The organism is uncultured Tateyamaria sp. (assembly GCF_947494755.1).
Classification (GTDB): domain Bacteria; phylum Pseudomonadota; class Alphaproteobacteria; order Rhodobacterales; family Rhodobacteraceae; genus Tateyamaria.
This window is the reverse complement of the sequence record NZ_CANLVZ010000017.1, coordinates 1-56085: the sequence shown is the minus strand read 5'-3', so window position 1 is coordinate 56085 and position 56085 is coordinate 1. Positions and strand designations below refer to the sequence as shown.

Sequence of the window (56085 nt, the reverse complement as noted above, 5' to 3'; positions counted from 1 at the left end):
AAGCGGCGGCATCGTCGGCGCACTGGCCCCGCACGTGCCCGAGAACTGGAACCCCAAAAAGCAGTTTCAGCTGGAAAGCCTGCTGTTGGCCGAACATTTCTGGGCCGCGGTTGAACAGGTGGGTGGCGCAAGCGCAGGCTATGGCCGCTTGGGGCGCACGCAGCCGATTGCCGATGATGCGGCGCTCACATTGGCCCATCAACGCGCCGAGACCGCTGCGACGCTGTGGGGGGACGCCGCGCAGTGGATCGTGCGGCCCGTCACCGGCACGGCCTGGGGCGCGCACAGCCCGACGGGATATGAAATCCACGACACGCTCAGCGCGCGCATCCATCCGCGTCAGGCCTGTCTGGCTCTTGTCGCTGCGCTGGCAGGGAAGGGGGTCGTGGTGCAGCCAGACGGGATCGATACCGCCTTGACCGTCCATGCCACAGGAGTTGCGGGCCTCAACGACCTCAACGCCAGTCACAGCCGCATGGTCGGCACCGGGATCAAAGGGCAAGCGATCCTGCTGGATCACGCCATGCCGGACGCACCGCAGCTTTTTTCGGATACGCTGCACATCATTCCGCACAGCGACGGGACGACGGCCATCGGCTCCACCACCGAGCGGGAATACGACACCGCAACCGGCACCGACGCCCAACTGGACGCGATCTTGAGCCGCGCCCGCAATGCCGTGCCCGCGCTGCGCGACGCGCCTGTGCTTGCGCGGTGGGCCGGTCTGCGCCCCCGCAGTCGCAGTCGCGCGCCGATGCTGGGCCCCTGGCCGGGGCGCCCTGGGCATTTCATCGCCAACGGCGGGTTCAAGATCGGCTTTGGCATGGCCCCGAAGGTCGCCAAAACGATCGCCGATCTGATCCTCGACGGTCGCGACACCATTCCGTTTGGGTTCGAGGTCGCAGCCTCGCTTTAGGCCTCGGCCACCATACATTGCCGCCCGTCCGGGCCACGCACCCACAGCGTGCGATCCCGCCGACAGAGCGTCGCCGTCTCGAAATCCATCAAGGGGGCCGTCGCGCGGAACGAGAACTGCATCAAAGGCCCAAACGCCCCCTCGGCCATTAGCATCAGATGTTGCGCCAGCAATGGCCCGTGCACGACTAAACCGGAATAGCCTTCGATCTCGCGGGCATAGGGCTGGTCATAGTGAATGCGGTGCCCATTGAAGGTAAGCGCGGAGTAGCGAAACAGCATTGTCGTATCAAAGGACACATCGCGCGCCTCATCCTCATCGGTGTCAGCGATCGGGGGGATCGGCGCAGGGCCAGCATCGGTGCGATAAACCAAGTCCTGCCACTCGCGCAGGCACAGCGCGCCGTCCTGCCAGATCTCGTGGCGCAGGGTCACGAAGGCCAGCGGACCGGTCCGGCCCTTCTTGCGCACAGCCGCCTCACAGACCGACCTCCGTTCCGCTGGCACACCGGCGAGCAGCGGCGCATCGAAACGCAGCCGACCGCCCGCCCACATGCGGCGCGGCAGGCCCATATCCGGGATCAATCCGCCGACCTTGGGGTGTCCGTCACGGCCCAGTGTGGCGGGCGGCTGCGGAGCCCAGAAATAGAGCTGGTGGAAAAACGGAGGCAGCGGATCACCCGCCTGCAACTCAGGCGCACGGCCAAGGGCGACCTGCATCGCCTGCGCGCGGGCCGGGTCCAGAACATCACTTTGACGATACACGGTAGGTTGGGCATCCTGCATCGCGAAACCATGCGCGAGGATGCCGGAAATTGGAACAACCCAAACTGCACACGCTCGACCATCTGGTGCTGACGGTGCGCGACATCGACACGACGATTGCGTTCTACGCGGATGTGTTGGGCATGACGCACCTGCCCTTCCAGGTTGCAGATGGCAGCACGCGGCACGCGCTGCGCTTTGGTCCGCACAAGATAAACCTGCATCAAGCTGGGGCCGAATTTGTCCCCAAGGCCGACACACCAACGCCGGGAAGCGCCGACTTGTGTTTCCTGACCGAAACTTCCTTAGCCGTATGGGCAGCACATTTCGAGAGTACGCAGACCCACATCGTCGAAGGACCCGTCGCGCGCACCGGTGCCACCGGCCCGATCCATTCGCTCTATGTGCGCGACCCTGACGGCAATCTCATCGAGGTGAGCACTCGAACCTAGCGGCGCAGCTCCGCGCGCAGCTTTTGCATCAGATCGCGCAGCGTCTTGATATAGATGTCACCTTTCAGCGTGCCATCCTCGTCAAACTGGTTGTGACACTCGGCCAGATGCACCTCGGGGCCCTGTAAAATACGGGGATGGAACGGGACCATGTAACCGCGCAGGATCATCTGCGCGCGCTCTCCGCCCGCGCGACCGGCAGCAGCCGACATCACCGCCAGTGGTTTGTCGGCCCACGGATTGCCTTGAATGCGGCTGACCCAATCTAGTGCATTTTTAAGCGCACCGGAGGGCCCCTTGTTGTACTCAGGCGTCGAAATCAGCACCGCATCCGCTTCGACAATCTGGCCCGCGAGGGTTTCTGCCGCTTCGGGTAGACCATCAGCCTCTTCGTCGTCGCCATCATAAAGCGGCATCAGAATATCAGCCTCGACATATGTGCAGTCGCCGAACAGACGCGCCGCCTCACGCAAGAGTTTTCGATTGTTTGCACCGGCCCGCAAAGAGCCTGAAATGCCTAGAAGGGTCGGCGTACTCATATTTTACGTCCTACTTGTTTCAACATGCACAATCCGCGCTGAGGCCGCGCAAAACAAGAGGCCCGCGATCACATCACGGGCCTCAGCGGTAAGTTACCGAAATTTTTGGGCGCTTACGCGTTGGGCAGGATCACAATCTCGACCCGACGGTTTTGGGCCTTGCCTGCAGCAGTCGCGTTTGTCGCGACCGGCTGACTTTCGCCACGCCCAAAGGTACGCACGCGATTAAAGGGAACACCTTGGTTCAACAAGACGTCCGCCACAGCATTGGCGCGGCGTTCGCTGAGTTGCTGGTTAAAGGCGGCCTCGCCGTCCGAATCTGTGTGACCCACGATCTGGATTGTCGAGTCGGGGTATTGCTGCAAGCTGTCTGCCAGCGCCGCCATGTCCGCACCAAGGCTTGGGCGCACGGTAAAGCTGTTAACGTCAAACAGAATGGCCTGCGGGAACGACACGATCAGCCGATCACCTGTATTTGTAATGGTGACATTGTTGTTCAGGTCGCGGCGCAACTCTGCTTCTTGCTGATCAAGGTTGTACCCGATCCCGGCACCGACCGCGCCGCCGATCACAGCACCTGCAACCGCTGTGCCGGTGTCTCCGGCAATGGCACCGATCACGGCACCGGAGGCGGCCCCGATAGCGGCCCCTGTGTTGCGTTTCTGGTTGGGATTCACACCGCTACCGTCCGGTTCAGTGCACGCGCCCAGTGCAATCACGGCACCCATGGCGATGGAGAGTGTAAGTTTGGTCATCGATATATCCTACTGCCTTCAAGAACGGGCCCCGTTCGGGCAGGGCACCTTGGAATAACACAAGATAGTCTTGCAAAGTTCCGACAGAATAGGGGGAAAATTCACATAAGCGGCATCTCAAACCGGAAATTTGCCGAAATCAGGCTTCTATCCGCGCAGATTCATAGGCAAGTAGAGCGCGCTTGACCGGCAATCCCCAATGGTAGCCACCCAATCCACCCGATTTGCGTAGCGCGCGATGACACGGGATCAGCCAACTGACCGGATTGCGCCCAACGGCTGTGCCGACCGCGCGCACGGCCCGCGGATTGCCGATACTGCCCGCGATTTCGGAATAGGTGGTGACGTGACCCGATGGAATGCGCAGCAATGCCTCCCATACCTTGATCTGAAACGGTGCGCCGATCAGGTACAAGGGTGCGTGGCTCAACTCTGCCTCTTCCGCCCCGAACGCTGCCAGCACCCAGGGGCGCAATCGCATCGGATCTTCGGCGAATTCTGCCTTGGGCCAACGTGTGACAAGATCCTGCATCGCCCAGTCCTCACCCATTTCGGCGGCAAAACCCAAGCCACAGATTCCCTTGTCTGTGCCCATGACAAGAGCCAGGCCGAAGGGACTGTCAAACCATCCCCAATAGATCGTGAGGCCAGCACCGCCCTTGGCAAACTCCCCCGGGCTCATCGCCTCCCACCGCAAGAACAGGTCGTGCAAGCGGCCCGACCCGCTCAACCCGGCCTCATGCGCGGCCTCAAGGGTGGTGAAGCGATCTGCCAGCAGCGCCTTGGCGTGGCCAAGCGTGAGATACTGTTGATACCGCTTGGGAGATACGCCGACCCAACGTGAAAAGACCCGTTGAAAATGCGCCGGGCTCATCCCCATTTCGGCGGCCAGCGTCTCAAGGCTGAGCGGATCGCCAGCAGAATCAATCAGATCAATGGCACGGCGCATGACGTTGTAGTGATAGGCGGTATCAGGTGTATGTTGCATACTGAGAAGGTAGGGCGTGCGACGGCCAGACGCGACCCGTTTCCTGCGGATAGTTCGGGGGCAGAACCGCCACTGGCTTATGTGTGCTTCTAGGATTGGCACCGACTTTTGAAATCACCGTTTCAGGATCGGATGTGCTCAATCAACAAACAATTTCTAGTGCAGCAGGTCCAAATCCACCCAACCCTTGATGCAACATCGAAACTTCCACGGTCCGTTTTGCTATGTCATAGTTTATTGACAAGCTCGTGAGCATCATTCACCCAAGGCCGCTAAATTGCAGGCAGAACACGGGTCTCTGCATCAACAAAATAAACGGCAGGGTGAGGGGCAGCCATCCATGTGTACAGATTTTCGGCGACTATTGAAGAACGAGACCCACGCCGACCATGAACGCGTTGACGCGCTTTTGTCGTCCGTTGACATCGCGACTTGCGACGGCTTTGTACGCTTCCTGTCCATCCACCAAAGCTGCTTCATGGTGATGCGCGACCTCGCGCCGTGCGAAAGCCCAGCGTGGAGCAGCCTCAATGAGATGCTGCACCGGATCGACGACGACCTGGCGGTGCTGGGCGCATCGGAAAGCATCCATGTGGTATCCGATCTGCAAAACCCGGATCAACTCGCGATGGAGTATGTGATTGAGGGCTCCCGTCTGGGGAGCAAGATACTCAGGAGCCGATGGTTGACCGCAAGCGATCCCACAGTGCAGCAGGCAACTGCGTATTTCTCGCTTGCATCCGTGCCCGGTCGCTGGCGCGATGTCTGCGATCAGCTGTCCAGCATCCCGACAGAAAGTGAGCGTGCGCAAACAATTGTCGAGGACACCAAAATGCTGTTTGCTTTGTTCTACACCGCCGCACATGAGCCGGTCACCGATCATCTCCCGGACGTGGAACTTGCGTCATGAAACAAAACGACATCAGTACCGAAACCTCACCTTCGGTCGACCTCACCAATTGCGACCGTGAGCCGATCCACCTGCTTGGGAACGTTCAGGCTTATGGATGCCTCATCTCGACCTCGGCGGATTTGATGATCAACCATCTGTCGGCGAACTGTGCGACGCTTCTGGATATTGAACCAGACAGGGCAATTGGACGGCGGCTGATGGATCTGCTGCCCCATCAAACCGTTCACGACTTGCGCACGAAGTTGCAGATCAGCAGCAGCGGCGGTGCCGCAATCAGCCGTCTCTTTGGGTATGATGTGCTGGGTGACGGAAAGCTGTTTGATGTGTCCATCCATGCCTCCGGCCAATCCTACATTTTCGAATTCGAAGCAAAAGGCGATCCGGAGGACCGCGATGATCTGGCGCTGGTGCAGCCCCTGATTGCCCGTGTGAAAAAGAAGGACAACGCTCTCGATGCCGCGCAAGAGGCGGCTATGGCACTACAGATCATGTCGGGGTTCGACCGCGTGATGGTGTACCGATTTGCACCCGACGGGTCGGGCGAGGTGATCGCCGAACGCCATGCCAGCGGAATGGAGCCGTTTCTGGGCCTGCGCTATCCCGCAAGTGACATCCCCAAACAGGCCCGCGCGCTGTATAAACGCAGCCCCCTGCGCCTGATTGCTGACGTGAACGGGGACGTGTCACCTCTGGTGCCTCAAAAGAACCCGAATGGTGAGCCGCTGGACCTGTCCCTGTCGGTCACCCGCGCCGTATCACCGATCCACCTCGAATACCTGCGCAATATGCATGTGGCGGCCTCAATGTCGGTGTCGATCCTGAAAGACGGCGAGCTTTGGGGGCTCTTTGCCTGCCACCACCGGTCGGCCCGCTACGTGGACTACGAACGCAGAACCGCGATTGAGCTGTTTGCGCAGCTGTTCTCCTACGAGCTCGAACGAAAAGTCGAGGCCGAGATACGCGACGAGGAACGCAACGCACGCGCCCTGCACGACCGGCTGATGGCGCGCCTGTCGTCGGGGGGTGACCTGGTCGAGAGTTTCGAGATCGTCGCCGACGAATTGTCCCAGATCGTTGCAAGCGATGGTGTCGCCGTTTTTTCCGAAGGGCGCTACACTGCGCGCGGCTCTGCCCCCACAGCCGAGGAGTTCAAAACCCTCGCGCGGTTTTTGAACACAGCTCCGACCGGAAAGGTCTTTGCCACAAACAGCCTTGTCGAAATCTACCCCGGCGCGGACGTCATAGCGGATCGCGTTGCCGGCCTGATTGCGGTGCCCATTTCGCGAACCCCCCGGGACTATATCGTCTTCTTCCGTCACGAAATCGCCCGTTCGGTGCGATGGGCGGGCAACCCCAACAAACCGGTTGAGGTCGGACAGAATGGCGTGCGCCTCACACCGCGCAAAAGTTTCGAGGCATGGACGGAAATGGTGCGCAACACTTCGGAAGCGTGGTCCGACAGCGAACTGCGCGCAGCCGAGGCGCTGCGGATTTCCCTGATCGAGATTGTGCTGAAGCTGACAGACGAGGCGAATGCCGATCGCCAGGCTGCGGCGGAAAAGCAAGAATTGCTGATCGCCGAACTCAATCACCGGGTCCGCAACATCCTGAACCTCATCCAGGGCCTCGTGTCGCAAAGCAAAGCCGGAGCGACCACTATCGAAGCCTATACGAAGGTTCTTGATGGCCGGATTCAGTCGCTGGCCCGCGCGCATGATCAACTCACGCGGCAGGAATGGTCCCCATCCGCATTGCGAGAGCTGATTGAGGTCGAGGTAAACGCGTTTCTGAACGGTCAGAAGGACCGGTTGGTGATCACCGGTGATGCACCGATGCTGGCCCCCGAAGCCTTTTCGACCATGGCCCTTGTGGTGCATGAGCTTGTCACGAACTCAGCCAAATACGGGGCCCTTGCCGACCGTTCGGGCCATGTGAGCATTGATCTGATTATCCCCGACGACGGCGCGCTCATCATCAAATGGCGCGAGCAAGGCGGCCCGCCGGTACAGGCCCCCACGCGCCGCGGTTTCGGCTCGACCATCATTGAGCGCACCGTACCGTTCGAGCTGAACGGCAAGGTCGAAACCCGGTTCAAGCTGGCAGGGTTCGAAGCGGACATCATGATCCCGTCGAATTTCGTGTCAAAGGATCTGCGTGAGCCGGTCGAAATCGAGGGCGCGGAGCAGCCGATCGATGCCGGAACCCCCACAAAGCTGTCGGGCACCGTTCTGGTTCTTGAGGACAACATGGTGATCGCACTCGACGCCTCAGACATCATCACCGAACACGGCGCGAACACTGTCAAGCTTGCCAGTTCGGTCGACGGTGCGCTCGAAATCATCGCAAACGAAGACATCGCCTTGGCTGTGTTGGATATCAATTTGGGGCGTCAGACATCTCTGCCTGTCGCACAAAAGCTGGATGCTCTCAAAATCCCGTTTGTGCTGGCCACGGGTTATGGTGACGTCGAAAGCATCCTGACCGAATATCCACAAGCGCCGATCGTGAAGAAACCGTTCACGTCGGAAAGTCTGACGAGAGAGGTATTCGAGGCGCTGGCAACCGGCAGATGAACAGAGAACTGGGCTGATGACGATTGACTGACGTCCAAATCTCAGGACGGATGTGTATTTGAGGTGGTCGAGACGGAAGTTGGCCAAATGGGCTCCGCCCAGCCCTCCGGCGCATCCGCATCACACCCCACACCTTGCTCACCACATCAACTTCCCCCATACCTCTCATCCATGGCCAAGCAACTCGGTTACCACACGATCCGCGCGATCTTTGAGCGTTTTCAGGACGCAGACCCCGAACCCAAGGGGGAGCTGGAGCATGTGAATGTCTATACGCTCGTCGTCGCTGTTGCGCTGTCAGCGCAAGCTACGGATGCGGGTGTGAACAAGGCGACGCGGGCCCTGTTTGCGATTGCGGACACGCCGCAAAAGATGCTCGACCTCGGGATCGACGGGCTGACCGAGCATATCAAGACCATCGGGCTTTTCCGCCAAAAGGCCAAGAACGTGATGAAGCTGTCGCAAATCCTTGTGGATGACTACGACGGCGTTGTTCCCAATTCGCGCGCGGCCCTGCAATCATTGCCGGGAGTCGGGCGCAAGACAGCCAACGTGGTGCTGAACATGTGGTGGCAGTATCCGGCTCAAGCCGTCGACACCCATATCTTCCGTCTTGGCAATCGCACCGGCATCGCACCGGGCAAGACGGTCGAGGCGGTCGAGCGCGCCATCGAAGACCACATTCCGGCTGATTTTCAACTTCACGCCCATCACTGGATGATCCTGCATGGGCGCTATCACTGCAAGGCGCGCAAGCCGCAGTGTCCCACCTGCATCATCCGCGATCTCTGCCCATTTGAGGATAAAACTGAATGACCAAGTACAAGCTGGTCGGCATCGGCAACGCCGTTGTTGACGTGATTTCGCATGCCGACGACTCCTTTCTGGACCTGATGGGAATTGAAAAAGGGATCATGCAACTGATCGAACGGGACCGGGGTGAGGTCCTTTATGGCGCGATGAAAGACCGGCTGCAGACGCCTGGCGGGGCTGTGGCCAATACCATCGCGGGCGTCGGCGCATTGGGGTTGCCCACCGCATTCATTGGCCGGGTCCATGACGACTCGCTTGGCAAGTTCTACGCCAAGTCGATGCAGGACAGCGGCACCGATTTCGTGAATGCGCCGGTGCCGGGGGGCGAGCTGCCGACCTCGCGCTGCATGATCTTTGTAACGCCAGACGGGGAACGCTCGCTGAACACCTATCTCGGTATCTCGACCGAACTTGGGCCGGAGGATGTGCCCGATGAGGTCGCCTCGGGTGCCGAGATGATGTTCCTCGAGGGCTATCTGTTTGACAAGGACCACGGCAAAGAGGCGTTCCGCCAAGCGTCTCGCCTGACCCGCGCTGCGGGCGGAAAGGCGGGCATCGCAATCTCCGACCCGTTCTGCGTGGATCGCCACCGCGCCGACTTCCTCGATATGATCGAGAACGAATTGGACTACGTGATCGGCAACGAACATGAAATCAAATCCCTGTTTGAAACCGACGACCTTGAGGCTGCCATGGCCAAGACGGCGGACATGATCGATCTGATGGTCTGCACCCGGTCGGGCGATGGGGTCACGATCATCGGGAACGGTCAGCGCCACGATATTGCGGTTGAAAAGGTCACTCCGGTTGATGCGACAGGGGCGGGCGACCAGTTTGCTGCGGGCTTCATCTATGGGCTGTCCACGGGCCGTGATCTGGAAACATGCGGGCGCATGGGCAACCTGTGTGCGGCCGAGGTCATCAGCCATATCGGTCCGCGCCCCGAGGTGGATATGCGCCAGCAGTTTGCCAAGGTTGGACTTGAGTGATCCAGCCTTGCATGTGCTGCGCGGTCGGGTTTTGAGCACTTTGGGAACAATGAAGTCATGTTGAGTGACGGTTTTCACGATGTCCCGCGCGGCAAGATCGCGACGATCGTCACCGATCTGGAGATGCGCGCGCCGCAACTCCGGGGCGCAAAGCTGCCTGAGGATCTCGCGTTCTCCCCTCTAGACCCTGGCGTTCCCGAATATCGCGATCTGTTCAAACGCGTGGGGCAGGATTGGCTGTGGTTCGGGCGCAGCCTGCTGGATGACGCCGCATTGGACACCATCCTGCGGAATCCGGACGTGCATATTTACGCGTTGGAAAAGGCAGGGCAGACCGAAGCCTTGCTTGAGCTGGATTTCCGCGTTGAGGGGGAGTGTGAGCTGGCCTATTTCGGGCTGACCTCGGCGCTGATCGGCTGCGGCGCAGGCGCATATCTGATGGACCGCGCCATCGCGCTTGCCTTTGGGGGCGGGGCCAAGCGGTTTCATTTGCATACCTGCACGCTCGACAGTCCGCAGGCCTTGGGCTTCTATCGCCGCTCGGGCTTTGAACCGACCCGCCAACGGATTGAGATTGCGGATGATCCGCGCATTGCCCATGGCTACGACCGCGCCCTTGGGCCACACATCCCGATCTTTGATCCTTAGCGGTCCTGCCAACGCGTACAGGTGCGCCCGGCCATGCAGTCCGTCAGTTCCTGGATCTGCTCCGTGGTCGGGTTGGTGAACAGAAACCCACCGCACGCATGGGTGCTGAGCACATAGGACTGTGTCGTATTGCGCAGGAACCCAAGCATAGGCCCCGACGCTGCCGACGGACACCAGGGGCCAGCGCATTGGACCTGCAACACCACGTCCGCGTTGAGGGGTGTGCGAATACCCCGCACGCTGAGCGCCTCGCCGCTGAACTGCGCGGGCAGCAACGTCTCTTGCGGCACGTCTTGTTGCGCCTCCCAATCGACCTTGGGCAGCAGCGTCTTATCAAAGGTCAGCGTTCCGATCACTGGCACATAACCTGCCTCCGACTGCGCCGCAGCAAGATATGCGTCGCTGACGCCGTGTGGCAGACAGGACAGCGCGAATGCAGGCAGCGGGGCCAGCGCCACGATGACGGCAAATGCGAACCGGATCAAAGATGGGCCTCAAATGCTTCCAGAACCCGCACGTAGACATCGCGCTTGAACGGTACGATGGCATCGGGCAGCGCCTCGGGGGCCAGCCATTTCCACGCCGAAAACTCAGGTTCATCCGTGGCGATATTCACCTGCGCATCCGTCCCAGCATAGCGCATCAGGAACCACTTTTGCTTTTGGCCGCGAAACCGGCCCTTCCACAGCTTGGCGATCAATTCGGTGGGCAAATCGTATTTGATCCAGCCATCGGTTTCGGCCACGATCTCGATCAGGTCCGGGGTGATCCCGGTCTCTTCTTCCAACTCGCGCAGGGCGGCATCGCGCGGCTGTTCGCCCTTGTCGATGCCCCCTTGCGGCATTTGCCACGCATCCTGACTGGCGCGACGGTCAAGGCGCTGCCCGACCCAGACGTGCCGATCCGCGTTCAGCACCATCACGCCCACATTCTTGCGGTAGGGCAGCTTTGCAATGTCGGCAGCGGTCATGTGAGGGCCTTTTCCATCTCGGCGCGGCGCAGGGACTGGCCGGACCGTTCAACAGTTTCATGTTGGGTAACATGAAAGCCCTGCCGCGCAAATGCAGGCTGGGCGGTCAGGCTGGCATGGGTGCGCAGTGATGGCACACCAGCGGCACGCGCAACATCCTCGGCCTGGCGGCACAAGGCTGCGAAAACCCCTTGGCGCCGCGCATCGGATCGCACAAAAGCGAGGTCGATATACCCGGCCTCATCCAGCGTGAGGAAACCCAAAGCCTCTGACCGTCGGGCTGCGACCCAGACGTGCTGCGCCGCCAAACGCGACGCCCATTCTGGTCCTGCCGGCGGGTGCGGAGCCCACGCCATGCGCTGCGTCTCGGAATATTCGGGCGTTCCGTGATGGATCGCCTCGAACATGATCGCCCCAAGGGCGTCCGCCTCCCCCTCTGCCATCTCGCGCACTTTGATCAATGTTGCACCTTTCCCATGACGCCGCGTTGCACGTGACATCGCCTGCCCTATGCTCGAAACCAAGAGCAAATGTGTTCAACCCATTCTGTTAGGAAGTGACCATGACCAATTATCCCCACATGCTTGCCCCGCTTGATCTGGGGTTCACCACATTGAAGAACCGCGTGCTGATGGGGTCGATGCATACCGGGCTGGAGGAAACAAAGGACTGGAACCGCGTCGCTGAATTCTATGCCGAGCGGGCGCGGGGTGAGGTCGGGCTGATGGTCACCGGCGGGATCGGGCCGAACCTCGAAGGGTCCGTCCTGCCGGGGGCGGCCATGATGGTCAGCCAGGACGATATCGACAACCATTCCGTCGTGACCAAACGCGTACATGAGGCGGGCGGCAAGATCGCCATGCAGATCCTCCACGCGGGTCGCTATGCCTATGGGCCGGCCTGTGTGGCGCCCTCGCCCGTGAAATCCCCTATATCGCCCTTCCCCCCTGCCGAATTGGACGAGGACGGCATCGAAAAGCAGATCAGTGATATCGTCGCCACCGCCGAGCGGGCCAGGCAAGCAGGCTATGACGGGGTCGAGATCATGGGCTCAGAAGGATATTTCATAAACCAGTTTCTCGTGACCCATACCAACAAGCGGACAGACCGGTGGGGCGGGTCTTATGAGAACCGGATGCGTCTGCCCATCGAGGTTGTGCGCCGCACGCGCGAGGCTGTGGGCACCGATTTCATCATCATCTACCGCCTTAGCATGATCGACCTTGTGCCCAATGGCTCGACCTATGATGAGGTTGCCCAACTCGCCAAGGAAATCGAAAAAGCGGGTGCCACCATCATCAACACCGGTATCGGCTGGCACGAGGCGCGCATTCCGACCATCGCGACTTCCGTGCCGCGCGCCGCCTTTGCCTGGGTCACCAAAAAGCTGATGGGGCAGGTGAATATTCCCGTCATCACCTCGAACCGCATCAACACGCCCGAAGTGGCCGAAGAGGTGCTGGCCACGGGCTGCGCCGATATGGTGTCGATGGCGCGGCCCATGCTGGCGGATGCGCATTTCGTGAAAAAGGCGATGGAGGGTAAATCAGCCCAGATCGCGCCCTGCATCGCGTGCAACCAGGCCTGCCTTGATCACACGTTCTCGGGCAAGCTGAGTTCATGCCTTGTGAACCCGCGCGCCTGTTCGGAGACCGAACTGGTGATCGAATCCGCAGCAACCAAGAAATCCATCGCAGTGGTCGGCGCAGGCCCCGCCGGACTGTCGGCGGCAATGACGGCAGCCGAGCGTGGACACAATGTCACGATCATTGACCGCGCGGACGAGATCGGCGGCCAGTTGAATATGGCCAAGCAAGTGCCGGGCAAGGAAGAGTTCTGGGGCCTTGTGGACTGGTATCGCACCATGGTGGCGGAGATGGGCATCGAAACGCGGCTGAGCACCGAAGCCGATGTCGAAATGCTGCGCGCCTATGACGAAGTCATCATCGCCACCGGCGTTCTGCCGCGCGATCCAGCCATTCCCGGTCAGGACGGCTCCAACGTCCATTCCTATATCGACGTGCTGAAAAAACGCGCCACGCCCGGCAAACGGGTGGCGGTGGTCGGAGCGGGCGGCATCGGCTTTGATGTGTCCGAATTCCTCGTACATGAGGGCGAAAGCTCCACGGAAAACCTGCCCGAATGGATGGCCGAATGGGGCGTCACGGATCCTGCCGAACATCGCGGCGGCCTCGTCCCCGAAGGACCACAACCCGACGCACCAGCGCGCGCGGTCACCCTGTTGCAGCGCAAGGCCGAAAAGCACGGCAAGCGTTTGGGCAAGACAACCGGGTGGATCCACCGATCAGCCCTCAAGATGAAGGATGTCGAATTCGTGGGCGGCGTGAATTACGAGCGCATTGATGAACGGGGGCTGCACGTGTCCTTTGGTGAAGCACGCGAGAACCCGTCAATCATCGAAGTGGACGATATCGTGATGTGCGCCGGTCAGGTGCCTGATCGCAGCCTCGCCGATGCGCTGGAAAAGGCAGGCATCAGCCATCACGTGATTGGCGGGGCCGATGTGGCCGCGGAACTCGACGCCAAGCGCGCGATTGATCAGGGCACACGGCTGGCGGCGACGTTGTAACTCGACGACCGGCAAGCTAGCGTCGCGCCATGCCGATATGCGTCTTTGATATCGCCCCCGACGGCACCGCCTCGCAGCCTGCTGCGGACCGCCCCTTGGGCGATGGCTACCGCTGGTGGCATTTTGACCTGAGCGACCCGGACCTGCCCGAGTTTCTCGCCGATCATGTGCCCGACATTCCAGCCGCCGCGCTGACAGCCCCGGAAACGCGGCCCCGCGCGGATGTCTACGGCGACGGGCTGATCCTGAACCTGCGCGGCGTCAACCTGAACTCGGACGGGCCTGCTGACCGGATGGTGGCCGTGCGCATGTGGGTGACACGTTCAATGGTGGTGACGGTGCGGATGCGGCGCATCTTTGCACTCAACGAAATTCGGGAACGGGCCGAAGAGGGTCAGGGTCCCACGACCCCCATGGGATTTGTCGGCGCGCTGACCGCAGGGCTGATGGGCCGGGTGCGTGACACCGTCTTTGATCTGGCCGAACGTATAGACGCGCTTGAGGACACAGTGCACGACGATACTGCCCCCCTGCCCGCCGAATTGGTCGAGGAACGGCGCATGGCGATCCGGCTGCGCCGCTATCTCGGGCCGCAACGCGACGCACTGATCGCATTGCTTGCAACGGATACGACAATGATGTCCCAAGGCCAGCGGGCGCGGCTGCGCGAACACACCAACCTTGCCAAACTGGCCGTTGAAGAGCTTGAGGCGCTGATCGCGCGGATGACGGCAGTGCAGGACCATCACACCGCCCAAGCCGCTCTGGCGCAGGGGCGCAACGGCTATGTCCTGTCCATCGTCGCGGCGGTGTTTCTGCCTTTGGGCTTCTTGACGGGCCTGTTCGGGGTCAACGTGGCAGGCATGCCGGGCGTGGATGTGCCGTGGGCCTTTGCCGCGCTGTGCGCCGGCTTGGTTGTTTTGACTGCTGCGGCAATCTGGGTGCTGCGCCGGATGCGGTGGATTTAAGCGGGGTCAGGCGAAAACCGGCACGCTTCACGCCATCGACAGAATATTTCATTGTCCGCCCGGCGTGGTTCATGGTCTTGTGCCACCAACAATTCGACGTTCGGGACAATACACATCTCCAACTCTGCTCACACTGCTGCCAACGAAGTGCGCGATGGCATGCCTGCGGTCTATCCGCGGCTGTGGCGGTATGCCGTGTCTTTGACGGGGCGGCGCGACTGGGCCGATGATCTGGTCCAGACCGCATGCCTGCGCGCCCTCGACAAGGCCGACCAGTTCGAACCGGGCACGCATCTGGATCGCTGGCTGTTTCGAATGACCCAACGCATTTGGCTGAACGAGTTGCGCTCGCGCAAGGTCCGCACGGGTGGTGGACTGGTTCCGGTCGAAGAAATCGACCTGCCTGATAAAACTCCGGGGGCGGAAACGAATATTCTGGCGCGTGACGTGTTGAACAAAGTGAATGCGTTGCCAGAAGCGCAGCGCCAGTCTGTGGTGCTCGTCTACGTCGAGGGGTTTAGCTATAAAGAAGCCGCTGAGATTATGGAGATACCGATAGGCACCGTGATGAGCCGACTGGCTGGGGCGCGCAAGCGTCTGAATGCCGAGATGGCCGATGTGCAGGTGGATGCAAAATGAGTGACCGGACCGACTTCAGTGACGAGGATCTGACCGCCTATCTGGATGGAGAGGCGGACGATGCCCTGCACGCGGCCATTGATGCCGCACTGGAAACGGACGAGGCATTGGGCGACCGTCTCGCCGGGCTCGACATACCGATGGGTGCAATCAAAGCCGCTTATGCCGACCTGCTGGACAATGCCCCCGCACCGCCCGTATTCGAAGCACCTGTCGCCAATACGCCAAGGCCCCGTTTCGGTTGGGGTTGGGGGCTGAGCACCTTTGGCACCGGCATTGCCGCAGGTTTGGCCGTCGCTGTCTTCACCGGCTTTGGCACGCCTGAGCCTGCCCCGCGTGGATGGGTGTCCTTCGTGGCGAGCTATCAGGCGCTTTATACAACCGAGACGCTGAGCGTGGCAGACCCCAGTGCGGATGACGCCGCCGTGCAACTTGCCGCCGTGTCAGACGCCCTTGGCCTCGATCTGGCCGCGCTTCCGCAAGCCGAAGGGCTGACGTTCAAACGTGCGCAAGTTCTCGGGTTCAAAGGCAAGCCGCTGATCCAGATTGCCTATCTGCGCGATGACGGAACCCCTGTGGCCCTGTGCATCCTGCCCGCAGGCCCGGACGCCCAACCGGTCAACATGGGACAGGCCGAAGGGCTGGACATCGCACGCTGGAACACACCCGGTTTTGGCTTCCTGCTGATTGGTGGCACGGATGCAGCCCCCTTGGCACAAGAGGCCGAGACATTCCAAAACTGGAGCGCGGATATCGCGACCTGATCGTTTCCGTGCCTTCGACGATCCCAGTTATCACCCTGATATTATCCCACCCCTGCCCTGATTGTGCCCTCTTTGGCGTCGATACCTGATCTTCGACGCACAAAGATTGAAAGGGCCGGGCATGGACCGACTCACCGAAATGGAAGCTTTCGCCATGGTCGTGGACCAGGGCGGGTTCACGGACGCCGCCAAAAAGATGGGGATTTCGAAATCCGCCGTCTCCAAACACGTCTCGTCGCTTGAGGCGCGCCTCGGTGCACGTCTGCTGAACCGCACTACACGCCGGGTCAGCCCGACCGAGATTGGCCTTGCCTATTACGACCGCGCCCGCCGCGTTCTGAATGATGCAGGCGAAGCGGACTCTCTGGTGACGTCCATGCAATCGGCCCCCTCGGGCCTGCTGCGGATTTCCGTGGCCACGGATTTCGGGGTCAACCACCTGTCGCCCCGCCTGTCCGAGTTCCTCGAGGACTTCCCGGACATCACCGTAAACATGGTTCTGAACAACCGCTACGTTGAGCTGATCTCGGAAGGGTTCGACATGGCCATCCGCATTGGTGAGCTGGAAGACAGCACCCTGCGTGCCCGGAAACTGACCGAAACCACCAAGCGGATGATTGCGTCGCCCGCCTATTTCGAAAAATACGGTCGTCCCGAAAAGATCGACGATCTAAACGAACACAAGCTGCTGCACTATTCCAACCAGTCTTCGGGCAACGTGTGGAAACTGACCGCGCCCTCGGGTGAGAAACGTCAGGTGCGCACCGCCGGTTGGCTGTCGGTCAATGACGGGCAATCCCTGCTGAACGCCGCCATTTCGGGCCTTGGCATCGCCTACCTGCCCAGCTTTTTGTATTCGGATGCGATGGAACAAGGCCTGATCGAAGACGCCATTCCTGAGTTGCCTACCGAGACCCAAGGCATCTACGCCGTCTACCCGCCCGGTCGCTTTACCCAACCCAAGGTGCGCGCGTTCATCGACTTTCTGGCCCACGCCTTTGCCGACAAGGGCCCATCCGACTGGTAAGATTTTCCCCTGACCTCATGAGAGGTTACCTGACCCCGGCGTGCATGCGCCGGGGCTTTTTGTCATGCACATGCTAGACAAACAAGGTGGGTGCGTTAGTGGCCTCCACCGCCTGCCAAGCCCACGCGGGAAATGAGGGACCCCCAAGACCTTCAGCCGCAAACCCACAGCCTTGACCGCGCCTGTCGCCGCAATCACGTGGCCTGAAAACCCAGGAAGGTTTGAGGTATAGGTCTGCACGATACACCCAGTGCCATCGATCATGACGGCCTCATGTTCGGGGTATTCAAATTCGAAATAGACCAGAAGTGATCCGCGCACCAAACCGTTGTTAGGCTCCAGCAAGCGCCCACCGAGTACCACCTGCCCGGTCGCAATCGCTGGCTGAACAAAGCGCACACGCGCAGGCAAAACCGCGTTGCGGAATGACATGCTGACATTGCTGTCACAGGCGATTTCCGCAGGCATCCCTTCGTACAAGGTGGACCGCGCCACTTGAGAGAACCCGGCCGTGACGCGCAATGGTACCCCCTCGGGCCGGTCGGGGATGATGACCATGGCAGGGCTCAGGATCAGCGTCGATGCCGGGCTGCCCACGCTCATCGCGAGTTGGGTTACCACCCCGTCCGAAAAGGACCGCACACTGGTTTTGTCCAGTGCGACCTGTGCGGCCTCTATCGCTGCGGCCGCCGCCTTGCGCTGCGCGGGAATGGATTGGGACAGGTCGGATTGGGCCAGATCGACCTGCGCCTGCGCGGCCACAACTTCGGCCTCGGACACCGCCACGCTGGCTTCAAGTTCCCGCACCGCATCCTGCGTGCCGACATTGCGCTGAAACAGCGTTTCGGCGTTCTCAAGATCAACACGCAACTTGTCGAGGGCCGCGCGCGCTTCGACAAGGCTGGCTTCGGCCACCTTCAACGTGTCTTTGGCCTTGGTTTCGGCGGCGTCCAGTTGCTCCAACTGGACCTCGGCCTGACGCAATGCCACCTGTTGCGCGCTGTTCTCGATCTGAAACAACAGGTCACCAGCCTGCACCCGCTGGCCGTTTTGCACCTCAATCGCGGTGACCGGACCACTGGTCTGCGCCACCACCGAAACAGTGCGGAACGGCAGGAGACCGGAATAGGATTTCGGGTGGAAATAGAAGATCAGGAGGAACAGGAAAAACGCCATCACCGCCACAGGAAAACGGCCGACCGCATGTTCCAGACCGTCATCGTCTCGCCCCGACGTTTGAGTTGGAAGTAGCGGATGACGACGGGAAAGGACGTCAGGAGCAGCTCAAGCATTGTTGCGCGCCTCCTCGTCCGGGCCGGGATGCGCCGGCGTGGCTGGCCCCTCCTGCACATCGCCCTTGCCAGAGGTGCGCAGGTTGAACCGGGACCAGTCGGCCATCAGGGCAATCAGCAGGGCGGCCAGCGGCAAAAGTATGTTGAAATGACCAAGCGGGAACACCTCATACAACAGGGCAATCGTCAGCATGGTCGGTATCGTCTTGGCCAAAGGCGTCCCCTGCGACTGGTGTTCCGCCCACCGGTCAAAGGCCGCATACAGTGTCACAAGCCCGTAAAGGGCCAGGCAGATGAACCCAAGTGACACCCATGCAAACTAGTCAACTTCACCCGGTGCCACGAACCAAGATGGGGTCGAGTGCCCACCCGTAACATCACTCGCCATCAAATCACCTTTTCAATAAGAATGAGCCAGCCCTTGAGGTGTTCTAGCGCGAGAGGGTGGCCACGTTTATTTGCAGTTGTGTCCAAACGGCTTCGCACTCGGCCCTCAAATGGGCTCAACCCTCTTCGCGCACCACGATCACTTCGACCCGGCGGTTGGCTTCGCGCCCCTCCGCCGTCAGGTTGGATGCGAGCGGCGACAGATAACCCATGCCCTCCGCCTCGATCTGGTCCCCGTCCGCGCCGTAAGTGTCGATCAGCGCCGTGCGTACCGCCCGCGCACGGGCGCGCGAGACGGATATGTTGGCCTCCAGCCCGCCTACCGTGTCCGTATGCCCGACCACAGCCACCTGCAGGCCTGGACGCGCCTGCAGCAAGGTCGCCAGGGCGGACAGCTCAGCACTTGATCCCTCGCTCAGTGCCGTTGTGCCGACCGCAAAATCCAGCGTGCGCAAAACGATTGAGCCAGTGCTGAGCAGTTGAGTTTCCAGATCACCTGCAGCCCCCGGCGCGCGTATCTCGGGCACGGCGGCGGTGGGCACTGTGACAGCGGGTTCAACCGCGCCAGCCGCACCTGCGGCCACTTGGGTGATCTGCAAATATCCAGCCCCCGCTGCGGCACTTGCCAGCAGGGTGATGATCGCCTCCGTTTTCGGATGGCGCGCGCTGATAAACTGATAGTCGCGGATGTTGACGTACATGTTTGGGGCGGGCAGCACCTCAATTGCGAACCGGAAGTCAAAGCCGCCGCAAATGTCGTCATCGCAATCAAGCAGAATATCGTACCCCGCCGCCTGGATCTGGGCACGCATCGGTGCCACCAATTGCAACGGCGTCATGCCCGACGCCGGTATGCGATAGGCGCGCCGGGTCACCGCCCCTTCGCTGCGTTCTGTCTTGAGGACCCCATTGTAAAAAGGCGCGACCGGCACGGCCACCTGATCAAGGGCGCTGTCACGTGACGCGGTCTGCCGCGCATTCGTCGGCAAGGCCAGTTGCAGGGCCTGCGCCTGAATCGCGACGCAGCACAGCACAGCCACAAGACTGTTGCGCAACCAGCCCACGCTTAACGGGCCTGCCTGTGGTAGTCGTCATTGGGCTGCATCGCGGTCGCGCTGGCCACCCGGTTGGACATGTTGAAAAATGCGGCCACATTGATCACGTCCCAAATGTCGCGATCACTGAGGCCGACATCACGCAACCCTTGGCGATCCTCTTCGCTGATCTGGGCCGAGGCGCGCGTCACTTTCTCGGCGAACTGCAGCATCGCGCGCTGGCGCCGGGTCACATCCGCGACCCGCCAATTCATCACCAACTGCTCGCCCAAGATCGGGTTGCCCGACAATTGCCGTACCGCAGCGCCGTGTGCCGTCAGGCAATAGTAACAATGGTTGGTCGCGCTCACGACGACCGCGATCATCTCGCGCTCCAGCTTGGTCAGCCCGCTGTCGGCCAGCATCAGATCGTTATAGAGCGCCGCAAACGCGTTCAGCTTGTCGATATCAAACGCATGGGCGCGCAGCACATTCGGGACCATCCCCAGCTTGTCTTGACAGATATCGAAATATTTTTGGGTCGCTTCAGGCAGCGGGTCGACCATGGGCAGGTCGAGGGCGGTAGGGCGGTCTGTCATGTATCCTCCGGAGCGGTACGGTAATGATAGCCCGGCATAGGCTGAAAACCCAACCGCTGATAAAGCCCATTGGCCGCATCATTGGACGTCGTGGTCAAAACCGCCAGAGTGGTCGCGCCCTGATCCTGCGCCCAAAAAGCGGCCTGCCGCATGATCCACTGGGCAACGCCCCGGCGACGCTGATGCGGCAGGACTTCGACCGCGTGCACCATCGCAATCCCATCGTGCAGCGCGACAAAGGCGACACCGGCAGGTTTTTCATTCCAACGGGCAAGAATGCCGGTCTTGATCCTGGCCCGCGCCATCACATCAAGGCGGGTAGGTCCGATCCCGCCCTTGGCCCAGATTTCACCCATGATCGCCAGCGGTTCCCAGATCGCGAATGTGGTAACGCGCGGGATGGGCGTGTTCGTCAATGCAGCGGGTGCGATACAGTATCCGTTTGTCGGATCAATGATGGTGTAGCCGCGCGCGGCAAGGATCCCATCCAGCGCGGCATCCTCGTTGCGGATCATGAACAGCGGCGTCTGCCCAAGCGCGCGCATGGCCGCTTCGGCCTCTGGCACATCCACGTCAGTCACGGCGCGCATTGCGGTCGCTGCAGACACCCGCTTGCCGCCCCCCCGTCCATCGCGGATCAGCCATGGACCAACCGCCTTGGTCTGAGCGGGCGGCCATGTGCCCTCGATAGCGTCATAAAAGGCCCTTGGTTCGATCATGCGGGGAAGTGCTGGGCCAAGGCGTCGATGGCTGTATCAACTTCGGCCCCATCCGTGCCACGGATCACGATATTTGCACCGTATCTGCCATCCTTCTGAAAGGGGTAGGACCCAATGCTAAGCTCGGGGTACTGCGCCGCAAGCTCACCCAAAGGGCCGGCGATATCGCCCTCCCCCCGCTCTATCCGCAAGGTTTTCGAAATCAACGGCGCACCGCCCGTCAGCGTCGGGATCACCGAGGCCACCATGGCCTGAAACACCGACGGGACACCGGCCATCACATGTACGTTGCCCAAGGTGAAACCCGGCGCGGCAGAAACCGGATTGTCGATCAAGGTTGCGCCGTCAGGGATACGCGCCATGCGCAGACGGGCGGTGTTCAGCTCGGTGCCGGATTTCGCGTAATGGGCCGCAAGGATCGCGCGGGCATCATCGCGCACGTCGATATGGGCCTCAAAGGCGGCGGCAATGCAATCGGCCGTGATATCGTCATGGGTTGGACCGATGCCGCCGGAGGTGAACACAGTGTCGTAGGCGGCTGACAGCGCCCGCACGGCATCCACTATGGCATCGCGGTCATCGCTGACGATGCGCACTTCGCTCAGGCTGACGCCATGATCCGTCAACTGCCCCGCCAGATGATGCATGTTGGCATCACGCGTGCGGCCCGACAAAATCTCGTCTCCGATCACCAGCATGGCGGCGGTGGGGTTGGGCATGATGGGGCCTCCTTGAGCATCGCTGAGACACGGTATAGGCCTGCCCCCATGCGCTTTCAAACCGAACTTGTGCCCGCCACCCTGATCCGCCGCCATAAACGCTTTCTGGCCGATTGTACGCTGGCGGACGGGCGCGAGGTCGTGGCGCACTGTGCCAATCCCGGCTCGATGATGGGGCTGGCGGTGCCAGGGACCAAAGTCTGGCTCGAGCCCAATGACGATCCCAGAAAAAAGCTGAAATTCGGCTGGCGCCTGGTCGAACATGAAAACGGGCATTTCACTGGCGTTGATACCTCGGTGCCCAATCGCGCGCTCAAAGCGGCGCTCAAAGCGGGCGAAGTGCCGGGCTTTGAAGGCTACACAACCGTGCGTCCGGAACAGAAGTACGGTGAAAACAGCCGCATTGATTTTCTGCTGCGAGGCGCGAGCCTGCCCGACGCCTATGTCGAAGTGAAATCCGTGACCCTGTCGCGCGCACCCGGCCTGGCTGAGTTCCCCGACAGCGTAACTGCACGCGGGGCCAAGCATCTGGACGCGCTGGCAGAAATGGCAGGGACGGGACACCGGGCCGTCATGCTGTATCTTGTGCAGCGCACGGACTGTGATCGCTTTGCGCTTGCCGCCGATATCGACCCCACCTACGCGGCCCGCTATGCACAGGCGTCGGGGGCGGGGGTGGAAACCCTGTGCCTTGGGACCCATATTAGCCCCACGGGAGTCACCGTGGCGGGCCCGATGTCGGTCTGCATCTGACGCGGACTGGCCCTTTTTGCCGCAGTGCAGTAGGATGCCGCCAAATTTTTCGCCGATGGAGCCGAAATTGGATCAAGAAAGCCGTGGCCGTCTGACAAAGGATGGCATCCGCATTTATGACGCCGCCGACTTTGCCGGAATGCATGCCGCTGGCAAGCTGGCAGCGGAAATTCTGGATGGGATGAGCGTGCATGTCTTCCCCGGCCAGACGACCGGTGCCATCGACAAGATCATCACCGACATGGTGGACGCGGCCGGTGCCAAATCGGCGACCATCGGCTACAAAGGCTACAAGCATGCCAGTTGCATCAGCGTGAACCACGTCGTGTGCCACGGCATCCCGGGTGACAAGGTGCTGAAGGATGGCGACATCCTGAACATCGACGTCACGGTGATCGTGGATGGCTGGTTTGGCGACACAAGCCGGATGTATGTGGCAGGTAAGCTGCCCCGCAAGGCAGAGCGTCTGATCGAGGTGACCCATGATGCCCTGATGCGCGGCATTGAGGCGGTCAAGCCCGGCAACACCTTTGGTGATATCGGCCATGCCATTCAGGGGTTCGTTGAATCCCATCGGATGTCGGTTGTCCGCGATTTCTGCGGCCACGGGCTGGGCCGTGTGTTCCACGCGCCGCCCAATGTGCTGCACTATGGCCGCCCCGGCACGGGCGCTGTGTTGGAGCCGGGCATGTTCTTTACCATCGAACCGATGGTCAATCTGGGCCGTCCCGAGACCAAGACCTTGTCCGATGACTGGACGGCTGTGACGCGTGACAAATCACTGTCAGCGCAGTTCGAACACTCCGTTGGTGTGACCGAGGATGGGTTCGAGATTTTCACGCTGTCGCCTGCGCGCACGTTCCATCCGACATATGGATAAGCGGGGCGGAGGACACCTCCGCCTTACCTAACTGACCTTGTCGCGGTGCGGCCCTGCCACGGCAGCGATCCCCAGTATCACGCCAGATACAGTCGCAATCATTCCCGCCGCGCTGACAGACGCGGATGCACCGATCCAGATCGGCCCATACCCCGCCAGCACATAGCCGATGATCGCCGAGAGGGTCGCAAAAGCGGCAGACCATGCCACCTGATGCCCAAGCCGGTTGGTCATCATCCGCGCCGCAGCGGGTGGACAGATGAACATCGCGATCACGATGATCGACCCCACCGCGTCGAACGCCGCCACCGCTGCAATGGCCGACACCACCACCAGCGCCAGTCCCAAAGGCTCGGTTGGAAGACCCAGACCTCGCGCGAACCCTTCATCAAAAGTGGCTAGGGCAAGCGGTCGCCAGAACAGCCACAGGAATGCGGCCACCACCACAAGCGCAATGGCCATGCGCGGCAATTCAACCGGCAAGCCTGCCAGTGCTGCAGGATCCAACAAAGACGACCATCCCCGCGCATCCAGCCAGATCAGGCTTTCAAGGTTGCCGAACAGTGCGTGTTCCACATCCAAATGGACGCTTGATGTGTCCGAGCGTTCCAGCAGCAAAACCCCACCTGCAAACATCGCCGTAAAGACGACGCCCATGGCTGCGCCCGCCTCGATCCGGCCAAGGCGTCGGATGAGATCAATGGCAATCACCGAAAGCACCGCCGCGCCCGCAGCCCCCAGCAACATAGGCCCCGCCGCAACCACACCGGTCAGCAAAAACGCCACCACGATGCCGGGCAAGACCACATGGCTGATTGCATCCCCGATCAACGCCTGCCGGCGCAGCAACAGGAAATTACCCGGCAGCGCACAGGCCACGGCCACGCAAACCCCGATTAGAATGGGGGGCAGCGACAGAGCGACAAACTCAGACCCCATCATGCGACCACCTCGGGGGCTTTGATCCGTGCATCGACCTCGTTCAGCTGATCCGGGGTCAGCACCGTTTCAATCGCTGTCAGCCCATCATAGCGGGTCGCGGCCGCGGCAAAGCTTTGATCGGCGCGCACGATGGACCAGCGGGTTTCATCCAGCAGCGCCTTGGCCGCTGCCGCCTGCCCCTCGCTTGTAGGCACACCGTCCGGCAGGATCAAACCGGCACGGCGCAACAGACGGTGGGTGAGCGTTTCAAAGATGGGTTGCCCCTGGGCCAGCGCCAGCAATCCCTGACGCATGTGGACCCGCCGCTGATACCGCCAGTGCATCAGGACCGACGCCAGAACACCGCGCCCCGGGGACAGCAAAAGCGACACCAGAAACATCGCAAACCCGACCAAAACGACAATCGGTCCGGTGGGCAAGGCCGGTGCGATGGCAGACATCGCGGCCCCCACATAGCCCGATACGCCCCCAACGGCCCCGGCTATGATCACCACGTGACCCGCCCGCTCGGTCCAGAACCGCGCGGTGACCGCAGGCACAATCAAAAGTGCAACGATCAGGATCAGGCCGACCACCTTGAGGCCCACCACCGTGACCACCAGAACAATCCCCATCATCGCCAGATCAATCCGGCCCATCGACCAGCCCGTCGCTTGGGCATAGCCGGGATCAAACGCGGCCAGTTCCAGCGGTCGGCGCAGGATCAGCACCAACACCAGCACCAGCGCCGCCGACACGGCCAGCAAGATCGCATCGCCGCGCAACATGCCTGCGGTCGAGCCAAGCAAAAACCCTTCCAGCCCCGCCTGACGGCCCGCGTTCATGGTCTGAATGATGGTCAGGATGACGATACCAAAGCCGAAGAAGACTGACAGGACGGCACCGATCGCCGCGTCTTCGCCCAGTCGGGTGCGGGTTGTCAGCCAATGCACGCAAAGCAGCCCGATGGCCGCTGAAATTCCAGCACCCACAAGCAGTCCCAACAAGGATCGCCCATCACCGCCCATCCCAACCATGAGGATGAAGGCCAGCCCGACGCCCGGCAATGTCGCGTGGCTGATGGCGTCACTGACCAGCGCACGTTTGCGTAGAAAAAGGAAGGTGCCGGCCACGCCCGCGGCAATGCCCAACAGACAGGCACCAATCGTCACGAGGGTCGCGTTATAGCCAAGCTGCAACAGCAGCGCATCGGCCAACATGGGCTAGCCTGCCACGCTTTCGGGATCAATGCGCGCGGTAGTCAGACGGCCGCCATAGGTCGCGTGCAGATTGGCATCCGTGAACACCTCTTCAACAGGCCCTGCCGCAACCACTTGGGTGTTCAGCAACACGACGTCGTCAAAATACTCGGGCACAGTGGCAAGATCGTGGTGCACAGCCAGCACGGTGCGGCCCGCATCGCGCAGTTCTTTCAGCACAGCGATGATCGCCTTTTCGGTGGCCGCATCGACCCCGGCAAAGGGTTCATCCAGCACATAGATCTCCGCCTCTTGCGCCAAGGCGCGGGCGAGGAAAACACGCTGTTGCTGCCCCCCTGACAATTGTCCGATCTGACGGGTCGCAAAGTCGGCCATGCCCACGCGGGTCAAACTTGCCATGGCCGCCGCGCGGTGATGGCTCCGCACCCGACCCAGCAAACCCAGCTGGCGGTACATGCCCATCGTGACCACATCGATCACACGGGTCGGGAAATCCCAATCGACGCTGGCGCGCTGCGGCACATAGGCGATCCGGTCGCGCATCTGGGCCAGTGGTTTGCCAAAGACGCTCACCGTACCCGCAAGCGGTTTGATCACCTGCAAGGCGGCCTTGAGCAATGTTGATTTACCCGCTCCGTTCGGCCCCACAATCGCAGTCATGGAACCGGCACGCACGGTCACATCCACCGAAAACACCGCCGGGGTTTGCCCGTAGGAGACGGTCATGCCACGGATCGCCAGAGGGCTGGCCATCCGCGCGTCTTCGTCCGATGCGGTCCGATCTGTTACCAGCGAAATGCTCATGCCGCCCCCTTGAGTTTGCCCAATCGGCCCGTTGCGGGCACATCAGCGCCCAGCGCGCGGGCGATTGTGGTGACGTTGTGGTCGATCATGCCCAGCCATGTGCCCTCATAGGTGCCATCCGGCCCCATCGCGTCCGAAAACAGCGAGCCGCCAATGGCGACGGTGTGGCCGCGGGCCGCAGCCCCTTCGACAAGGGCGCGAATGTTGCGATCAGAAACCGAGGTTTCCACAAACACCGCAGGCAATTGGCGCTCCACCAGCGTGTCCACCAATGTGCTGATGCGGTTCAGGCCCGCTTCGCTTTCGGTGGAAATGCCCTGAATGCCGAGCACTTCAAAGTCATAGGCCGCCCCGAAATAACCAAACGCATCATGGGCAGTCAGCAGCACGCGCCGCTCGGCCGGAACCTCAGCCAGCGTGTCCCGCGCGTATCCCTGCAACACCTGCGCCTCGGCCACAAACTGTGCTGCATTGTCCTCGAACATCGCCTTGCCCTTCGGGCGCAAAGCACTCAGCGCCTGCACGACCGCAGGGACACATTCCACCCAAAGATCGGGGTCCATCCAGATATGCGGGTCATAGCGCCCCTGATAATCCTCGTGAGCAAGCAGGCGATCCTTGTCCACCGTCGCGGCAATCGCGCGGACCGGGCGCTGGCGGCCCAGATCTTCAAAGAACGCCTCCATCTGTGCCTCGAGATACAAGCCATGCCACATGACCGCATCCGCGCGGGTCATGGCCACAATATCGCTGCGGGTCTGACGATAGGCGTGCGGGTCAACGCCTGCGCCCATTAGCCCTTCGACCTCAACACCTGTGCCGCCAATGCTGCGCACGAGGTCTGCAATCATACCGGTCGTGGCGACGATGTTCAGCTTGGAGGCCGCAAAGGCAGGCGTTGCCGCTAAGGCCGATAGCCCGGCCAAGACGGCGCGCCTAGACGGGTAAAGGGGTAAGTTGTGCGTCATGGGAATGAATATGAGAGTCATTCGCAGAAAGTCAATGAGAATGCGAATGACTCGCAATCACACTACGGTGTGCTCTACTGGTGGAAGATGTCGGCCCAGGCCAGCCCGCGCCGCCGCGGCACCGCTTGCCAAATGACGCAGGCCATGCCACTTCGGATACCTGCATCGTCCGAGAGGATCCTTCCCATGCACAAGACACCAACCAACACCACGCAGACGGGCACCGCCCAATTGCCGCAAGTGACCGAGCCGCGCAATCCCGGCATGGCGCTGGATATGGACTGGGTGCGACGCGTGCAGGCCAACACCTCGGCGATCGAACGGCGCTGCGCAACACTGCCGGGGCGACGGTCGATCAAGAAGGATCATCAGGCCGCTTGGTTGCTGAAAGCCGTCAGCCTGATTGATCTCACAACCCTATCGGGCGATGACACGGTGCGCCGCGTCGGGCGGCTCTGTGCCAAGGCGCGCCAACCTGTAAGCGCGCAGATGCTTGAGGCGCTTGGCATGCCGGACCTCACAACCGGCGCGGTCTGCGTTTATCACGAGATGATCCCCGCCGCCGTGACCGCACTGAAAGGGTCAGGCATTCCTGTGGCCGCTGTATCCACCGGGTTTCCTGCCGGACTGACACCCTTCCGCCTTCGCATTCAGGAGGTGCGCGAAAGCGTGGCCGCAGGGGCGGAAGAAATCGATATCGTGATCTCGCGCCGTCACGTTCTCGAAGGGAACTGGCAGGCGCTTTTTGATGAAATGGCCGAAATGCGCGAAGCTTGCGGGCATGCTCACGTCAAGGCCATCCTGGCCACGGGCGAGCTTGGCAGCTTGCGCAATGTCGCGCGCGCCTCGCTTGTGTGCATGATGGCGGGCGCGGATTTCATCAAGACCTCGACCGGCAAGGAAAGCGTGAACGCGACCCTGCCCGTCAGCCTGGTGATGATCCGCGCGATCCGCGACTATTTCGAGGCGACGGGATATCGGGTGGGCTACAAACCCGCTGGCGGGATTTCCAAGGCCAAGGACGCGCTGGTGTACCTGTCGCTCATCAAGGAAGAGTTGGGGGATCGCTGGCTGATGCCCGATCTGTTCCGGTTCGGGGCCTCATCCCTGCTTGGCGATATCGAACGCCAGCTTGAACACCACCTGACCGGTGCCTATTCCGCCGGGTATCGGCATCCGATCGGATAGGGCGATGCTGGATTTGCGCCCCAATTGCGAATGCTGTGACCGCGACCTGCCACCCGACAGCACGGTCGCGATGATCTGCACCTTTGAATGCACTTTCTGCGCGCCCTGTGTCGCGGACAGGTTGAACGGCACTTGCCCCAACTGCGGGGGCGGTTTTGCGCCCCGTCCCATCCGACCTGCCAACGCCCTCGCCAAATTCCCGGCCTCGACCAAGCGGGTGTTCAACCCCGCAGGCTGCGCCCCATCAGGAGACCCCACATGACCGTCAAAGACATCTTCGAGACGATGGAATATGGCCCCGCCCCTGAGGCCGCAGGTGACGCATTGGCATGGATCGTGGATCAGGGCGCAAACTTTGGGCACTTCATCAACGGGGCCTTCACAAAGCCAACGAAAGACTTCGAAAGCCGCAATCCGGCCACCGACGAGGTGCTCGCGACGCTCAGTCAGGCCACGCAGTCGGATGTGGACGCTGCCGTCAAGGCGGCCCGTGCGGCGCAACCCAAATGGGCCAAATCCGGAGGCCATGCGCGCGCGCGGGTTCTTTATGCCATCGCCCGCCTCCTGCAGAAACACAGCCGCCTCTTTGCGGTCCTCGAAACGCTCGACAACGGTAAGCCGATCCGCGAAAGCCGCGACATCGACGTCCCCCTCGCTCAACGCCATTTCTACTATCACGCGGGCATGGCGCAGCTGATGGAGACCGAACTGCCTGATCGCGCGCCCCTTGGCGTTTGCGGGCAGATCATTCCGTGGAACTTCCCGCTGCTGATGCTTGCGTGGAAAATCGCGCCTGCGCTCGCCATGGGTAACACGGTCGTCCTGAAACCCGCCGAATACACCTCACTCACCGCGCTGCTCTTTGCCGATATCTGCCGCCAGGCAGGTGTGCCCAAAGGGGTCGTCAACATCGTCACCGGCGACGGGGCCGTGGGCGAGATGATCGTGGACGCGGACGTGGACAAGATTGCCTTCACTGGCTCGACCGCTGTGGGTCGCCGCATCCGCGAAGCGACCGCAGGCACAGGCAAGGCGCTAACACTCGAACTGGGCGGCAAATCCCCCTACATCGTGTTCGACGACGCTGATCTGGATTCAGCTGTCGAGGGGCTGGTGGACGCGATCTGGTTCAATCAGGGACAGGTCTGCTGCGCAGGTTCGCGCCTGCTGGTGCATGAACCTGTGGCCGATGCATTCTACGCCAAACTGCGTGCCCGCATGGACAAACTACGCATTGGCGACCCACTTGATAAAAGTATCGACATCGGCGCGATTGTGGACCCCGTCCAACTCGACGCGATCAGCAAACTGGTCACCGAAAACAGCGCGGGCGACATGTATCAAGCCCAGACGGCCCTGCCCGCGCAAGGCAGCTTTTATCCCCCGACGCTGATCACAGGGCTGCACAGCGCCGACACGTTGATGCAGGAGGAAATATTTGGCCCCGTTCTCGTCTCCACCACATTCCGCACCCCTGCCGAAGCGGTGGAACTGGCCAATAACACCCGCTACGGACTGGCCGCCACCGTCTGGAGCGAGAACGTCAACCTCGCCCTCGATATCGCGCCGCAACTCGCCGCGGGGATCGTGTGGGTCAATGCGACAAACCTGATGGACGCCGCCGCAGGCTTTGGCGGAATGCGCGAAAGCGGCTTTGGGCGCGAAGGCGGATGGGAAGGGCTGACGGCCTACACCAAGCCCAGAGCGACACCCAAACCCGCCAAGGCCATTGCCGCCTTCAGCGGGGACGACACACCAACCGATCCGCTGGACCGCACTGCAAAGCTCTATATCGGCGGCAAGCAGGCGCGGCCCGACGGGGGCTATTCATGCAACGTCTATGGCAAGAACGGCGCACTTCTGGGCCAATGCAGCCTCGCCAACCGAAAGGACCTGCGCAACGCCGTCGAAGCCGCGCAAGCCGCCAAGGGTTGGGGCAAAACCACAGGGCACTTGCGCGCACAAATCCTCTACTACATCGCGGAAAACCTATCCGCGCGCAGTGACGAATTCGCAGCACGGATCAATGCGCTGACGGGCGGACGGTCAGGGGACAAAGAGGTCCAAACCAGCATCGAGCGGCTGTTCACGTATGCTGCATGGGCCGACAAATTTGACGGGGCGGTCAAGGGCGTACCATTGCGCGGCGTTGCCTTGGCGATGAACGAACCAACCGGCATCATCGCAGCACTTTGCCCGGACGAGGCCCCGCTGCTCGGGTTGATCTCCTGCATGGCCCCTGCCATCGCGATGGGCAACCGCTGCATCCTCAGCGCCTCTCAACCCTTCCCGCTGGCCGCCACTGATTTCTACCAGGTCCTCGAAACCTCGGACGTGCCAGCGGGTGTGGTCAACATCCTGACCGGCGATCACAGTGACGTCGCATCCCACATGGCCAAACACCTCAACATCGATGCAGTCTGGTGTTTTTCCGGCGGCGACCTGTCCAAGGTGATTGAACACGGCGCAGCAGGTAACCTGAAACGGACATGGGTCGATAACGGATATGCTCGCGACTGGATGGGGGATGCAGGCCAAGGCAAAACGTTCCTCCAAGCCGCCACAGACATCAAAACCGTCTGGGTGCCTTACGGCGAATAGCCCTTCTCTTGACCAAAAATACCTCGGGGGAGCCCGCAGGGCGGGGGCAGAGCCCCCTAAATCATTGCGTGCGCGCAGCACTTAATTGGCGACCGAACTCTCAAGGCCGTCAGGCTGACCAACGACCACAAAATGCAACCCTTCAGGGTCGAGCAGCTCTGCCGCAATGCGCTTGACGTCGTCCAGAGTGACGGCCTCGACCTTCTCATTGCGGGTGGCGATGTAGTCAATGGGCAAGCCCAGCATTTGCATACCGACCATGATACGCGCAATAGGGGCGTTGCCGTCAAAGCGCAGTGGATAGGCACCCGTCACAAAAGTCTTGGCCGCATCCAATTCGGCCTGGGTCACGCCCTCTGCTGCCGCCCGCGCCCACTCATCGCGGATCACCGACACCGCTTCGGCCACGCGCTCATTGGCCGAAGCAACCTGCCCCTGCAAGGTCGCGGCGTGGTCTTGCGGTATCAGAAAGGACGACACGCCATAGGTCAGGCCACGCTTTTCGCGCACCTCAGTCATCAGGCGGCTTTCAAACCCGCCCGCACCCAGAACCTGGTTCAACACACGTGCCGCAAAGAAATCCGGATCGTCCTGTTCGATCCCACGCTGGCCAAAAATAGCAACGGACTGCGGCGTGTCAAAGGGCACCACGGTTGTACCGCCTTTGATCTGGATGTTCGCCGGGCCGGGCTGGGGTGCGCCCGTGTCAGGCAATGCCCCCAAAAGGGTGTCCAGCAAAGGACCGAGTTCCGCAGGGGTAATGTCCCCCACAACGCCAACATAAAGGCGGTCCTTGGCGAAAACAGCCGCGTGCGCGTCCAGCATGTCGGCGCGGGTCAACGCGGTCACACTCTCGATCGTGCCGCGATAGGGCGATCCGTAAGGATGGTCGCCATAGGCCATCGCATCAAAAGTGGTGCGCGCGATCTTGGCGGGGTCCTTTGCGTCCGAGCGCAGCCCGGTCAGAACCTGCTCACGCACCCGCTCCAATGCAACCTCATCAAAGCGCGGCTCGCTGATCGACTTGCGCAGCAACTCAACCGCCTCGGCCCGGTTCTCCGTCAGGAAACTGGCCGACACGGACAAGGCATCATTGCCAATGTCATAGCCGAAAGAGGCCGCAAGGCTTTCCAATTCACGTGCAAAGGCGCGCGCATCTAGGTCACCAGCCCCCTCTTCGAGCAGGCCGGTCATGAGGTTGATCGCCCCACGCTTGCCCGGCGCATCCAGCGAAGCCCCGCCGCGAAACCGCAACTCAAGCGCCATGAACGGGATCGAGGGTTCCTGAACCAGCCACGCGGTGATGCCACCGGGGCTAAGGACTTCCTCGATCTGCACTGCGGCCCGGGCAGGCAGTGTCGCCACCAGCGCAATGAACAAGCCGCCCATCAGACGGGCCACTGCAAAACGGATCATTGGGTCACCTCACCTTCGGGGCGTGTCAGCCAGCCCGTCACCGACGCGTCCCGGTTCAATACCATGCGGGCGGCATCCATGATGTCGTCAGCGGTGACCGCCTGCAACACATCGGGCCAAGCCTGAATATCCTCGACCGTCAGACCAACGGACATCGCCGCCCCATAACGGCGCGCCGTACTGTCGACATTGTCACGGGCGTAGATTTCGCTCGCGCGCAGCTGATACTTGATCCGCTCAAGCGCTTCTTTATCCACCCCGTCCTCAAGAAAGCTCGCCAGCGTGGCGTCCATCGCCGCCTCCGCGTCTTCCAGTGACAGGCCCGGCACCGGCACGATCACCACATCAAAGGTTGTGTCATCCAGCGTCGTGCCCCGATAGAACGCGCCGGAGAACACGGCCTTTTGCTCTTCGAACTGCAACTTTTCGGTCAGGTAGCTGGTCTGCCCACCGCCCAGAACCTCGGCCAGCAAGGTCAGCGCCGCAGCCGCCGTCTGATCACCAGGATCCCGTTCAGGGGCAAGGTAGGACCGGCTGACATAGGATTGGGCCACGCGCGCATCGCGGTAGACCAAACGACGCTCGGCGGTTTGGGGTGGTTCGGCAGATCGCATCCGCTCGGGCAGATCCGGGTTGGCGGGGATCACCCCATAGTAGGTTTCGGCCAGCGCCTTGACCTCGTCCGGGTCCACATCGCCGGACACCACAAGGATCGCATTGTTGGGGTAATAATAGGTATCGTAGAACCCAAGCGCATCCGCCTTGTCGAGCGTCTCCATCTCGTGACGCCAGCCGATGATGGGCACGCCGTAGCGGTGGTTCAGATATTGGGCGGCATTCATCTGTTCCGAAAACAGAGCGCGTGGATTGCTGTCGGTGCGCTGGTTGCGCTCTTCCAGGATCACATCGCGCTCGGTGGCGACGTTCTGATCGGTGAAGTTGATGTTGCGCATCCGGTCCGCTTCCATACGCATCATCAGTTCAAGCCGGTCTGCGGCGACGCGCTGGAAATAGGCGGTGTAATCATATGAGGTAAAGGCGTTGTCCCGACCCCCATTGGCCGCGACAGTCGCCGAAAACTCGCCATCCGCAAGGGTGTCGGTCGCCTTGAACAGCAGGTGTTCCAGAAAATGCGCCACACCGGACGAACCGACAGGTTCATCCGCAGAGCCAGCCCGATACCAGACCATATGCTGCACCACGGGCGCGCGGTTGTCCTCGACGACAACCACCTGCATTCCATTGTCCAATTCGAAACTGGTGACCTGGTCGTCCCGCTCTTGAGCGGCAAGGGGCGGCGCAACAGACAGGATGGTGGTCAAAGCAAGCCCTGCAAGGGCGGCGCGCAAACGGGGCATGGCTGTTCCTGACTTAGGGTGGGTTGGAATAACAGATACGCCAACCGCGCACAGGATCAAGCCACGCTGGCGGCTTTGTGAGATCAGGCCTGATTTGGGATCAGTTCGGCGGGGCCGCTGGTGTCGGCACACCTGCACGTCGATACTGCTCGGCCGTGCGCTTGGCATTCAGTGCCTCGCGACGATAGGCCTGATTGTAGAAGTCTTCGCGCACAATCCGAATCCGCGTCAACCGGGCAGAGCGTTTGCGGAACTTCGCATCAGCCTCGGCCAGCGTGGCGCGGATATTGGCCTCGCGCCCAAAGCGACTTGCATGGTTGACCAGTGCGGCATCGCTGCCCGGAACCGGCGCATTGGGTGAGCTTCGCTGCCCGCCCAGTTGGGCCACGCTCTCTTCGAGGGGGCGCTGATCGACGCGGTTAAAGCTGCCCGGTGTCGGGGGTGGCAGCGCCGAGAAGCTCTCCGGCTGTTCAAGAGGTTTGGCAGGCACGATGATGAACTCATCCGGGCCATCCCCGCGTGAGATCACCTGACGCAACCCCTTATCCGCACAGGCGGCAAGGCAAGTCATGGCTATCAAGGCCCCAGCGATCAAACGCATCCACTTGTCTCCTCTTTTCCCCGCGCTCATTATCGCAGCTTGGCCCGGCTTGTCACGTGCCCTTTTTACGCGGCTTGTCCTCTTTGGCAAAGAACACAAGGCCGATAGCCCCCGCGAAAATAAAGATATCCGCCACGTTGAACACAAACGGGTTGTTGATCCCGCAACACGACATGTTCAGAAAATCAAGGACGTAGCCATAAAGCCCTCTGTCGAGCACATTCGCCAGCGCTCCGCCAATCAGCAATCCAGCGGAGGCGTTAGCCAAACGCCCTTGCGGGTGCCGCCACATCCACCAAAGCACACCGACGCAAATGACAATGGCGATCGCGATCAGCAGCCAAACGCTGATCCCGTCCCCAAGTCCGAAGTTGATCCCCCGGTTCTCGCCATATCGGAAGTTCAGTAAGGGCGGCAGCACATCTATGGGGTTGGTTTGCGACACGCCAAGCACATGGATCACGTAATATTTCGACGCCTGATCCAGCACGAAGGCGATGACCGCCGATATCCACAACACTTTCATCTGCGCTTAATGCCGGAAATGGCGCATGCCGGTAAAGACCATAGCAAGCCCCGCCTCATCCGCCGCCGCAATCACCTCATCATCACGCATCGACCCACCCGGTTGGATAAGCGCCGTTGCCCCGGCCTCTGCCGCTGCGACAAGACCGTCCGCAAAGGGGAAAAATGCATCGGACGCCACGACCGACCCTTGGGTCAGCGGGGCGGGCAGGCCCATCGCTTCGGCCATATCCTGCGCCTTACGTGCGGCAATGCGTGTGCTGTCCACCCGGCTCATCTGTCCCGCGCCGACGCCGACGGTCGCACCGTCCTTGACGTAAATGATCGCGTTGGATTTGACGTGCTTGGCCACGGTCCAGGCAAACAACAGGTCCGCAAGTTCCTGATCGGATGGCTGACGTTTCGTCACCACCTTCAGATCATCCGCCGTGATCCGTCCCACATCCTTGTCCTGCACGAGAAAACCGCCAGCGACTTGTTTCACAGCCAAAGCCGCCTGCGCCGGGTCGCCCAACGTGTCGGTGGTGAGCAAACGCAAATTTTTCTTTTGACTAAAAATACCGACGGCCTCGGCATCTGCGCCGGGCGCAATCACCACTTCTGTAAAGATGCCGGTGATGGCCTGCGCCGTTTCAGCATCAAGCGGGTGGTTCAGCGCGATGATACCCCCAAAAGCGCTGGTGCGGTCGCAATCAAAGGCGCGGGTGTAGGCCTCGGCCAGTGTCGCGCCGGTTGCCACACCGCAAGGATTGGCGTGCTTGATGATCGCGCAGGCCGGCCCCTGACCCGCAAATTCGCTGATCAGCTCGAATGCCGCGTCGGTGTCGTTGATGTTGTTATAGGACAGCTCCTTGCCCTGATGCTGTTTGGCGGTGGCCACACCAGGCCTGGCCGAGCCATCGGTATAGAACGTCGCCGCCTGATGCGGGTTCTCGCCATAGCGCAGCGTTTGGGCCAAGGTCCCCGCGAAAGCGCGGCGGCGTGGGGTGCCGGGCACCTGGGCCGCCATCCACGTGCTGACGGCCGTGTCATAAGCCGCCGTGCGCGCATAGGCGGTCTGGGCAAGGCGCTGACGCAGAGCATACGTCGTCTGGCCACCATGTGCGGACATCTCGTCCAGCACCGCGTCATAATCGGCCACATCCACCACCACGTTCACAAAGCCATGGTTCTTGGCCGCCGAGCGGATCATCGCGGGGCCCCCAATGTCGATATTCTCGATCACATCGCCATAAGCGGCACCCTTGGCCACTGTTTCCTCGAAAGGGTACAGGTTTACGACGACCAGATCGATTGGGTCGATCCCGTGCTGGTCCATGGCTGCCAAGTGATCGTCATTGTCGCGCAGGGCCAACAGACCACCATGAACGACCGGGTGCAGCGTCTTGACCCGACCGTCCATCATCTCGGGAAAGCCGGTGACGTCGCTGACATCCTGCACACTCAATCCAGCCGCGCGCAGCGTCGAAGCCGTGCCCCCCGTGCTCAGCAATGCAACCCCATGCCCGGCCAATGCCTTGGCGAATTCGATCAACCCGGTCTTGTCAGAAACAGAAATCAGCGCGCGGCGCACGGGGCTCAGATCGGTCATATCGGCAGCAGTCCTTCAATCGTATGTTTCGCCCGGCTCGTCCCGGTTCAGATCGCGAATGCCCATGGCAGTTTCTTGGGCTTTGGACAAGGACCAGCGCACCCGCGTGCCGTGATCCATGGCCCGCCCGCTGAGCACGATCTGCTGGCTGGCGCGCGGTTTCAGGCGGCCCTTTTCCAGATAAACACTTGGCTCCAGAGACAAATCGCGCGTGCCGTCATGGCGAAACACCCAAATCTCCCCGCTTTTGAGCGCCATTGAAATCGCAGAGCCGCCCATGTCGAGCTCTGCATCCACCTCGGGGTGCAGATGGAACCGGATGTCGAACGGGATGCCCGCCAGTTGCTTGGCGTCCATCACTTTGTCAAAGGTTTGCTTTTCCACGTCCTCAAGGGCCAGCAGCATATCTTCGCCCGCCATGCCGCGCCCATCAAAGGTCAGTTCAAGCTGGCGCGCGTGGGTCAGGCCGTGGGTTCGGATATAGCCGTTGTGCCCTCCCTGAAACCGCAACCCGTCCGAGGCGTGGCTGACCTCGATCGGCACATGTGTGGGCGCGTCGATAAGGGCTTCGCGCGATGTGGCGCGGTCCGCATCCCCAAGCCGGGCGCTCGAATATCCATCCAGCGACAGGGCAGAGTGTGACGGCGTGGCCCGCCCCGCACGGCGCCATTCCGACCCAAAGCTGGCACCGGACCCGCAATTCACGATCAGGGGCCGTCTGCCCGAGGTCAGCTCGAACGCAAGGGTCGAGGCATGGGCGTTATAGCTTGCCACAGGGGCGGGCGGTTTGGCCGCGTCGATAATGACACTGGTGCGCCCCGCACTCAGGCGGGCATAGCCCATCGACAAGCCATCGGCTTGCCGGGTCTTGATCCCAGAGGCGGCCAGCGCGTGATCAAGCCACCCTTCCTGCCCGCGCCCACCGCCATGAAAGCGCGCGAGGCTGCCATCGGAATGGCGCAAGGTGCGCAATGTGGGCGCAATCCGCTCAATCGCGGCCAGATGCGCCTCGGGCGGGAACTGTTCGGCTTCGGTAAGGGCAGCAGCGGCCCAAGTGAGCAGCGTGAAGACCTCAAGTAATTCTTCGGGATTGCGTGTGGGCAGCCCCCCTTGATCATCGATCTGCTGACGACATTCGCGCGCCAGCGCAGCGACGGCAGGTGGGGCCAACCCCTCCATCCCTTCCAGCGACAGACCCGCATAAATCAGGCCGGTCAGTGCCTCGAACCGGGGCAATCCGGGGGCGGCCGCATGCCAGCGTTTCGACAGAAATTGCGTTTGCTGCGCCAATGACTGAAAGAACGCGGCCCCCTCGGGCGCATCATTGCCGCGCAGGACAAACAGCGCGTGGTTGATCCAGCGGATCAGGCGGCGGCCCGTCAGGTCCGGCGTCCAGCCCGGGCCACGCCCACGTCCATAGCGATCAATCCAACCCCAAAGCCAGCGTTGTGCGGCCTGCCGGGTCGAGGCATCGCCTACCGCCGCCAGATCATCCATCCACGCAAAACCGTGCAGTGCATCCTCGAACCGTTGGTCAGGTGCGGTCACGTCCCATAAATCCACGCCGGGCGCTTCGATCAAGGCACCTGCAAACAGGTAATTGCCGGCCACCAACTGCCGCCCCTTGGCAAAGCTGCCGATGGTGCGCGGTTCGGGCGAGGACACAAATGCAGTCGCCGCTTTGGCCCGCGTAGCGCGACGCGCATGCCAACGGTTCAAAAACCGGGCTTTTCGTGCGGAAAACCCATTCGGGATCGTCATACTGCCTGCCTTGATGCGTCTTTAAGCGCCGTTTGGGCACACTCTAGCCCCGGGCCGCCTTCAAGTCACGCGATCTGGTCAGGATTTCTGCAGGGCCGCGACGTAAAACCCGTCCATGTGGCCAAGTTCCGCCCATAGGTCCGGACGCAAGCGCAGGCCACCCTCTTCGGTGATCCATGCGGGGTCCACACCGGGCACATCCAGCGCCGCGCGATCAACAGACAGGTCCGGATGGCGGGCCAGCGCCTCTTCGATCTGCACTTCGCCCTCGTCCGGCAGCAGGGAACAGGTGCAAAACACCATCCGTCCACCGGGTTTCAGCAGGGTCAGCGCGTGATCGAGCATACGCCCCTGCAACTCGATCAGCATTCCAAATTCAGACCCATCCTTGGCGAATGGCAAGTCGGGGTGGCGGCGGATCGTCCCCGTGGCCGAACAGGGCGCATCCAGCAGGATCGCATCGTATTGGCCCGTGAGGTCAAACACATCCGCCACTCGGGTTGTCGCCGAAAGCTGGGTGCGCACAAGGTTCTGCGCCACACGCTCCATCCGCCCGTTGGAGATATCGACCGCCGTGACATCCGCATCCGTCGCGGCCAATTGCATCGTCTTGCCCCCCGGCGCGGCGCATAGATCAAGCACCTTCTCCCCCGGTTTTACATCCAGAACACGCGCCGGGATCGCCGCGGCAGCGTCTTGCACCCACCAGTCGCCTGAGGTGAACCCCGGGAGGTTTGACACCTGCCCCGCCTCCGTCAGCCGCACGGATCCGGTGGGCAACACGGTGCCGCCGGTCGCTTTCGCCACAGCCGTGGCATCCGCCTTGGGCGTCAAGTCCAACGGCACCGCCGCATAATGTCCTGCCTCGATTCCCAGGACTGTCTCGCCACCCCAAGCCTCGACCAGCGGGCCACGCAGCCATTTGGGCAAGCGCGGTGTGCGCAGATTTGGCCACTGCTCGGGGCCTTTGTCGGCCACCTTGCGCAAGACCGCATTCACGAGCCCCTTGAGGTGGCCATAGCGCTTGTGTTTGGAAATCAGACCGACCATCGCGTTCACCACGCCATGCGCGGCCTCGCCCTGACAAAGTTCAACCGTGCCGACCCGCAGCGCGTTACGCACAGTCAAGGGGGGATATTTCTGCAAGTGGCGTTGCAGGATGCGGTCGGCGCGTTCCATGCTGCGCAGCGTTTCGGTCGCCAACCGTTGCGCGCGGGCACGATCCGCAGGGTCCAGCCGATCCAGCACACCCGATCCGATCAACTCACTCATCAGCTTGCCCTCGCCGATGATCTGATCCAGCAGAAAGATCGCGCTGCGCCGGGCAGGCAGGCCAATATCGCTCATGAACGTCCTCGAATGATGATGCCGCACCCGCTTGCCGGGATCGGAAACGGGCGTATATCAAGGGCAAGCCGCAAGAGGAACCCGCCATGTCAGATGATCCAGACCTGCCCCCCGCCGCCAAACGCGCCCTTGCCGAAGCAGAGGCACGGCGCAAGGCCGACAAGGGCCTTGACCTGCCGACAGAGTTGGGCGGGCGCGAGGGGCCAGAGCCCGTGCGTTATGGCGATTGGGAAAAGAAGGGGCTTGCGGTCGACTTCTGAGAACCGCGCTTAATACGGTCGAACAAGGTCAAGCGTTGCGCCCAGCTTGGCCCATGTCACCTCTTCGAACCGGTCCGGCCAGTCTATGCCTAACGCATCCGCCCGTTTGCGGGCGCGAGGCAGATAGGCCGCGGCGTAGGCCATATGCGCCTCGATCATGGCCGCGCGGGTGGGCACGGCAGGGGGCAAGCCGGTCAAAACCTTCTTTTGCGCATCGGTGATCAACCGGTTGAGGTGCAATATGCCGCCTCGATTGGGTGCGCTGGTTTCGTCGATCATCAATTCCACCAGCAAGTTGCGCAGATGAAAGACGCCAAGCACGCCGTTGATGTATTCCTTGCGCCCCTCCGCCAGATGCAGCAGCCCAAGAATGCGAATGAACTCTTCGACCTGATAGCGGAATTTCCTGAGGTTTGGCTGGGCGGGCGGGGACGCATCATTCAGACCGGCATAGATGTCGTCATGGTCAAAGACTGGCTTCAGCGCCGCTTGGGTATGATGGCCCATCTGTTCGGGCTTGAGCAGAATGACGTCCGTGCGCGTCCAATCCGCCGTGATTGCGTTGATCAGGACGGGCACTGTCGTGCGATCCCACCAAAGCACGATCTCTCCCGTCCGTTCGACGGCCGATCGCCAGAGAGCGGCGACCGCTTCGCTTGCGCCCTCATCCGCGACCAGCACGAAATCGATGTCGCTGTACTGATCCGCCAGGCCATTTCCATAGCTGCCGCTCAGGAACAGGCCCCGCACACCGCGTGCATCGCGCAACGCATCGGCAATCGTCGCGATGGTCTCGTCATGTGTCATGTGGGTCCTCAAAGCTACGTTGAGGCACTGTACCGTTCAGGCTGTTACCTGCAAACGCCGCTTAGCGGAGAGTGAACATTGCGCTGTCGCCCGTACCACGGTCGGAAGTAAACTTAATGCGACCATCGGCCGAGGCTTGAACCTGCTGGCAATTATAGCCAAGCGCATCGCCACCCCAGAACAGGTCACGGCAGAAATAGCCGTCCTGCCAGGACCAGCTACCCTCGATATCCCAGAGTGAGCCGCGCCCTTCGATCTGCCCATCCGGCGTCACCGTCAGTTTGACCATGGGGCGCGTCAGCGTCTTGCCTGCCGTCAACTCGACGAACTGACGTTGATCCTCGACCTTTACCAGTTCAGCAAAGGCGGGCCCGGCAAGCAGGGCAGCAACAGCGGCAAAAGCAAGTGAACGCATGGAGTGTTTCCCGGTGACTAGCAGTAGGTCTATCAAGACTTACGCGCGACCGAGCGGTTTGGTTCACTCACCGTGGGAAAATTTTCGACGCGGGCGCGCGGGTCAGCGCTTGAGGCCCAGCACATCCAGCATGTCGTATTCGCCCGGAGCCTGCCCTTGCGCCCACAATGCGGCCTTGAGCGCGCCTTTCGCAAAGAGCGCGCGGTCAGTCGCCATGTGGCGCAGCACGATCCGCTCGCCCTGCCCGGCAAACAGCACATCATGTTCGCCCACGATGTCCCCACCACGAATGTTGGAAAAGCCGATATGGCCACGGGTGCGCGCACCGGTGATCCCGTCACGGGCCGCATCCTTGACCGCGTTCAGGACCACCCCGCGCCCTTCGGCAGCAGCCTCGCCCAGCATCAAAGCCGTTCCGGATGGGGCATCAACCTTGTGGTGATGGTGCGCCTCAATCACTTCGATATCGAAATCCTCGTCCAGTGCGGCGGCGACCTGTTTGGTCAGTTGCACCAGCAGGTTAACCCCAAGGCTCATATTACCTGCGCGCACGATGGCACAGTGACGTGAGGCTGGTTCAAGCTGCGCGATCTGCGCCTCTGTCATGCCGGTTGTGCCGATGATGTGCGCCGCGCGGGCCTGGGCGGCCACATGGCTCAGCGCAATGGTGGCCTCGGGCGCGGTGAAGTCGATTACGGCCTGGGCACGTGCCATAGGTTCTAGCGCGTCGTCATAGACTTGCACACCTAAGGGAGCACCACCCATCGCCTCGCCCACGTCACGGCCCACCCAATCGTGACCGGGACGTTCAAGCGCGCCCACCAGCCGCATCCTGTCATCGTCCAGCACAGACCGGATCAGCATCTGGCCCATGCGCCCCGATGCACCCGCAATCACGATCCCCGGCAGTTCTGACATGCGTTAACCCTCTGTTTGGCGATTTCTTGCTGTCCTACCCTGCCCGCGCACGGTTGGCAAAGGGCCGCGTTGGTCTTAGATGGGGCATATGGCAAAGAACAAATTTCATGACGGCCCCGGCCCCTCTCAGCGCCAGTTGCGCGTGGGCGAGTTGATCCGCCGGTCTCTGTCTGAGGTGCTGGCGCGCGGCGACGTGCATGATCCGGACCTCAACCGCATGTCGATCACCGTGGGCGAGGTGCGCACGTCCCCCGATCTGCGCATCGCGACGGCGTACGTGCTGCCTTTGGGCGGGCAAGGTCAGGACGAAGTGCTCAAACTGCTGGCGCGCAACAAGGGCGAGTTGCGCCGCGCCGTGTCCAAGAAGCTCGCGCTGAAATTCGCGCCTGACCTGCGGTTCCAACTGGACGAGACATTCGACCGGATGGATGACACCCGCCGGATGCTGAATCAGGACGATGTCCGCCGGGATACGGACGCGTGATACGCGCCGTTCTTGCGGTTCTGCTTGTTTGGGCCTGCCCGGTTTGGGCAACCACCTGCGAGGACATCCGCTATGACGACACAAGCTATACCGTCTGCACCGTCGATCTGACGACCCAGACGCTGGATCTGTTTCTGCGCGATGACAACGGCAATATCTATGGCCAGTTCAGCGCCGTGGATCGCGCCTTGCAGGCCGAGGGGCAACAGCTTGGCTTTGCGATGAACGCAGGCATGTATCACGATGATCGCGCCCCGGTGGGTTACTATGTCGAAGACGGCACCGAACAGATGCGCGTTGTTCCCAATGCAGGTCCGGGCAATTTCGGATTGTTGCCCAACGGCATATTGTGCCTGAGAGAGGGCCGCGCGGACGTGATCGAGACGCTGCGCTTCCTGGACAATCCCCCGGACTGCACCCATGCAACCCAATCGGGTCCGATGCTGGTGATTGAGGGCGCTTTGCATCCCCGCTTTCTGGTCGACAGCACATCGCGCTATATCCGCAACGGGGTCGGCACCAGCGCAGACGGCAAGACCGCGATCTTTGCAATCTCGAACAGTGCCGTGACCTTCCACGAGTTCGGCACGCTGTTTCGCGACCACCTCAAGATGCCCAATGCGCTGTTTCTGGACGGTAACATCTCGCGGCTTTATGCGCCGGACATCAATCGGCGCGATATCGGATTTTCGCTCGGGCCGATCATTGGAACGGTTGAGCCTGCCGAGCGTTAGGCCTCCGCGCGGGGCTATCCCGTCCAACCGCGAGGCCGCCCCATGTCCAAGACCGAAAACCTGAATGACCAGCCCGTCGGGTGGGCGTTGTTTCGCGTTTCCGCCCCTATGAGCATCGGGATCTTTGGCGTTTTGATGGTGGGGCTCGCCGATGCGTTCTTTCTGGCGCGGTACGGGGATTTCGCGCTGACGGCTGTTGGCTTCATCTATCCGGTGATTATGACCCTGACGTCTTTGTCCATCGGGTTGAGCGCAGGCACAAGCACGGTGATCAGTCAGGCCCTTGGCCGTGGCGAGGACCAAGGCAAGCAGCGCATGACGCTGCACGCCATGATGTTGGGTCTTGCGCTGTCGACCACTGCGACGATCCTGTTTTATCTCGCTGCACCTTGGCTGTTCAGCCTGATGGGGGCCTCGGACAAAGTGCTTGAAGCGATCATGGCCTACATTCTTTGGTGGTGCGTCAGCTTCCCGTTTCTCGTGGTGTCGATGTCGCTGAACTCCGTCTTCCGTGCGGCAGGCCGGTCCGAAGTGGCCGCGATCACCATGTTGGGGCAGGCGATCCTCAATATCGGGTTCACCCCGCTGTTGATCTTTGGCTGGGGACCGATTCCGGAACTGGGCGTTGCGGGCGCGGGCATGGCCACGTTCATCGCCCGGTTCGTCAGCTTTACCGGCGTCATCGGCTATGCGTGGTGGCACGGGGATGTCTGTTTCAACCTCAACCCGATCAAGGATCTGGGCCGCTCGCTCAAGCGGATTGGGCGTGTGGCAGGCCCCGCATCCCTGTCAAATGCGATCAATCCCGGTGGCATGGCAGCTGTCACGGCAGCCGTCGCCGTGGTGGGTGAAACAGCCGTCGCCGGGTTTGGGGCCGCCACACGGGTACAATCGTTGCTATTGTTGCCAATGCTGGCGATGTCGTCCGGCATTGGCCCGGTCGTCGGCCAAGCCTGGGGCGCGGACCAAACCGAACGCGCACAAAGGGCGGTGCGCCTGACCTTCATCGCCTGTGCCGTGTATGGCGCGGCCCTTGCGACAGTACTTATGCTTTTTGCCAATCCGGTCGTGGCCCTTGTGGCCGATAACGAAGAGGCGGCGGAATACGGGGCACAATATCTGCGCTTTGTCGGCCTGTCGTTGTTCGGGTACGGCATTCTGATCACTGGCAACGCCGCCATGAATGCCCGCGACCGCGCGCTGTGGTCCATGGGGCTAAGCGCGGGGCGGATTGCGCTGATCTATATGCCGTTTGCATGGATCGGCGTGATGGTCTTTGGTTATACCGGCATTCTGGGCGCAGCCATCGCGGCGAATGTTCTCGGGGCCTATGGCGCTGTGATTGCCTGCCGCGCAGTTGGCCTGCTTGGCAGGGACGCGCCCGGCATCAGCGGGCCTGCGCGGATGGCGCGCAGTGCCGCTTCCTCAGACTGACCCGCGATTGACAAGGGCGCACACGCTCGGCTAGGCGGCACCTCTGATAAACAGACGAGGCAATCCATGGGCCGCACACGCAAGGGGCGCGACATTTCCGGCTGGCTGGTGATCGACAAACCAGCCGGTCCCACATCGACTGCCGTGGTCAACAAGGTGCGATGGGCCATGGGGGCAAAGAAGGCTGGGCATGCTGGCACTCTGGACCCCGATGCGACCGGTGTGCTGGCGGTGGCCCTTGGTGAGGCGACCAAGACGGTGCCCTATATCACCGACGCGCTCAAGGCCTACCAATTTACTGTGCGTCTGGGCCAATCCACCAACACCGACGATGCCGAGGGCGAAGTGCTGGCCACCTCCGACATCCGCCCGACGGACGACCAGATCAAGGACGCCTTGTCGCCTTTTGTTGGCGACATCATGCAGATCCCGCCCAAATTCTCTGCCGTCAAAATCGACGGACAGCGCGCCTACAAGCTCGCGCGCGATGGTGAGGATGTCGAGATCGCAGCCCGCCCCCTCTGGGTCGAGGAACTTGTGATGACGGATCGCCCCGACCCGGATCACGTCACGCTCGAGATGATCTGCGGCAAGGGTGGTTACGTGCGCTCGATCGCGCGGGATCTGGGCGAATCCTTGGGCTGTTACGGCCACGTCCGCGAGCTGCGTCGGATCTGGTCCGGGCCCTTCGAGGCCGCGGATGGGCTGAGCATGGAACAGGTAGAAGCGATGGCTCAATCCCCTGATCTGGACGCGCATCTGCGCCCGGTGGCCGAAGGCCTCAGCGATTTGCCCGAAGTTCGAGCCACCCCCGAAGGAGCGACCCGTATGCGCAATGGTAATCCTGGCATGGTGCTGGCAACGGACGTCGAATTCGGGGATGAGTGCTGGGCCTCTCTTGACGGGATTCCGGTCGCCGTAGGCCGCTACAAGGCGGGCGAGTTGCACCCGGCCCGGGTGTTCAACCTGTAGATCGGCCTGAATGTTACATCCATTTGTTCGGATTCCAGTAACGAAGCGCAATCCGACGCCACGTCTCACCCCCAATTATTACAGATTCAACACCTGCGGTAAGCCCTCCGTGAGGCCGGTACACAATCGGAACCAATCAGTCCATATTGGTGTCATCGAACAACAGACGTCCACTCTTTAGGAGACGAGAACATGACACAAGTAACCCTTCGCACCGTTGGCACCGTCCTGACCGCAGGCGCTTTCGCCACAATCGCATTCGACGCATTTGGCCAAGCCCTGAGCCCGCTGTTTGGATACGCAAAACTGGCCCCCGTCGGCCTTGCAGGCGCTTCGCTCAAGGCGATCTTCGGGGCAAACCCATCCGGCGCTGCGCATCTGCTGCACGCCCTGACCGGTCTGATCTTTTACGCCGTTGGCTACTTTGCCATCGCCCGCCCCATCCAGTTGCTGGTGGCCCCCCGCCTGCATTGGTCGGTGACAGCCGTGGCTTACGGCGTCGCGCTCTGGGTCTTCGCGCTCTACTTTATGGCGCACCTCGTCACGGGCAACAAACCCTTCCTCGGCTGGACCGGGATCACATGGGTCGCCCTGTGGGGTCACATCGTCTACGCCCTTGTCGCCGCCGCGATCATGGAAGCCAAAGGGGCCGTGCTTGACCTGCGCCGGAACCAGGTCGCTGTGCCCGCCGAATAATAATAAAAAGACTACCACTCACGTAGAACTTGAGGTCGCCGTCATGGCGGCCTCTTTTTGTGTCCGGCGGTCATTGCACCAAAGGAGATGCGCTGGCAGATACAGGCCATGATTACCCGCACACATACCAAAGGCGACGCGCCCTCCACCGCGATCTATTCGGACTGCGAACGGTATCGCTATAGCCTGACGCGGGTGTGGGACCCTGACGGCAAACGGGTGAATTTCGTGATGCTGAACCCCTCGACCGCAACCGAGGTGCAGAATGACCCGACGGTGGAACGCTGCGAACGACGGGCGCGCGCCTTGGGCTATGGCAGCTTTGCGGTTACCAATATCTTTGCGTGGCGCGACACCGATCCCAAGGCGATGCGGGCAGCCATCGATCCGATTGGGCCGGGCAATAACGCCGCCATTCTGGACCGGGCGAAGTGGTCAACCGATGTGATTGCCGCATGGGGCACCCACGGCGCGCATCTGGATCGCGGCGCACAGGTCGGGGCCTTGTTGCGCGGGCTAGACAAACGGGTGTTCCATTTGGGGCTGTCCAAGGCGGGGCACCCCAAACACCCCCTTTACCTGCCCTACACCCAGCAGCCTGAAATCTGGACCTGATTTCGGGGCCACATTAACCCCGCGTTAACCAATTATCCGAAAACACTTTGATCAGTCGCGCTCAGTCGCGGTATTTCTCACTTGGGCTGTTGTGCCCGGTGTATGGGGTAGCGTGATGTTGTGGCTTGCGGGATTGTTAGGTGTGATGGCCGTCGGTGCCGTCGGTGTTATGGATATGACCCCTGCCCAAGATCAGGACGACGACACCGATCCCGAATCGGACAGCAAGGATGCCGATGACGCCATCGATAACGGCGATGATTTGGTGAACGGGTCATCCACACAAGACAGCGCACCAGATGAAGCCTCGGTAGGCGACATTCCTGCGCCCACGTCTTTCGCGCTCAACGATATTCCCGAAGCGCTGCCCCTCGGCACGGATGACAGCGAAATTCTGACCGGATCCGAAGGCAGCGACACGCTCTATGCCAAAGACGGGGATGATACCATTTCCGGCTTGGGCGACAACGACACACTGCATGGCGAGGATGGAAACGACCTCATGTTTGGCGGCAATGGCGACGACGTCGTGTACGGGCATAACGATGACGACACGTTGATCGGCGGCGGCGGAAACGACTATCTGCACGGATCCGCTGGCGATGATGTCGCCGACGGGGGCGCAGGTGACGACGCGGTGCAAGGCGGCCTTGGCAACGACATCCTGTCGGGCGGATCAGGCAGTGACAGTCTATTTGGGGGTTGGGGCAATGACATAATCAACGGGGTCGAAGACGATCCTGAAACGGCCGAATTCGATGACACTGACGAAAGCGACTACCTCAATGGGGGCGGTGGTGAGGATGTGATCATCGCAGGTGCAAATGACGTCGTCACATCCGGCGATGGTGCGGACACAATCGTCGCCGGTTCGTGGATCACCGAAGGGCAAGCGGCTGACATCATCGATTTTGACACCGAAGATGACACGATCCTGCTGGTCTATGACGATGCGGACGGGGAACCTGATATCGCCTTGCAACCCAACCCCGAAGACTCGGGCATAACGCAGGTGATGATGAACGGCGTCAACGTGGCCAACGTGCTCTACGGCGCTGAAATCACCATCGACGACATTGCGCTCATGCCTCTCAGCACGGCACAGTCCTCAGGCATCGCACCGCTCTGACAGGCGCATAAGCACTTTACCTTTGCCATCGCCGCGAATCTCTCCTATACGCCCGCAACTCCGGTCTGCGCCGGAGGTGTTTTTGGCCCCGCACTGGACGACATCCCGGGCGGCGGCGTCTCAACTCTAACCTGCAAAGGAGAACCCGATGTCGATCACTGCCGAAGAAAAAGCACGCGTCATGAAGGAATTCGCAACCAAGGAAGGCGACACAGGCTCGCCCGAAGTTCAGGTTGCCATCCTCAGCTCGCGCATCGCGACCCTGACCGAGCACTTCAAGACCCACAAAAAAGACAACCACGGCCGCCGCGGCCTTCTGAAAATGGTCGCCCTGCGCCGCAAGCTGTTGGACTACACCAAGGCCAAAGACGAAGCGCGCTACCAGGACTTGATCAAACGCCTCGGCCTGCGCCGCTAAGCGCACCCCCAAACGAATGCCAACAAAGGCCGCGCATCATCAGCGCGGTCTTTTGCGTTTCCGGGGTCGGCGGGTGGGCGCATTTGCGCAGCAAACAGAGCAACCCGCCGACAGCCCAAGATCCGCTTGCATTCTGGACCGCAGGTATCGCTGCTCTACCATCTCTTAAATGCACAACCTGCCACGCCTCGCCCTTTCCGTTCGTCAGCCGTCGGCATGGGCCATCATTGCAGGACACAAACCTATCGAAAATCGTACGATGGGATCGATCCGCGCGGGTCGCATGGGGCCGGGCCGGATCGCACTGCATGCCAGCGCCGGGTTGAAAGAAGACGAGTTTCGATATCTCCATTGGCGTCTGAACAAGCACGGGGTGCGCTGTCCCCACCCGCTCGACCTGCCACGGGGTTGCATCATCGGCAGTGTCACCGTCACCGGCATCATCACGGACTCAAGCAGTGAGTGGTTTGGCGGCGTGGCAGGGCTTACGCTCAGCGACCCGGAACCATGCGAGCCGATCCCCTGTCCGGGCGCGCTTGGGTATTTCGAATGGACGGCGGGTGGCCGCATCGCACCGCCTGCAAAATGGATGACGAGATGGGGCACGCCAAGTGCGGACAAGGCCGCTAACGACCTCTTTCCAGACGCGCCGATCCTCTTTGAAAAACGGCCTCGCAAGCCTTGGTGAGACGGGCGGAAACGCCACGGCCCACAGCGCTTTCAATTCAGGCCAAACTGCTGTATGCGCGCACAATCTGAACGAATGGCGCCCGGACCTCAGCGCCCGAAATTGGATGGCATCCCAGATGCCGAGGTCAGGGGGAATACGCCCCCTATGCAAATGGCCAAACGGGCCAACTTAGGAAACATAGATGTTTAACGAGACGAAAAAATCGATGCAGTGGGGCGAAGAGACGCTCACACTGGAAACCGGCAAGGTTGCGCGTCAGGCCGACGGCTCCGTCATTGCCACGCTTGGTGAAACAAGCGTCATGGCCAACGTGACCTTCGCGAAAAAACCGAAACCCGGTCAAGACTTCTTTCCACTGACCGTCCACTACCAGGAAAAATACTATGCCGCGGGCAAGATCCCCGGCGGTTTCTTCAAGCGTGAGGCCCGGCCCACCGAAAAGGAAACCCTGACCGCCCGCCTGATCGACCGGCCCATCCGGCCTTTGTTCGTGTCCGGCTTCAAGCACGAAGTACTGGTGATGTGCACCGTGCTGTCCCACGATCTGGTCAACGACCCCGATATGGTTGCTATGATTGCCGCCTCGGCCGCGCTGACCATTTCCGGCGCGCCCTTCATGGGCCCCATCGGTGCCTGCCGCGTCGGTTTCGAGGATGGCGAATACATCCTGAACCCCACCGTGGACGACATGCAGGACCTGCGCCTGAACCCCGAACAACGCCTCGATCTGGTCGTTGCCGGGACCAAGGATGCGGTCATGATGGTCGAATCCGAAGCCTATGAGCTGTCCGAAGCTGAAATGCTCGGTGCCGTGAAATTCGCTCACGAACAGTTCCAGCCGGTGATCGACCTGATCATCGAGCTGGCCGAATCTGCGGCGAAAGAGCCGTTCGACTTCCAGGCACCTGACTATTCGGACCTGTCCGCCGCCGTCAAAGCCGCCGGTGAAGAGCAGATGCGCGCCGCATTTGCAATTTCCGACAAGCAGGAACGCACAACTGCCGTCTCCGACGCGCGCGCCGCTATCATGGACGCGCTGAGTGACGAGCAGAAAGAGGACCCCAACCTCGGCTCTGCCATGAAAGGGCTCGAAGCGTCGATCCTGCGTGGCGACGTGGTGAAAACCGGCAAACGGATCGACGGTCGCAAGACCGACGAAATCCGTGACATCGTGTGTCAGACGGGCCTGCTGCCCCGGACCCACGGCTCGGCCCTGTTCACCCGTGGTGAGACGCAAGGTCTGGTCGTGACCACGCTTGGCACCGGTGACGATGAACAGTTCATCGACGCGCTGCACGGCAACTTCAAATCGAACTTCCTGCTGCACTACAACTTCCCTCCCTATTCGGTGGGTGAAGCGGGTCGCGTGGGCCCTCCGGGTCGTCGTGAAATCGGTCACGGCAAACTAGCTTGGCGCGCCCTGCAAGCGGTCCTGCCTGCAAGCACCGACTTTCCCTACACCGTGCGTCTGGTTTCCGAGATTACCGAATCCAACGGCTCGTCTTCGATGGCGTCCGTTTGCGGTGGCTCCCTGTCGATGATGGATGCAGGTGTGCCGCTGAAATCGGCTGTGGCCGGTGTGGCCATGGGTCTGATCCTTGAGGACAGCGGCGAATACGCGATCCTGTCCGACATTCTGGGTGACGAAGACCACCTCGGCGACATGGACTTCAAAGTGGCCGGGACCGAAAACGGGATCACATCGCTTCAGATGGACATCAAGATCGCAGGCATCACGCCCGAGATCATGGAAAAAGCGCTGGAGCAGGCGAAAGCAGGCCGGATGCACATCCTCGGCGAAATGGGCAAAGCCATCACTGGCGCTGCCGACTTCTCGATCCACGCCCCGCGCATCGAAACCATGCAGGTGCCCACCGACAAAATCCGCGAAGTTATCGGGTCAGGTGGTAAAGTGATCCGCGAAATCGTCGAGGTGTCCGGTGCCAAGGTCGATATCAACGACGACGGCATCATCAAGATCGCCTCGCCCAATGGCGAAGCTATCAAAAAAGCCTATGACATGATCCACTCGATCGTGGCCGAGCCGGAAGAGGGCAAAGTCTATACCGGGACCGTGGTGAAAATCGTGGACTTCGGTGCATTCGTGAACTTCTTTGGCAAGCGCGACGGCCTTGTGCACGTCAGCCAGATCGAAAACCGCCGCTTGAACCATCCATCAGACGTTTTGAAGGAAGGCCAAGAGGTCAAGGTCAAGCTGCTTGGCTTTGATGACCGTGGCAAGGTCCGCCTGTCGATGAAGGTCGTCGATCAGGAAACCGGCGAAGAAGTCAAAAAAGAAGAAGCGGCAGACGAGTAACCCTCGCACTGACTGCATGAAAAAGGGCGCCCCGTTCAGAACAGGATGGGGCGCTTTTTCATTGTTCAGTTTCTCGGATAATGGGTTTGGGCCTGCGGTCGACCACATATCGACAGATTAAGGCGGTGCATTTCGCGCCTTGGCCTTTTACTATTTCGAAGGCGACACGCCCCTCGCAACGCAGGTGATCACAGATCCTATGAGCTCTGACAGACAGAAAAATCTTCACATCGTGGTCTCTGCATTGACGCGCGGGCGTCCTGAAATGCTCAAGGCGTTGTTGGGGTCATTTGGTGAAATGGCCATCCCCACGGCAACACGCGTGCAGTGCATGATTGTCGAAAATGATGACACACCTGCAAGTGCACGCGTCGTGAACGCCTATGCGCAGCTTCCTAATGGGGTGGACGTCATCTATGTCCATGAACCCGAATTGGGCATCCCGTTTGGCCGCAACCGGGCCGCCAAAGAAGCCATCGCGCTTGGCGCTGATCTGCTGGCCTATGTGGACGATGATGAGGTGGTCGCCGAGGATTGGCTGACCGAGATCGTAAGCGCCTACCGCAACAGCGCGGCAGTGCTGATTGGGGGTCCATTGCGGGTCAAGCCGACCGAGCGGGACCTGTCGATGCTGGACGCATTGATGGAAAAGTGCATCGTGCGCCGGTACGAACAAAAAGAACGTCGCGCCGCGCGCAAAGCTGATCTGAATGGCACACCCGGCGTCACTATCGTGACCAATAACTGGCTGGGTGAGACGGCGATCTTCACCCATCACAACATTTGGTTCGATGAAGAGATGCGGTTCACCGGCGGTACGGATTCCAAATTATACGCCGAGGTGAAGGCCGCAAACCTGCCAACAGCGTGGGCAGAGACAGCCGCTGTTTATGAAGAAATCCCGTTGGAGCGGCTTTCGATGGCCTATCAGTTCCGGCGTGGGCGGGATCAGTCATCGACCAATTTTCACCGCAAGCTCGAACGGTCATCGGCCGCGCGGTTCAGCGTGTTGGGCAGCATTCCGATCAAGATCGTGATCGTCGCTGGCCTGATCATCGCGTTGCCGCTTACGCGCGGTCGCACGCTGTTGGACGCGGTGCGCACCACCGGATGGATGGCGGGCCGCATTCAGGCACTGTTCGGTCGGCGGTCGGACTTGTATCGCAAGGTGACCGGAGACTGAGACCACCTTGGCCCGCGCGACTGTTTCAGACCCATGATCTCGCCCGCTTGTCGCGGCAGTGCTTGCGTGACGTCAGGGGCGGACCGGTCTCGCCCCCATACTGCAAGATTTCGAAAGACCCAAAAACAGACGCCACCTACCGTGGCCTATGGAGAGGTCTTTGCTTGTCTGCCACAACCGCACGTGGACAACATTTAACATAAGGAATTTTGCATGCCCCAGACGACCGATGCAGCCAAATTTGCAGTAGACGAAGCGGAATTCGCGACTTTTCTCCAGGAAAAAACCTCCTCTGTCATCTCTGCATCGACGATTGGATCCGACTGGAGCGGGTTGCAAGCCCTTGAAGTCAAACAGGGAGACGAGGCCTTTCAGAGCCCCCCGCTTCAAAGCCACTTTGTCGCGCTGTGTATAGACGGGTTCGGGGTCGCGGACATCTCGTTTGATGCGCTCAGCGGCCCGAAACGCAGCGTGGTTGAACCGGGCAAGCTATGTTTTCTGCCCGCAGGACATTCGTCATCCTTTGAAATGGCCGGGAAAATCCTGAGCTTGCATACATTCATCAAACCCGAGGTCATGGCCGCCGTCGTCGAAAAGAGGGGCGCAGGTGACCCGAGCGGTACCAACCTCGAAGGGTTCGTTGGGCACCAACACGCCGCCATTCAGGATACAATGCTTGAAATCCGGGCCGGTGCCGGACGCTGCGACGCGCTTTGGGCAGACACGATGGCGATGCGGCTGGCCCAGCAAATCGTTGATTTCACCTGGTCCCCATCGGCCGAGGATGACACTATCTGCGATCTCAGCGATCTGCACTTTTGCCGGGCCATCGACTATATCGAGGCCAACCTCGCGCGCGATTTCGGGTTGGACGAGATTGCGGAGGCCGTGGGCGTCGACGCGCTGCACCTGTCCCAAGGGTTCGCCGAACAGGCTGGATGCAGCATCGAAGGGTTTCGAACAGAGCGCAGAGTTGGCATTGTCCAGACGTGGCTGCGCGCTAAAACTAATTCATTGTCGATCGACGAATTGGCGGCACGGGTCGGCTTTGCCGGTGCTGCGGCCCTTGATGCGGCGTTTCGATCCCATCTGGGGATAACAGTCGCGAATTTTCGCGCGGGAAGGTTTGGATGACCCAAGCACTTGGTGAATCAATAAAAATGCTGTCCGGGCTCGACTTTCAGGATATCGAGCGAGGTGCGGCGGTTGACGGACATGTGCGCCGGGCAGATGGGTATGACATGGCAGTCGGATCGCTTAGCCTCGGTGATCATGCGTGTGACATCGCCAGCAGTACAAATCACACGCTGATTTTGGCCGCGAAAGCATCCGGAAAACTATACACCGAAGTAGACGCGCAGAAATCTGAAGTCGCCATACGCTCGGGGACCTTTGTTTTCGCAACACCCGGCACAGATCAGTTTTACGATTTTGTCGGGGACGTCACCAACATCGCAATAACGCTTGATGATGCACTGATCAAAACAGCCGCCGAGATTGATCCGGAATTAGGCAATCCGGGTACTTTGGAACCACGCGCAGGGTGGGTACGTCCGCCCCTGCAACGCGTTGTTGAAGAGTTGCACGCCGTCCTGTTTTCCGACTCTCGGACCTCACGCGTTCTGATCGAGTCCCTCCGCCGTCGACTCGCTTTCGAACTCTTGTCCGCCCTTCGGGCCCCGTCGGTGGCTGGCAACGCCACAGCCCTGAGCAAAGACGAGATTGCCCGCATTATCGACTTCATCGAAGCCGAGATGGAAGAAAATTTTGACCTGTCTGATCTGGCAGGTGTGTTGGATCGCGATCCGTGTACCTTTTCGCGCTGCTTCAAACTTTCGACGGGGGCCAGTCCCCACCAATACGTCATTCAACGCCGCCTGATGCGCGTGAAGGACCTGCTGTTGAACTCGGAGGACACTTTGGCGGACATCGCCTATGCAACCGGGTTTTCAAACCAGGCGCATATGACGTCAACGTTCTCCAAACACGTCGGCATCAGCCCCGGCAAATGGCGCGAGGAGTTTCGGGCATGACAGAACTTGTTTCACGCGCGGAGATTACAGATCTGGTGGTCTCTGAGTTACGTATGGATGTAACGGAGCGCGTCGGCAAAGACTGGAGACGCGTCTCGGCTCTGGTTGCTGACCAAGGGAATGCAGAGGCTGCTATTCCCGGTTTCGACTTCCATTTTTTTGAACTCTATTTGTCCGGCCACCATGACGTTCATTTTGAGGGAGAGTTTTTGAACGGTGACAGTTGGACGGGACGTTACCTGCCGGGCCATTGCAACTACCTGCAAAATATAACCGAATTCAAGATACAGGCCGAAGGTGCCGGACAGGTTCAGCAAATCTTTCTTGATACCTCGATCATGTCGCAATGCGCTGACGCTGCGTTCAAGGGGGACGCCGATAATGTGGTCTGCAGGGGCTTCAATGGTGTCTTTGATCCCTACCTCAAAGCGCTCGCTGAGGCGCTGCTCGAAGAGGCGCGGCGTCCGTCCATTGGTACGGATTTGCACGCGGACCTGATTGCGCAGCAGATGGCCTTGTCGATCTTGCGTCGCCAGAACGCCGACCGGATATTGGAGCCCAAGAAACGGGTCCTGTCACCGGAAGAGGTGAGTACGATCATCTCTTATCTCGAAGAACAGATTGATGATATTGGCGGTATGGACACTGTCGCTGGCCTTATCGGCATGGACGTCTACAGTTTTACCCGTGCCTTCAAAGAGACGACTGGCGAGACGCCCGGCCAATTCCTGATCCAACGGCGGTTGCTGCGCGCCAAGGATATGTTGCTGCACACAAACGACACCTTGGCTGATATCACCTATGCGACCGGGTTCTCCAACCAGCCGCATATGACCTCGACCTTTACGAAACATGTGGGCACATCGCCTGGCAAATGGCGTAAAGCGGTTCGGGCGTAGCGGAGATCAAGGTAAGCGGTGCGCCGCCCCCACACTTACGGCATAGCGCCTGATCTGCGATTCAGAGGCTTCTTTGATTTGTGGGGAG

At 61.0% G+C, this 56085-nt stretch carries 59 protein-coding genes (1 of these 59 only partly in view); 32 read left to right on the top strand and 27 right to left on the bottom strand.

Annotation, left to right across the window (positions count from 1 at the left end):
• Positions 1-916: the 3' portion of an FAD-binding oxidoreductase gene (locus Q0908_RS17680; protein WP_299287743.1), read on the top strand. The gene continues 116 nt to the left of window position 1, outside the view; 916 of the gene's 1032 nt are visible here — the last part of the coding sequence; the start codon falls outside the window, past its left edge; its stop codon occupies positions 914-916.
• Here the strand turns inward: Q0908_RS17680 and Q0908_RS17675 are convergent.
• Positions 913-1701 carry an acyl dehydratase gene (locus Q0908_RS17675; protein ID WP_299287661.1) on the bottom strand — a complete coding sequence of 263 codons (789 nt, stop codon included), beginning with the start codon at positions 1699-1701 and terminating at the stop codon, positions 913-915. The genes Q0908_RS17680 and Q0908_RS17675 overlap by 4 nt on opposite strands.
• 29 nt (positions 1702-1730) lie before the next feature.
• Here Q0908_RS17675 and Q0908_RS17670 point away from each other — a divergent pair, with 29 nt between their 5' ends.
• On the top strand, positions 1731-2132 hold the full coding sequence (locus Q0908_RS17670) for a VOC family protein (RefSeq protein ID WP_299287658.1): 402 nt from the start codon (positions 1731-1733) through the stop codon (positions 2130-2132).
• Here Q0908_RS17670 and Q0908_RS17665 read toward each other — a convergent pair.
• From Q0908_RS17665 to Q0908_RS17655, 3 genes are all read right to left on the bottom strand, one after another.
• The gene (locus Q0908_RS17665) at positions 2129-2671 is read right to left on the bottom strand and encodes an NADPH-dependent FMN reductase (RefSeq protein WP_299287655.1); all 543 of its coding nucleotides are present in this window, start codon (positions 2669-2671) and stop codon (positions 2129-2131) included. The genes Q0908_RS17670 and Q0908_RS17665 overlap by 4 nt on opposite strands.
• Before the next feature lie 113 nt (positions 2672-2784).
• Positions 2785-3432, bottom strand: a complete 648-nt coding sequence (locus tag Q0908_RS17660; protein WP_299287740.1) for an OmpA family protein — start codon at positions 3430-3432, stop codon at positions 2785-2787.
• Positions 3433-3565: 133 nt separating this feature from the next.
• Positions 3566-4414 carry a methylated-DNA--[protein]-cysteine S-methyltransferase gene (locus tag Q0908_RS17655; protein WP_299287651.1) on the bottom strand — a complete coding sequence of 283 codons (849 nt, stop codon included), beginning with the start codon at positions 4412-4414 and terminating at the stop codon, positions 3566-3568.
• 364 nt (positions 4415-4778) lie between these two features.
• On the opposite strand from Q0908_RS17655, the gene Q0908_RS17650 reads away from it, so the two are divergent.
• The 5 genes from Q0908_RS17650 to Q0908_RS17630 all read left to right on the top strand — a co-directional run bounded on the left by Q0908_RS17650 (position 4779) and on the right by Q0908_RS17630 (position 10350).
• A complete protein-coding gene (locus Q0908_RS17650) occupies positions 4779-5324 on the top strand; it encodes a biliverdin-producing heme oxygenase (protein WP_299287648.1) in 546 nt (181 codons plus the stop codon).
• A complete protein-coding gene (locus tag Q0908_RS17645) occupies positions 5321-7900 on the top strand; it encodes an HWE histidine kinase domain-containing protein (RefSeq protein ID WP_299287645.1) in 2580 nt (859 codons plus the stop codon). The genes Q0908_RS17650 and Q0908_RS17645 overlap by 4 nt, the downstream gene beginning before the upstream one ends.
• Before the next feature lie 171 nt (positions 7901-8071).
• Positions 8072-8716, top strand: coding sequence for an endonuclease III (nth, locus tag Q0908_RS17640; protein WP_299287642.1), 645 nt, complete (start codon positions 8072-8074; stop codon positions 8714-8716).
• Positions 8713-9702 carry an adenosine kinase gene (locus tag Q0908_RS17635; RefSeq protein WP_299287639.1) on the top strand — a complete coding sequence of 330 codons (990 nt, stop codon included), beginning with the start codon at positions 8713-8715 and terminating at the stop codon, positions 9700-9702. Before nth ends, Q0908_RS17635 begins: the two co-directional genes overlap by 4 nt.
• A gap of 57 nt (positions 9703-9759) precedes the next feature.
• Entirely contained in the window at positions 9760-10350 is a 591-nt protein-coding gene (locus Q0908_RS17630) for a GNAT family N-acetyltransferase (protein ID WP_299287636.1), read from the top strand.
• Here the strand turns inward: Q0908_RS17630 and Q0908_RS17625 are convergent.
• From Q0908_RS17625 to Q0908_RS17615, 3 genes are read right to left on the bottom strand one after another with little or no spacing between them, the layout of a single operon-like run.
• Positions 10347-10835, bottom strand: coding sequence for a hypothetical protein (locus Q0908_RS17625; protein ID WP_299287634.1), 489 nt, complete (start codon positions 10833-10835; stop codon positions 10347-10349). The genes Q0908_RS17630 and Q0908_RS17625 overlap by 4 nt on opposite strands.
• Complete coding sequence (locus Q0908_RS17620) at positions 10832-11320, bottom strand: RNA pyrophosphohydrolase (protein ID WP_299287631.1); 489 nt, start codon at positions 11318-11320, stop codon at positions 10832-10834. Before Q0908_RS17620 ends, Q0908_RS17625 begins: the two co-directional genes overlap by 4 nt.
• Complete coding sequence (locus tag Q0908_RS17615; protein WP_299287629.1) at positions 11317-11820, bottom strand: GNAT family N-acetyltransferase; 504 nt, start codon at positions 11818-11820, stop codon at positions 11317-11319. Before Q0908_RS17615 ends, Q0908_RS17620 begins: the two co-directional genes overlap by 4 nt.
• Before the next feature lie 62 nt (positions 11821-11882).
• On the opposite strand from Q0908_RS17615, the gene Q0908_RS17610 reads away from it, so the two are divergent.
• The 5 genes from Q0908_RS17610 to Q0908_RS17590 all read left to right on the top strand — a co-directional run bounded on the left by Q0908_RS17610 (position 11883) and on the right by Q0908_RS17590 (position 17308).
• Complete coding sequence (locus tag Q0908_RS17610; protein WP_299287626.1) at positions 11883-13910, top strand: NADPH-dependent 2,4-dienoyl-CoA reductase; 2028 nt, start codon at positions 11883-11885, stop codon at positions 13908-13910.
• 29 nt (positions 13911-13939) lie between these two features.
• Entirely contained in the window at positions 13940-14878 is a 939-nt protein-coding gene (locus tag Q0908_RS17605) for a zinc transporter ZntB (RefSeq protein ID WP_299287623.1), read from the top strand.
• Positions 14879-15037: 159 nt separating this feature from the next.
• Positions 15038-15517 carry an RNA polymerase sigma factor gene (locus Q0908_RS17600; protein WP_299287621.1) on the top strand — a complete coding sequence of 160 codons (480 nt, stop codon included), beginning with the start codon at positions 15038-15040 and terminating at the stop codon, positions 15515-15517.
• Positions 15514-16281 (top strand): hypothetical protein, encoded by a 768-nt coding sequence (locus tag Q0908_RS17595; protein WP_299287618.1) that lies wholly within the window; start codon positions 15514-15516, stop codon positions 16279-16281. Before Q0908_RS17600 ends, Q0908_RS17595 begins: the two co-directional genes overlap by 4 nt.
• Before the next feature lie 121 nt (positions 16282-16402).
• Positions 16403-17308, top strand: a complete 906-nt coding sequence (locus Q0908_RS17590) for a LysR family transcriptional regulator (RefSeq protein WP_299287616.1) — start codon at positions 16403-16405, stop codon at positions 17306-17308.
• Positions 17309-17323: 15 nt separating this feature from the next.
• Here the strand turns inward: Q0908_RS17590 and Q0908_RS17585 are convergent, their stop codons facing one another.
• The 6 genes from Q0908_RS17585 to Q0908_RS17560 all read right to left on the bottom strand — a co-directional run bounded on the left by Q0908_RS17585 (position 17324) and on the right by Q0908_RS17560 (position 22058).
• On the bottom strand, positions 17324-18484 hold the full coding sequence (locus Q0908_RS17585) for a biotin/lipoyl-binding protein (protein ID WP_299287614.1): 1161 nt from the start codon (positions 18482-18484) through the stop codon (positions 17324-17326).
• Between the two features lie 108 nt (positions 18485-18592).
• Positions 18593-18910 carry a hypothetical protein gene (locus Q0908_RS17580; RefSeq protein ID WP_299287611.1) on the bottom strand — a complete coding sequence of 106 codons (318 nt, stop codon included), beginning with the start codon at positions 18908-18910 and terminating at the stop codon, positions 18593-18595.
• A 193-nt stretch (positions 18911-19103) separates the two neighbouring features.
• Positions 19104-20051, bottom strand: coding sequence for an OmpA family protein (locus Q0908_RS17575; RefSeq protein WP_299287607.1), 948 nt, complete (start codon positions 20049-20051; stop codon positions 19104-19106).
• 2 nt (positions 20052-20053) lie between these two features.
• Positions 20054-20620 carry a peroxidase-related enzyme gene (locus tag Q0908_RS17570; RefSeq protein WP_299287605.1) on the bottom strand — a complete coding sequence of 189 codons (567 nt, stop codon included), beginning with the start codon at positions 20618-20620 and terminating at the stop codon, positions 20054-20056.
• On the bottom strand, positions 20617-21339 hold the full coding sequence (locus Q0908_RS17565; protein WP_299287602.1) for a GNAT family N-acetyltransferase: 723 nt from the start codon (positions 21337-21339) through the stop codon (positions 20617-20619). The genes Q0908_RS17570 and Q0908_RS17565 overlap by 4 nt, the downstream gene beginning before the upstream one ends.
• The gene (locus Q0908_RS17560) at positions 21336-22058 is read right to left on the bottom strand and encodes a molybdopterin-binding protein (protein WP_299287599.1); all 723 of its coding nucleotides are present in this window, start codon (positions 22056-22058) and stop codon (positions 21336-21338) included. The genes Q0908_RS17565 and Q0908_RS17560 overlap by 4 nt, the downstream gene beginning before the upstream one ends.
• 48 nt (positions 22059-22106) lie before the next feature.
• On the opposite strand from Q0908_RS17560, the gene sfsA reads away from it, so the two are divergent.
• Entirely contained in the window at positions 22107-22811 is a 705-nt protein-coding gene (gene sfsA, locus Q0908_RS17555; RefSeq protein WP_299287596.1) for a DNA/RNA nuclease SfsA, read from the top strand.
• A gap of 67 nt (positions 22812-22878) precedes the next feature.
• The gene (gene map / locus Q0908_RS17550; protein ID WP_299287594.1) at positions 22879-23691 is read left to right on the top strand and encodes a type I methionyl aminopeptidase; all 813 of its coding nucleotides are present in this window, start codon (positions 22879-22881) and stop codon (positions 23689-23691) included.
• 27 nt (positions 23692-23718) lie between these two features.
• Here map and Q0908_RS17545 read toward each other — a convergent pair whose 3' ends face one another.
• Genes Q0908_RS17545 through Q0908_RS17530 form a run of 4 tightly spaced genes read right to left on the bottom strand, consistent with a single transcriptional unit; the run spans position 23719 to position 27604 of the window.
• Positions 23719-24633 (bottom strand): metal ABC transporter permease, encoded by a 915-nt coding sequence (locus Q0908_RS17545; protein ID WP_299287590.1) that lies wholly within the window; start codon positions 24631-24633, stop codon positions 23719-23721.
• On the bottom strand, positions 24630-25832 hold the full coding sequence (locus tag Q0908_RS17540) for a metal ABC transporter permease (protein WP_299287587.1): 1203 nt from the start codon (positions 25830-25832) through the stop codon (positions 24630-24632). Before Q0908_RS17540 ends, Q0908_RS17545 begins: the two co-directional genes overlap by 4 nt.
• 3 nt (positions 25833-25835) lie before the next feature.
• Positions 25836-26636 (bottom strand): metal ABC transporter ATP-binding protein, encoded by an 801-nt coding sequence (locus Q0908_RS17535; protein WP_299287584.1) that lies wholly within the window; start codon positions 26634-26636, stop codon positions 25836-25838.
• A complete protein-coding gene (locus Q0908_RS17530) occupies positions 26633-27604 on the bottom strand; it encodes a zinc ABC transporter substrate-binding protein (RefSeq protein WP_299287737.1) in 972 nt (323 codons plus the stop codon). The genes Q0908_RS17535 and Q0908_RS17530 overlap by 4 nt, the downstream gene beginning before the upstream one ends.
• A 186-nt stretch (positions 27605-27790) precedes the next feature.
• Here Q0908_RS17530 and deoC point away from each other — a divergent pair, with 186 nt between their 5' ends.
• Genes deoC through Q0908_RS17515 form a run of 3 tightly spaced genes read left to right on the top strand, consistent with a single transcriptional unit; the run spans position 27791 to position 31393 of the window.
• A complete protein-coding gene (gene deoC, locus Q0908_RS17525; protein ID WP_299287581.1) occupies positions 27791-28792 on the top strand; it encodes a deoxyribose-phosphate aldolase in 1002 nt (333 codons plus the stop codon).
• A 4-nt stretch (positions 28793-28796) separates the two neighbouring features.
• Entirely contained in the window at positions 28797-29054 is a 258-nt protein-coding gene (locus tag Q0908_RS17520; RefSeq protein ID WP_299287578.1) for a DUF1272 domain-containing protein, read from the top strand.
• Entirely contained in the window at positions 29051-31393 is a 2343-nt protein-coding gene (locus Q0908_RS17515; RefSeq protein ID WP_299287575.1) for an aldehyde dehydrogenase family protein, read from the top strand. Before Q0908_RS17520 ends, Q0908_RS17515 begins: the two co-directional genes overlap by 4 nt.
• Before the next feature lie 81 nt (positions 31394-31474).
• Here Q0908_RS17515 and Q0908_RS17510 read toward each other — a convergent pair whose 3' ends face one another.
• The 7 genes from Q0908_RS17510 to Q0908_RS17480 all read right to left on the bottom strand — a co-directional run bounded on the left by Q0908_RS17510 (position 31475) and on the right by Q0908_RS17480 (position 39992).
• Entirely contained in the window at positions 31475-32782 is a 1308-nt protein-coding gene (locus tag Q0908_RS17510; RefSeq protein ID WP_299287734.1) for a pitrilysin family protein, read from the bottom strand.
• 23 nt (positions 32783-32805) lie between these two features.
• Positions 32806-34167, bottom strand: a complete 1362-nt coding sequence (locus Q0908_RS17505; RefSeq protein WP_299287572.1) for a pitrilysin family protein — start codon at positions 34165-34167, stop codon at positions 32806-32808.
• Positions 34168-34267: 100 nt separating this feature from the next.
• A complete protein-coding gene (locus Q0908_RS17500) occupies positions 34268-34768 on the bottom strand; it encodes a DUF3035 domain-containing protein (RefSeq protein WP_299287569.1) in 501 nt (166 codons plus the stop codon).
• A gap of 52 nt (positions 34769-34820) precedes the next feature.
• Entirely contained in the window at positions 34821-35294 is a 474-nt protein-coding gene (gene lspA / locus Q0908_RS17495) for a signal peptidase II (RefSeq protein WP_299287566.1), read from the bottom strand.
• Between the two features lie 6 nt (positions 35295-35300).
• A complete protein-coding gene (gene purH, locus Q0908_RS17490; RefSeq protein WP_299287563.1) occupies positions 35301-36884 on the bottom strand; it encodes a bifunctional phosphoribosylaminoimidazolecarboxamide formyltransferase/IMP cyclohydrolase in 1584 nt (527 codons plus the stop codon).
• 15 nt (positions 36885-36899) lie between these two features.
• A complete protein-coding gene (locus Q0908_RS17485) occupies positions 36900-38645 on the bottom strand; it encodes a heparinase II/III family protein (protein ID WP_299287560.1) in 1746 nt (581 codons plus the stop codon).
• Between the two features lie 78 nt (positions 38646-38723).
• Complete coding sequence (locus Q0908_RS17480; protein WP_299287558.1) at positions 38724-39992, bottom strand: transcription antitermination factor NusB; 1269 nt, start codon at positions 39990-39992, stop codon at positions 38724-38726.
• An 86-nt stretch (positions 39993-40078) separates the two neighbouring features.
• Between Q0908_RS17480 and Q0908_RS17475 the strand changes: the two genes are divergently transcribed.
• Positions 40079-40252, top strand: a complete 174-nt coding sequence (locus tag Q0908_RS17475) for a DUF1674 domain-containing protein (RefSeq protein ID WP_299287555.1) — start codon at positions 40079-40081, stop codon at positions 40250-40252.
• Positions 40253-40261: 9 nt separating this feature from the next.
• On the opposite strand, the gene Q0908_RS17470 is transcribed toward Q0908_RS17475, so the two are convergent.
• The 3 genes from Q0908_RS17470 to dapB all read right to left on the bottom strand — a co-directional run bounded on the left by Q0908_RS17470 (position 40262) and on the right by dapB (position 42392).
• Positions 40262-41059, bottom strand: coding sequence for a nucleotidyltransferase domain-containing protein (locus Q0908_RS17470; protein WP_299287552.1), 798 nt, complete (start codon positions 41057-41059; stop codon positions 40262-40264).
• Positions 41060-41120: 61 nt separating this feature from the next.
• Positions 41121-41474 (bottom strand): dihydrodipicolinate reductase, encoded by a 354-nt coding sequence (locus tag Q0908_RS17465; RefSeq protein ID WP_299287549.1) that lies wholly within the window; start codon positions 41472-41474, stop codon positions 41121-41123.
• A 102-nt stretch (positions 41475-41576) separates the two neighbouring features.
• Positions 41577-42392, bottom strand: a complete 816-nt coding sequence (gene dapB, locus Q0908_RS17460; protein WP_299287546.1) for a 4-hydroxy-tetrahydrodipicolinate reductase — start codon at positions 42390-42392, stop codon at positions 41577-41579.
• An 88-nt stretch (positions 42393-42480) separates the two neighbouring features.
• On the opposite strand from dapB, the gene rbfA reads away from it, so the two are divergent.
• The 14 genes from rbfA (at position 42481) to Q0908_RS17390 (ending at position 55997) form a co-directional block, all read left to right on the top strand.
• Positions 42481-42876 (top strand): 30S ribosome-binding factor RbfA, encoded by a 396-nt coding sequence (rbfA, locus tag Q0908_RS17455; protein WP_299287543.1) that lies wholly within the window; start codon positions 42481-42483, stop codon positions 42874-42876.
• Positions 42873-43610 carry a phosphodiester glycosidase family protein gene (locus Q0908_RS17450; protein WP_299287539.1) on the top strand — a complete coding sequence of 246 codons (738 nt, stop codon included), beginning with the start codon at positions 42873-42875 and terminating at the stop codon, positions 43608-43610. Before rbfA ends, Q0908_RS17450 begins: the two co-directional genes overlap by 4 nt.
• Before the next feature lie 42 nt (positions 43611-43652).
• Positions 43653-45044: an MATE family efflux transporter gene (locus Q0908_RS17445; protein WP_299287536.1), complete on the top strand. Its 1392-nt coding sequence runs from the start codon at positions 43653-43655 to the stop codon at positions 45042-45044.
• A gap of 66 nt (positions 45045-45110) precedes the next feature.
• Positions 45111-46016, top strand: a complete 906-nt coding sequence (gene truB, locus Q0908_RS17440; protein WP_299287533.1) for a tRNA pseudouridine(55) synthase TruB — start codon at positions 45111-45113, stop codon at positions 46014-46016.
• 192 nt (positions 46017-46208) lie between these two features.
• The gene (locus tag Q0908_RS17435) at positions 46209-46712 is read left to right on the top strand and encodes a hypothetical protein (RefSeq protein WP_299287530.1); all 504 of its coding nucleotides are present in this window, start codon (positions 46209-46211) and stop codon (positions 46710-46712) included.
• A 108-nt stretch (positions 46713-46820) separates the two neighbouring features.
• Positions 46821-47327, top strand: coding sequence for a DUF1643 domain-containing protein (locus Q0908_RS17430; protein ID WP_299287731.1), 507 nt, complete (start codon positions 46821-46823; stop codon positions 47325-47327).
• 115 nt (positions 47328-47442) lie between these two features.
• Positions 47443-48456, top strand: a complete 1014-nt coding sequence (locus Q0908_RS17425) for a calcium-binding protein (RefSeq protein WP_299287528.1) — start codon at positions 47443-47445, stop codon at positions 48454-48456.
• Between the two features lie 148 nt (positions 48457-48604).
• Entirely contained in the window at positions 48605-48874 is a 270-nt protein-coding gene (rpsO, locus tag Q0908_RS17420) for a 30S ribosomal protein S15 (RefSeq protein WP_108839422.1), read from the top strand.
• Positions 48875-49133: 259 nt separating this feature from the next.
• A complete protein-coding gene (locus tag Q0908_RS17415) occupies positions 49134-49562 on the top strand; it encodes a hypothetical protein (protein ID WP_299287526.1) in 429 nt (142 codons plus the stop codon).
• A 184-nt stretch (positions 49563-49746) separates the two neighbouring features.
• Complete coding sequence (gene pnp / locus Q0908_RS17410) at positions 49747-51882, top strand: polyribonucleotide nucleotidyltransferase (RefSeq protein WP_299287524.1); 2136 nt, start codon at positions 49747-49749, stop codon at positions 51880-51882.
• 199 nt (positions 51883-52081) lie between these two features.
• Positions 52082-53065 (top strand): glycosyltransferase family A protein, encoded by a 984-nt coding sequence (locus tag Q0908_RS17405; protein ID WP_299287521.1) that lies wholly within the window; start codon positions 52082-52084, stop codon positions 53063-53065.
• A 213-nt stretch (positions 53066-53278) separates the two neighbouring features.
• Positions 53279-54199: an AraC family transcriptional regulator gene (locus tag Q0908_RS17400; protein ID WP_299287517.1), complete on the top strand. Its 921-nt coding sequence runs from the start codon at positions 53279-53281 to the stop codon at positions 54197-54199.
• Positions 54196-55098, top strand: a complete 903-nt coding sequence (locus Q0908_RS17395; RefSeq protein WP_299287514.1) for an AraC family transcriptional regulator — start codon at positions 54196-54198, stop codon at positions 55096-55098. Before Q0908_RS17400 ends, Q0908_RS17395 begins: the two co-directional genes overlap by 4 nt.
• The gene (locus Q0908_RS17390; RefSeq protein ID WP_299287511.1) at positions 55095-55997 is read left to right on the top strand and encodes an AraC family transcriptional regulator; all 903 of its coding nucleotides are present in this window, start codon (positions 55095-55097) and stop codon (positions 55995-55997) included. The genes Q0908_RS17395 and Q0908_RS17390 overlap by 4 nt, the downstream gene beginning before the upstream one ends.
• Positions 55998-56085: the final 88 nt, after the last annotated feature.

Coding starts and splice junctions, on each gene's coding strand:
- Q0908_RS17515 (WP_299287575.1), top strand. CDS start 29,051: ATGACCGTCAAAGACATCTTCGAGACGATGGAATATGGCCCCGCCCCT.
- sfsA (WP_299287596.1), top strand. CDS start 22,107: ATGCGCTTTCAAACCGAACTTGTGCCCGCCACCCTGATCCGCCGCCAT.
- Q0908_RS17500 (WP_299287569.1), bottom strand. CDS start 34,768: ATGCGTTTGATCGCTGGGGCCTTGATAGCCATGACTTGCCTTGCCGCC.
- Q0908_RS17445 (WP_299287536.1), top strand. CDS start 43,653: ATGTCCAAGACCGAAAACCTGAATGACCAGCCCGTCGGGTGGGCGTTG.
- Q0908_RS17540 (WP_299287587.1), bottom strand. CDS start 25,832: ATGTTGGCCGATGCGCTGCTGTTGCAGCTTGGCTATAACGCGACCCTC.
- Q0908_RS17655 (WP_299287651.1), bottom strand. CDS start 4,414: ATGCAACATACACCTGATACCGCCTATCACTACAACGTCATGCGCCGT.
- Q0908_RS17645 (WP_299287645.1), top strand. CDS start 5,321: ATGAAACAAAACGACATCAGTACCGAAACCTCACCTTCGGTCGACCTC.
- Q0908_RS17630 (WP_299287636.1), top strand. CDS start 9,760: ATGTTGAGTGACGGTTTTCACGATGTCCCGCGCGGCAAGATCGCGACG.
- Q0908_RS17565 (WP_299287602.1), bottom strand. CDS start 21,339: ATGATCGAACCAAGGGCCTTTTATGACGCTATCGAGGGCACATGGCCG.
- Q0908_RS17470 (WP_299287552.1), bottom strand. CDS start 41,059: ATGACACATGACGAGACCATCGCGACGATTGCCGATGCGTTGCGCGAT.
- truB (WP_299287533.1), top strand. CDS start 45,111: ATGGGCCGCACACGCAAGGGGCGCGACATTTCCGGCTGGCTGGTGATC.
- Q0908_RS17570 (WP_299287605.1), bottom strand. CDS start 20,620: ATGACAGACCGCCCTACCGCCCTCGACCTGCCCATGGTCGACCCGCTG.
- Q0908_RS17665 (WP_299287655.1), bottom strand. CDS start 2,671: ATGAGTACGCCGACCCTTCTAGGCATTTCAGGCTCTTTGCGGGCCGGT.
- Q0908_RS17595 (WP_299287618.1), top strand. CDS start 15,514: ATGAGTGACCGGACCGACTTCAGTGACGAGGATCTGACCGCCTATCTG.
- nth (WP_299287642.1), top strand. CDS start 8,072: ATGGCCAAGCAACTCGGTTACCACACGATCCGCGCGATCTTTGAGCGT.
- Q0908_RS17435 (WP_299287530.1), top strand. CDS start 46,209: ATGACACAAGTAACCCTTCGCACCGTTGGCACCGTCCTGACCGCAGGC.
- Q0908_RS17400 (WP_299287517.1), top strand. CDS start 53,279: ATGCCCCAGACGACCGATGCAGCCAAATTTGCAGTAGACGAAGCGGAA.
- Q0908_RS17520 (WP_299287578.1), top strand. CDS start 28,797: ATGCTGGATTTGCGCCCCAATTGCGAATGCTGTGACCGCGACCTGCCA.
- Q0908_RS17475 (WP_299287555.1), top strand. CDS start 40,079: ATGTCAGATGATCCAGACCTGCCCCCCGCCGCCAAACGCGCCCTTGCC.
- Q0908_RS17535 (WP_299287584.1), bottom strand. CDS start 26,636: ATGAGCATTTCGCTGGTAACAGATCGGACCGCATCGGACGAAGACGCG.
- rbfA (WP_299287543.1), top strand. CDS start 42,481: ATGGCAAAGAACAAATTTCATGACGGCCCCGGCCCCTCTCAGCGCCAG.
- purH (WP_299287563.1), bottom strand. CDS start 36,884: ATGACCGATCTGAGCCCCGTGCGCCGCGCGCTGATTTCTGTTTCTGAC.
- Q0908_RS17675 (WP_299287661.1), bottom strand. CDS start 1,701: ATGCAGGATGCCCAACCTACCGTGTATCGTCAAAGTGATGTTCTGGAC.
- Q0908_RS17510 (WP_299287734.1), bottom strand. CDS start 32,782: ATGGGCGGCTTGTTCATTGCGCTGGTGGCGACACTGCCTGCCCGGGCC.
- Q0908_RS17585 (WP_299287614.1), bottom strand. CDS start 18,484: ATGGCGTTTTTCCTGTTCCTCCTGATCTTCTATTTCCACCCGAAATCC.
- Q0908_RS17615 (WP_299287629.1), bottom strand. CDS start 11,820: ATGTCACGTGCAACGCGGCGTCATGGGAAAGGTGCAACATTGATCAAA.
- Q0908_RS17430 (WP_299287731.1), top strand. CDS start 46,821: ATGATTACCCGCACACATACCAAAGGCGACGCGCCCTCCACCGCGATC.
- Q0908_RS17610 (WP_299287626.1), top strand. CDS start 11,883: ATGACCAATTATCCCCACATGCTTGCCCCGCTTGATCTGGGGTTCACC.
- Q0908_RS17465 (WP_299287549.1), bottom strand. CDS start 41,474: ATGCGTTCACTTGCTTTTGCCGCTGTTGCTGCCCTGCTTGCCGGGCCC.
- Q0908_RS17635 (WP_299287639.1), top strand. CDS start 8,713: ATGACCAAGTACAAGCTGGTCGGCATCGGCAACGCCGTTGTTGACGTG.
- Q0908_RS17395 (WP_299287514.1), top strand. CDS start 54,196: ATGACCCAAGCACTTGGTGAATCAATAAAAATGCTGTCCGGGCTCGAC.
- Q0908_RS17505 (WP_299287572.1), bottom strand. CDS start 34,167: ATGCCCCGTTTGCGCGCCGCCCTTGCAGGGCTTGCTTTGACCACCATC.
- Q0908_RS17425 (WP_299287528.1), top strand. CDS start 47,443: ATGTTGTGGCTTGCGGGATTGTTAGGTGTGATGGCCGTCGGTGCCGTC.
- Q0908_RS17590 (WP_299287616.1), top strand. CDS start 16,403: ATGGACCGACTCACCGAAATGGAAGCTTTCGCCATGGTCGTGGACCAG.
- Q0908_RS17390 (WP_299287511.1), top strand. CDS start 55,095: ATGACAGAACTTGTTTCACGCGCGGAGATTACAGATCTGGTGGTCTCT.
- Q0908_RS17485 (WP_299287560.1), bottom strand. CDS start 38,645: ATGACGATCCCGAATGGGTTTTCCGCACGAAAAGCCCGGTTTTTGAAC.
- Q0908_RS17620 (WP_299287631.1), bottom strand. CDS start 11,320: ATGACCGCTGCCGACATTGCAAAGCTGCCCTACCGCAAGAATGTGGGC.
- pnp (WP_299287524.1), top strand. CDS start 49,747: ATGTTTAACGAGACGAAAAAATCGATGCAGTGGGGCGAAGAGACGCTC.
- deoC (WP_299287581.1), top strand. CDS start 27,791: ATGCACAAGACACCAACCAACACCACGCAGACGGGCACCGCCCAATTG.
- Q0908_RS17405 (WP_299287521.1), top strand. CDS start 52,082: ATGAGCTCTGACAGACAGAAAAATCTTCACATCGTGGTCTCTGCATTG.
- dapB (WP_299287546.1), bottom strand. CDS start 42,392: ATGTCAGAACTGCCGGGGATCGTGATTGCGGGTGCATCGGGGCGCATG.
- Q0908_RS17530 (WP_299287737.1), bottom strand. CDS start 27,604: ATGACGCACAACTTACCCCTTTACCCGTCTAGGCGCGCCGTCTTGGCC.
- lspA (WP_299287566.1), bottom strand. CDS start 35,294: ATGAAAGTGTTGTGGATATCGGCGGTCATCGCCTTCGTGCTGGATCAG.
- rpsO (WP_108839422.1), top strand. CDS start 48,605: ATGTCGATCACTGCCGAAGAAAAAGCACGCGTCATGAAGGAATTCGCA.
- Q0908_RS17480 (WP_299287558.1), bottom strand. CDS start 39,992: ATGAGCGATATTGGCCTGCCTGCCCGGCGCAGCGCGATCTTTCTGCTG.
- Q0908_RS17415 (WP_299287526.1), top strand. CDS start 49,134: ATGGGATCGATCCGCGCGGGTCGCATGGGGCCGGGCCGGATCGCACTG.
- Q0908_RS17545 (WP_299287590.1), bottom strand. CDS start 24,633: ATGATGGGGTCTGAGTTTGTCGCTCTGTCGCTGCCCCCCATTCTAATC.
- Q0908_RS17600 (WP_299287621.1), top strand. CDS start 15,038: ATGCCTGCGGTCTATCCGCGGCTGTGGCGGTATGCCGTGTCTTTGACG.
- Q0908_RS17560 (WP_299287599.1), bottom strand. CDS start 22,058: ATGCCCAACCCCACCGCCGCCATGCTGGTGATCGGAGACGAGATTTTG.
- Q0908_RS17605 (WP_299287623.1), top strand. CDS start 13,940: ATGCCGATATGCGTCTTTGATATCGCCCCCGACGGCACCGCCTCGCAG.